Origin of the sequence: Flavicella marina, assembly GCF_009193215.1 — a bacterium.
GTDB classification, from domain to species: domain Bacteria; phylum Bacteroidota; class Bacteroidia; order Flavobacteriales; family Flavobacteriaceae; genus Flavicella; species Flavicella marina.
The window spans coordinates 173,014-230,684 of sequence record NZ_VYVA01000004.1; the positions used below are offsets into that span (position 1 = coordinate 173,014).

Below are 57,671 nucleotides of genomic sequence, written 5' to 3' on the forward strand. Positions count from 1 at the left end.
CAATTTCTCTACAAATTGCCGAGCCTCTGTAACACTATAAAATTTAAGTATCGGTTTCGGAACATTTTTTAATTGATTCCACGCCAAATGCGTTACTCCTTTTCTATCTTCATAAGAAAATAAGGCATAGCCTTCTCTTGTCTTTCGTTGTGCTCTGTTGTATTTAGGAAAATGATGTTTGATTTCTGAAGACTCTAACAACAGCGCTAATAACTCACTTCCGGTTTCAGTATATGCTATATCTGCTGTAGCCATACACATCGCTATTTCTTTTTTCTTTTTATCATAAAAATGACTCAAAACACGCTGCTTTATGTTATTCGACTTCCCTACGTAAATAATCTCTTTCTCTTCGTTTTTAAAATAATAAACCCCTTCCCTTTCTGGCAAACTGTCAAATATTTTTTTTGGAAGTAATGGAGGCAATGTTGCTTCTCTTGATTTCGGGTTTAAAAAAGAGGCAAAGACGCTGCCATTATCTAATTCATATAGTTTTTTAAATAATATAGTAGTTGCCTCAGCATCTCCTCGTGCGCGATGTCTATCTACCAATGGAATATTTTCAGATATACATAATTTACCAAGGCTGTATGATTTTTTTCCGGGTAATAATTTCCTCGACAAACGAACTGTACATAATTTTTTACGTCTATATGTCAAGCCGAGTTCTTTAAACTCTTTGCTAATAATATTATAATCAAAATTTACATTGTGCGCTACAAACACACACCCTTCAGTAATTTCATATATTTTTTTTGCTACCTCATAAAACTTAGGCGCATCTTTTACCATCGTATTTGTTATTCCGGTAAGATTTGTAATAAAAACAGGAATGTTACACTCAGGATTTATCAATGTAGTGTATTCATCTACCACCTGTTCTCCATCAAAAATAAAAATACTTATCTCAGTTATTTTTACTCCCCCATTGGTTTCAATATCGACTATTGCATATTTCATGAAACCATTTTTTTCAACTCTTTCAATTCAACACCCAATTGATTCAACATCAAAGCTATGCTGCTAATTTTCAAATCACGCTCATCATACTCTTGCGTATTGATACTACAGGTATACTCCCAAACCTCTAACACTTCTGAAAGAGGAACTTCGTAAGCATCGTAATTTTTATTATCGGGTACCAAAAGTAAACTTTCACTTTCTTCTATTTTATTATAAACACGCTTATAAGTCATACCATCATTCAATGTTACAACAATGTAAGAAGTACCATTTTTAACATCTCGAACATCTTCTATGTACTGAGCCACAACATACGATCCATCTTTCATAGGCAACATAGAATCTCCCTTTATTGGAAAAGCTCTGTGTTTTCCGGTGGGTAGAAAAGGTAATTTTATTTTATCTAATTGCTCTATATATTCAGGGTCATTATACCCTAACAAATATCCTGCAGAAGCTTTTACCGGAACAACCTCTATCAAGTCTTCGTTATCACTATCTACCGTAATAGGAAACAAAACACGTTGGTTTCCTATTTCTATAAAAGAAGTATCTGACGCATATGTCAAATCATTTTTAATCAACACGTCTATTGGTAGTTTAAAATAATTTGAAAAATTAACCAACATCTCTATTGGAGGATCAGAACGTCCTTCTTCATAAGAACCCACTTTAGACCTAGTAATACCCAGTTCTTCAGACAACTGCTCTTGAGTTAATTTTTTAATTTTTCGTAAGTGTCGGATGTTTTTAGCTACATTATTCATAATACTACAAATATAAGCATTAAAAACTATTATTTGTAGCTAATTTTGTAAAATGTTTTTAAATGCACATACATATTACAGTTTACGCTACGGAACCATTGCTCCTGAACAACTTCTGAAACTTGCACATACACATGAAGTAACACAGATGGCATTCACCGACATCAACAACACCTCTGCTTGTCTAGAAGTAATACGATTGGCGAAAAAATTTAAAATAAAACCCATCCTGGGCATTGATTTTAGAAACGGAGCGCAGCAAGAATTTATCATGCTAGCCAAAAACAACAACGGCTTTGAAGCAATCAACCAATACCTTTCTAGTTTTTTACACCAGTCTAATTTTAAAATTCCGAAACTCGCAAAAAAACTAACTGACACTTTTGTTATTTATCCTTTTAAAAAAGCAATAAATATCAACTTAAAAACCAACGAATTTATAGGAGTTCACAAAGAAGACCTACATACTTTGAGTTTTTTAAAGGCAACACATTTGATCCCTAAAATGGTGGTCCTACAAACGGTTTCTTTTGAAAACAAAAAAGGTTTCAATACTCACCGCCTATTAAGAGCTATCGACAACAACACACTCTTAAGCAAGCTACCCACATCTGAACAAGGGAGCGAGTTTGACATGTTTATCCCAATATCAACATTAAAAAATCTCTTTTCTGACTACCCTATAATTATAAAAAATACAGAGAAAATTCTAGAACAATGCAACGTCGAATTCAACTTTCTAGAAAATCAAACCAACAATCAATCTTCTTACACAACACATAAAGAACTAGATTTTAAACTCTTAAAAAAACTAAGCTATCAAGGCATCTCCTATCGCTATAAAAAAACAGAACAAAAGGTTTTAGACAGAATCGAAAAAGAATTAAGGATCATTAAAGAAAAAGGATTTGTCTCTTATTTTTTAATCAATTGGAAAATATTAAAATACGCTCGTTCTAAAGGATATTTTTATGTCGGTCGAGGAAGCGGTGCGAATAGTATTATAGCTTACCTATTACGCATTACCGATGTCGATCCGATAGAATTAGACCTGTATTTTGAACGATTTATCAACTTATACAGAACGACTCCTCCTGATTTTGACATTGATTTTTCATGGACAGACAGAGACGATATCACGCAATTTATATTCAGTCGCTTTAAAAACACGGCACTAATAGCTGTATACAACACTTTTAAACACAAAGCCTCAGTAAGAGAACTAGGAAAAGTATTCGGTTTGCCTAAATCTGAAATTGATAGCCTATGTGCTCATAGATATAATTTCAACACACTCGATCGCCTTTCTCAATTAGTAATCATCTACAGCCAGTACATTCAAGGTTTTCCGAATTACTTAGGAATTCACGCAGGAGGAATAATCATTTCAGAAAAACCCATCCATCATTACGTAGCAACGTTTCTTCCGCCAAAAGGCTACGCTACAACTCAATTTGACATGGTAATCGCCGAAAACAGTCAACTCTATAAATTCGATATTTTAAGTCAAAGAGGCTTAGGTAAAATTAAAGATACGGTAGAAATTGTACATCAAAATTATCCTGATCAACCTTTGTTGGATATTCATGATATTCAACGTTTTAAAGAAGACACAAAAATCAAGTACCTACTACGAAATGCAAAAGCTATAGGCTGTTTTTATGTAGAATCTCCAGCAATGAGAATGTTGTTAAAAAAACTACAAGTAGACAATTATTTAGGATTGGTTGCAGCCAGTTCTGTCATTCGTCCTGGAGTAGCAAAATCAGGTATGATGCGTGAATATATTATGAGGTATCGCTTCCTTGAAAAAAGAAAAGATGCGCATCCAATACTACTCAATATAATGCCTGAAACATTTGGAGTAATGGTATACCAAGAAGACGTAATTAAAGTTGCGCATCATTTTGGTGGCTTAAACCTTGGAGAGTCTGACGTGTTACGAAGAGCTATGTCTGGTAAATTTCGTTCTAAAGACATGTTTGTTAAGGTAAAAAAGCAGTTTTTTAAAAATTGTCTGGATTCTGGCAAACCTTTAAAAATAATACAAGAGGTTTGGATGCAAATAGAAAGCTTTGCTGGGTACGCCTTTGCCAAAGGACATTCTGCTTCTTATGCTGTAGAAAGTTATCAAAGCTTATTTTTAAAAGCCTACTACCCTTTAGAATATATGGTAGCCACAATAAACAATCATGGCGGGTTTTACAGCACCGAACTATACATACACGAAGCTCGCATGCATGGCGCTATAATTCACGCCCCATGTATCAATAACAGCCGTAACAAAACCACAATTACAGGTAACGATATCTACATCGGATTTTCTTTTTTACAAGCCCTAGAATCTAAAACCAGAGAACATATTTTCACCGCCAGAAAAAATGGTATTTTTAAGAGTCTCGATAATTTTATTGATCGAGTTCCTATTTCTTTAGAACAAATTCGAATTTTAATCAAAATCAATGCTTTTCGTTTTACAGGAATAAACAAAAGAGAATTGCTATGGGAAGCGCATATGAAAATTAAAAAAGTAGCTTTATCAGAACCCACAGCAACACTATTTATTACAGAACAAATTCACTATCAAACACCTAAACTATACTCTTCAAAACTAGAAGATGCTTTCGATCAAATAGAATTACTCGGTTACCCTCTTTGCCATCCATTTGAGTTGTTATCTGAATCATTTTCAAACTCATTTCGTGCTAAAAACCTACTGAATTACGAAAACAGAATGATCTGCATAGAAGGCTATCTTGTAACAGTAAAAAGAACCAGAACTAGCAATGCTAAAGACATGTTTTTCGGTACTTTTTTAGATATCGATGGTGACTTTTTAGATACCGTACACTTCCCTCCTGTTGCAAAACAATACCCCTTCAGAGGCAAAGGAATTTATCGATTGATGGGAAAAGTTGTTGTCGAGTTTGATTGTGTATCCATTGAAATTACAAGCATGGAGCGCTTGGCTATTATTGAAGACCCACGTTATGCAGACAGAAGAAAAGCACAACGTCCTAAAAACAAAAAAGTAAACTGATATGGAACGATCAATTGTACACATGGATTTAGACACCTTTTTTGTTTCTTGTGAGCGACTGCTAGACAGTAGACTTAACGGGAAACCTATTCTTATTGGAGGTACTTCTGACAGAGGTGTTGTAGCCTCATGCAGTTACGAAGCAAGAACCTTTGGTATACATTCTGCCATGCCAATGCGAATGGCAAAACAACTATGCCCCGAAGCTATTGTTCTACGTGGAAACTCAGGAACCTACACCAAATACTCTCAACTCGTTACTGATGTAATTAAAGAAGCCGTTCCTATATACGAAAAAACATCTGTAGACGAATTTTATATCGACCTAACAGGGATGGATCAGTTTTTTGGGTGTCATCAATTGGCTTCAGAATTACGACAACGCATTATCAAAGAAACAGGGCTCCCTATTTCTTTCGGTCTTTCAGCAAATAAAACAGTTTCTAAAATAGCCACAGGAGAAGCCAAGCCAAATAACGAAATCAAGGTAAACAAAGGGACCGAAAAACCTTTTTTATCTCCTTTATCTGTCAAAAAAATACCAATGGTAGGTGAAGTTACCTACAAATCTTTATGTGATTTAGGAATTAAAAAAATAAAAACTGTTCAAGAAATGCCTCTTGACATGATGGCCAAAGTCTTTGGGAAATCCGGAGTTTCTATATGGAAAAAAGCCAACGGTATCGACAACAGTCCAGTAGTACAGTACCGAGAAAGAAAATCTATTTCTACAGAACGAACTTTTGATAGAGACACTACCGATATAGGAAAACTAGAAAGCATCTTAATTGCAATGGCAGAAAACCTAGTTTACCAACTACGAAGAGGAAACAAACTAACCTCTTGCATTACATTTAAAATTCGTTATTCTGACTTTCAAACCTATACTACACAAAAGAGAATCCCCTATAGTTCTGCTGATCACAAAATCATCCCGATAGTAAAAGAACTCTATAAAAAACTGTACGACAGACGCATGCTGGTACGTCTGATTGGCGTAAAATTTAGTCACTTGGTAGAAGGTGGGTTTCAAATAGATTTATTTGAAGACAATGAAAAAATAATCAATCTATACCAAGCCATGGATAAAATGAGAGAACGCTACGGAGACAGAGCTGTTATAAGAGCAAGAGGCATGGATGCCAAAACCATTTCTAGATTCAATCCCTTTAACGGAGATGCCCCTCCATTGTTAGCCAACAGAAGAAGGTAATTATTGCTAAAACAAAAAAAAAGCCTTCTCAATTAGAGAAGGCTTTTTTAACCAATGCCAAATTTATAATTCTTGAATTATAAATTATGCTTTTACTTTATCTACAATTGACTTACAAGCATCAAAATAAATCCCTACATCAACCGCATACGAAATATATTTTACTCCTAAATCAATCCATTGTTTCGCTGATTCTGGAGTCTCTACAAAAGTTCCTACAACTTTACCCAAAACCGCTGCTTTCTCAACAATTTCTTTCATTTGAGCAATCACCATAGGATGATTTACTTGTCCTGGTACTCCACAAGATTGTGACATATCATACGGACCAATAAAAATTACATCAATCCCATCAACCTTCAAAATCTCATCAATGTTATTGAATGCGATATTTCCTTCGATATGAATAATTGTACCAGTAGCTTTATTCGCTCCTCCAAAATAATTCTCTTTTGGCATAGAAGCATAATCTGCTGCTCTTACATACCTACACACCCCTCTTGCGCCTTCAGGAAAAAACTTCGCTGCTTTTACAACACGTTTCGCGTCTTCAGCCGTTTCGATTTGAGGTACCTGAACATAGTCTGCACCAATATCAAGCGCTTTAGAAATCATATTTTCATTAATCTCTGGAACACGGATTACTGAGGTTATTCCTTTCGCCTCTGCTGCTCTCACATGTCCTTGAACCGTTTGAATTGTATTCGGCCCATGTTCTAAATCAATAATTACAAAATCGAAACCTGCAAAAGCTGCAACCTCTACTAACGCTGGGTCACTTACCTTCATAAAAGGCCCTACTACATATTCTTTATTTTCAAATAAACTCATTTTTCTATTCTTTAAATTTGACAATTACTTTTTACGAAATAAAATACTTGCATATTTTCAGCTGAATTATCAGAGAAAAACATGCAAGTATTATTATCAATCACGAATGGATTTATCTATTTACCACTCAGCAAAACTACCATCAGGACGTCTCCAAATCGGATTCGACCAATCGTGTCCAATTTTCTGAGCCTCTTTTAATTTATCTTCATCGATTTCAACCCCTAAACCTGGTTTCTTAAACAATTCAATATAACCATCTTTGATATCAAACAACTCAGGGTTTTTCATATAGTCTAAAATATCATACCCTTGGTTGTAATGAATACCAATGCTACTCTCTTGAATAATTGCATTTGCCGAAACAAAATCTACATGCAAACAAGAAGCCAAAGCAACAGGACCAAGTGGACAGTGAGGTGCTAAGGTAACATCATAAGCCTCTGCCATCGCTGCAATTCTTCTCACTTCAGATATTCCACCTGCATGACTTAAATCTGGTTGAATAATATCCACAACTCCCTGATGTAAAATCTCTTTAAAATCCCATCTAGAAAACATACGCTCACCTGTTGCAACTGGTATACTTGTATAACCATAAATATGCTTCAAGGCATCATTATTCTCAGTTAAAACAGGTTCTTCAATAAACATAGGTTCGTAAGGCTGTAACTCATCAATCAATCGCTTTACCATTGGTTTGTGAATTCTACCATGAAAATCTAAACCAATATCTAAATCGTACCCGAATTCTTCTCTCAACAATTTTATATTATTTGCAACAGACTTTACATCTTTAATAGATGAAACCCAATCCATTGCACCCGTACAGTTCATTTTCACTGCCTTAAAACCAGCTTTTACTTTTTCATGCGCTTGTTCTAAAACGACATCTGGGTTATCTCCACCAATCCAACAATACATTTTCATTCTATCTCGAACAGCACCTCCTAAAAGTTCATAAACAGGAACATTCAAATACTTTCCTTTGATATCCCACAACGCTTGATCAATACCAGAAATAGCACTCATCAAAATAGCACCACCACGGTAAAAACCTCCACGGTACAAAACTTGCCAAATATCTTCAATTTCATTGGCATTTCGACCAATGACAAATTTTTCTAATTCCTTCACACAAGCAGCCACAGAATCCGCTTTCCCTTCAACAACAGGCTCACCCCATCCTACGATTCCTGACTCCGTTGTTATTTTTAAAAACAACCAACGTGGTGGCACTTTAAACAACTCTATTTTAACAATTTTTAAATCGTTCATTTGTTCTAAATTTATATTTATTATATTATTTATCTCTCCATCATTCATCTATTCAAGAAAGAGTTTACATATTTTATTATTATCATCGTTAGCCGTAGATAAAACATAGAGACTACACAAGAAAGATAACAAAAGTCTAATATCTGTAATCAGATTAGGTTACTCTGCGTAATTATTTTGTGGTTGTGCGTACATGGAAAACATAACACACAGTATATAAACATCTTACTGATTTTATTTAACATCCACATAACATAACAGACACTTCACTGACTGAAATCTTTATTTATATAAAAACTCATTTTTACCCTAATAAACAATTTACTGACGGTAAGATACTCAGACCTCTCAAGCTATTCGGAAATTTACTGCACGAAACAAATCTTTAATTTTTTAAGAAAAAACGTATGAAAACAGTAATGATCTTGGGAGGGACCAAAGGAGTAGGAAAAGAAATATTAAAATCTTGCTTAGCAAAAGACTACAATGTAGCTTTTTGTGGTCGTAGTGTTGAAGAAGGTGATGAACTAATGAAATCTTTGCAAGCAGATGATAAACTATACTTTCATCAAGTAGACCTAAACACGACAGATGAAGTAGAGAATTTTGTAAATAATACAATAGAAAAATTCAGCCAAATAGATGCTTTGGTTCTATATGCCGGTGTAACTCCCGTAGCTTCTTTAACCGAAACAGAAGAAGATGTCTACGATACTGTATTTAATATCAATTTAAAAACACCATACTTTGTTATCAAACATGTAATGAAGCATATGAAAAAAGCTGGTCAAGGTTCAATCATATTTTTCGGATCAGCACACATGGATTATGGTCAGAAAGACAGAACAGCGTATGCATTAACCAAAGGAACTCTTTACACCTTATCCACACATATAGCTCATCATTATGCAGAGTACGGTATTCGATCTAATTATGTAGTTATGGGGTGGACCAGCACGGAAGGAGAGCTAGAACTAAGAAAGGAAGAAGGTATTAGCGCAGATGAATTAAAACGAAAAGCAGCCGAAGAATTACCAATGGGACGAATGCTAAACCCAAAAGACCCGGTGCCAGCTGTAATGCATTTTATATCAGATGATTCAGCAATGACAACTGGATCAATTATGAGAATCACAGCAGGTGAATTTATTTAACAGATCGCTTATGAAACCATCTTTAATTTTTCATGGAAATTCAGAGCTTTTAGAAGGTCCTGTGTTTGATAAAATAAACAACTTATTGTATTTTGTTTCAATTTTAGACGGTATGGTATATTGTTACAATCCTAAAACAAAAGAAATACTTAGTATGCATCTAGACTCACCCGTCAGTTGCATCTATTTTAAAGAAAAAAAAGTAGTCTTAGTATCTTCTAAAGAAGGGTTTTATGAAGTTGATTTTAACACCCTTCAAAAGAAGTTTGCCTTCCAAATTGACATCGACAACAATGTTAGATACAACGACGGAATACAAGATGCTGCAGGAAGAATAATTATCGGAACAATGGGGTACCCAGATGTTGTAAACAATTTAGGGAAAGTTTACTCATATTACAAAGGAGAAAGTAAGATGCTTATTGAAAACACAACTATTTCTAACGGATTAGCTTTTACTTCAGACAATAAAATTCTTTATTTTATTGACACACCAACAAAAAAAGTTGCAAAATACAACTACGATATAATGACCGGAGACGTAAAGTTTGATTCTTATGTAATAGAATTCAAAGGTGACTCCTATCCTGATGGTATGTGTATTGATTCAAATGGAATGTTGTGGATTGCAGAATGGGGAGGCGCATGCATTTCTCAATGGAACCCTGTTACAGGAAAAAAAATAAATCAAATTGAATTGCCTTGTCCGAATGTAACTTCTTGCTGTTTCGACAACAACTCAAATTTATACATTAGCACTGCCAAAAGTGACGACACCAATGACATATATGGTGGTGGTTTGTACTATGTTGACTTAACAAAATAACAGCTTAAGTCATACGATATGACTCATAAAAAAAGCCTTCTCTAATTGAGAAGGCTTTTTTATTCTATTGCTTTGAAATTATTTATTCAAATACATTTTTCTTCTAGAATACAACTCGTAAAACGCATCGTCTTTCAAGCTATCAATAAATAAGATACTCTCTCCTGTAGATTTCATTTCAGGTCCTAATGCCTTATTTACATTCGGGAACTTGTTGAAAGAGAAAACAGGTTGTTTGATTGCGTAACCTTCTAACTGAGGGTTGAAATCAAAATCTGTTACTTTATTTACTCCTAACATTACTTTTGTTGCATAGTTTACATACGGCTCACCATATGCTTTCGCGATAAATGGTACTGTACGAGAAGCTCTTGGGTTTGCCTCAATAATATAAACTGTATCGTCTTTGATTGCGAATTGAATATTGATCAATCCTTTTGTTTTCAAAGCAACAGCAATTTTCTTAGTATGCTCTTTGATTTGATCCATTACAAATTCCCCCAAGTTAAATGGTGGCAATGTTGCGTTTGAATCTCCAGAGTGTACTCCACATGGCTCAATATGCTCCATGATACCGATAATATAAACGTTACCATCTTCATCACAAATAGCATCCGCCTCAGCTTCAATTGCTCCTTCTAAATAGTGATCTAGTAATAGTTTATTTCCTGGAATAGAACGCAACAACTCAACCACGTGCGCCTCTAAATCTTCTTTATTGATAACAATTTTCATTCCTTGTCCTCCTAATACATAAGATGGACGTACCAAAATTGGGAAGTCTAAGGTATCTGCGATTTCTAACGCTTCATCAGCATTTGTAGCCGTACCGAATTTCGGGAAAGGAATATCTAAAGAAGTTAACATATCAGAGAAACGACCTCTATCTTCAGCTAAATCTAAAGCTTCAAAACTAGTACCAATAATCTTCACACCATGTGCTTCTAATTTTTCAGCCAATTTTAATGCTGTTTGACCTCCTAACTGTACAATAACTCCTTCTGGTTTTTCATGACGAATAATATCATAAATATGTTCCCAGAATACGGGTTCAAAGTATAATTTATCTGCCGTATCAAAATCAGTAGAAACCGTTTCTGGATTACAGTTGATCATGATTGTTTCGTAACCAGCTTCTTTTGCTGCTAAAACACCATGCACACAACAGTAATCAAACTCAATTCCTTGTCCAATTCTGTTTGGTCCAGAACCTAATACAACCACTTTCTTTTTATCTGTTACAACAGACTCATTAGCAGAGAAAGTTGCTCCATCCGCAGTGGTCATCGTATTTTCGAAAGTTGAATAATAATACGGAGTTTGTGCAGCAAATTCCGCAGCACATGTATCTACCAATTTATAAACACGGTTTATGTTTAGTTCTTCACGTTTTTTATAAACTTCAGATTCTAAACAACCTAGCATATGTGCTATCTGTCTATCTCCATACCCTTTTTGCTTCGCTTCTAATAATAAATCTTTAGAAAGTGTATCTAGTTTATTTGTAGAGATTTCTTTTTCTAAAGTAAAAAGCTCTTCATATTGTTTTAAATACCACATGTCAATTTTTGTGATATCGTAAATTTTCTTCAACGAGATTCCTGCTTTAATTGCATCGTATATTGTAAATACACGATCCCATGAAGCATTCGTCAATTTAGAAATAATAGTATCGTAGTGCGTTTCTTCTTTTCCGTCAGCTCCCAAACCATTACGTTTAATTTCTAATGATTGCGTTGCTTTGTGCAATGCCTCTTGGAACGAACGTCCAATACCCATTACCTCTCCAACAGCTTTCATTTGCAATCCTAAAGTTCTATCTGAACCTTCGAATTTATCAAAGTTCCAACGAGGAATTTTTACAATAACGTAATCCAATGTTGGCTCAAACAATGCAGAAGTATTTCCTGTAACTTGGTTATTCAATTCATCCAAATTATAACCTAAAGCTAATTTTGTCGCAATTTTTGCAATTGGGTATCCAGTTGCTTTTGATGCCAATGCAGAAGAACGTGATACACGTGGATTAATTTCAATCGCGATAATTTCTTCTTTTTCGTCTGGAGAAACTGCAAACTGAACGTTACACCCTCCAGCAAAATCACCAATCGAACGCATCATATGAATTGCCATATCACGCATTTTTTGGAATGTAGAATCACTCAAGGTCATTGCAGGTGCAACCGTAATTGAATCACCTGTATGAATTCCCATAGGATCCATATTTTCAATAGAACATACAATTACTACGTTATCGTTTTTATCACGCAACAACTCTAATTCGTATTCTTTCCAACCCATCATTGCTTTGTCAAGCATTACTTCGTGAATAGGAGAAATCTCTAATCCTCTACGTAACAACTCATCAAAATCTTCTTCTTCATATACAATCGCAGCTCCTGCTCCTCCTAACGTAAACGAAGAACGGATACACAATGGGAAACCAAATTCTTGCGCAATTTTTTTACCTTCTAAGAAAGAGGTTGCTGTAGCCTGTGGTGCCATACCTACACCGATTCTACCCATCAATTCACGGAATTGCTCTCTATCTTCTGTAATATTAATCGCATCAATATCAACACCAATCATCTCAACATCAAAATCTTTCCAGATTCCCTTATCATCAGCTTCAATACAAAGATTCAATGCTGTTTGTCCACCCATTGTAGGTAAAACTGCATCGATATTAGGGTGCTTCTTTAAGATCTCAATAATTGACTTGGTAGTCAAAGGCTTCAAATAAACATTGTCCGCTAATGACGGATCTGTCATAATTGTTGCTGGATTAGAATTGATCAACGTAACCTCAATTCCTTCTTCTTTTAACGATCGTATAGATTGAGAACCTGAATAATCAAATTCACATGCTTGACCAATTACGATTGGTCCAGAACCTATAATTAAAACCGATTTGATGTTTGTGTTTTTTGGCATGCTACTTATTTTTATAAAGCAAAGGTAATCAATACCTTTAATTGAAAAACTTATTTCTGACTGGCTAATTCAAAAAAAAGGTGTTACTAACAAATAGTAACACCTGATTTATATGAATTATATATTCATTATTTCTTAGGTCTTGGAGCAGATGAAACTGATAATCTCTTTCTTCCTTTAGCTCTTCTTCTAGCTAATACTTTACGCCCATTAGCTGAAGCCATTCTTTCTCTAAAACCGTGTTTGTTTCTTCTTTTTCTCTTCGATGGTTGGAATGTTCTTTTACTCATTATAGTATGTGTTAAAAATCTTGTTTATTTATCATAGCTTCGGTACAAAACCATCCACTAAAAGCGTGGGCAAATATACAAAACCTTTTATGTATGGCAAGTTGTTTTTTAAAAAAAATAAAAAAAAATGTTTTTCATTTTTTCAGTACCTCAACCCAGCATATTAAACTGTTAATTATGACAAACTTAGCAATAATTAAAATAGCTGAATTACCAAATTAATAACAATTATCAATTGCCTAATAAACGAAACTTATTTGATAAAACCAGTCGTGTATAATGCCATGTTGTCACCTTAAACTGTCGAGTAGGCAGAATTCTAAATTTGGTATTTTTTTTGACTAAGCAAAAGCATCAATATTATAATTAATTAAATACACATATAATTATGGCAAAAGGAAACATTAATGTATCGGTAGAAAATATTTTCCCGCTGATTAAAAAATTCTTGTATTCTGATCACGAAATATTCTTACGTGAATTAATTTCAAACGCAACTGATGCGACCTCTAAGATGAAACATCTTATTGCAATGGGCGAGGCTGGTGACGAAGCTTATGGCGACCCTATCATCGAGGTAATCGCAGACAAAGAAAACAAAACACTTCGCATTATCGACCAAGGTATTGGTATGAATGAGGAAGAAGTTGAAAAATACATCAATCAAATTGCCTTTTCTGGAGCTGAAGAGTTTATCGACAAATACAAAGATAAAGTAGAAGATTCTGGAATTATTGGTCATTTTGGTCTTGGTTTCTATTCTGCATTTATGGTTGCAGATAAAGTAGAAATCATTACGAAATCTTACAAAGATGCTGCGGCAGTAAAGTGGAGCTGTGATGGTTCACCAAACTACGAAATTGAACCTGTAGAAAAAGAAGGAAGAGGTTCTGAAATTGTTTTACATATAGCTGAAGACTCTGTAGAGTTTTTAGAAGATGCTAAAATTACTGAGTTGTTGACGAAATACAATCGTTTCAACCAAATTCCTATCAAATTCGGAACTAAAGAAATTAACGATCCTGAGTTTACTCCTCAAACTACAACAGATGCTGATGGTAAAGAAACTACTGAGCCACACAAACAAATCTCTGTTGACAACATTATCAACAATACGAATCCAGCATGGACAAAAAAGCCTTCTGATTTAGAGGCTGAAGATTACAATACTTTTTACAGAGAATTGTACCCAATGCAATTTGAAGAGCCTTTATTCAACATCCACTTAAATGTAGACTACCCATTCAACTTAACAGGTATTTTATACTTCCCTAAGTTGAATCAGAGTATGGATATTCAAAAGGACAAAATTCAATTGTACCAAAACCAAGTATTCATTACCGATAACGTAGAAGGAATTGTACCTGATTTCTTACAAATGCTAAAAGGTGTGATTGATTCTCCAGACATTCCATTGAATGTTTCTAGATCTTACTTACAGGCCGATGGTGCAGTTAAAAAGATCTCTGGATACATCACGAAAAAAATTGCAGATAAACTAACTTCTTTGTTCAAAAACAATCGTGAAGATTTCGAGCAAAAATGGAATGACATCAAAGTGATTATCGAATACGGAATGTTATCTGACGATAAATTCTATGATAAAGCTAAAAAATTCTCTTTATTCCCAACAGTAGATGATACATTCTTTACGATTGAAGAATTGAAAGAAAAAATCAAAGCTGCTCAAACAGACAAAGACGGAAACACGGTTGTGTTGTACGCTGCAAATAAAGAAGCACAACACGGGTACATTCAAGAAGCTAAAGAGAAAGGTTACGAAGTATTATTACTTGACTCTCCTATTGTTTCTCACTTGATTCAAAAAATTGAAGCAAGTAACGAAAAACTTAAGTTTGCACGTGTAGATGCTGATCATATCGATAACTTGATCAAAAAAGATGAAGAAAAAATCAGCAAGCTTACCGACGAAGAAAAAGAAGCTTTAAAACCAATTATCGAAGCGAACGTTCCTAAAGAAAGTTACACGGTACAATTAGAAGCTTTAGATTCTAATTCAAATCCTTTTAGCATTACGGTTCCTGAATTCATGAGACGTATGAAAGAAATGAGCCAGACAGGTGGAGGCGGAATGTTCGGAATGCAAAACATGCCAGAAATGTACAACTTGGTTGTAAACACGAACAACGACTTGGTAAAAGAAATCTTAGACAACAAAGACGAAGCAGTTCAAAAAGAATTGATTGGTCAAGCTTTTGATCTAGCAAAATTATCTCAAAACCTATTGCATGGTGAAGAGTTGACAAACTTTATCAAACGTAGCTATAAAATGATCAAATAATAGCTAACACATACTTCTAAAAGTCGTCAATACACCTGTTGTTTTGGCGACTTTTTTTATGGATGTTGCCCAAAATTAATTTTGGGTCGGTCTTTTGTCACTCGCTTTTTTGTGTTTCTGTATCAAAATCAAAAAAAGAACTCAAAAAATGCCGCAATCCCTAACACTAAGAAAAAGGTAAAAGTGCACTGGGCTTATCAAGACCAAAAGGACACTGAGCTTGTCGAAACCAAAAGAACACTGAGCTTATTGAAATAAATAAACACTGAACTTGTCGAAACAAAAAGGACACTGAGCTTGTCGAAGTACCCTAATCCTAAAAACCTTCTAGCAACTAAATACATTTATCCGTAATAATAATTTACATTTGCAGCTGCTATAAGAAATAAAAAAAATGTTTAGCAAAGACGAAGCTGCAGTATTAAGAAAACACTTTTGGACAAGCTATGGGAAATCATTTCCTAGAAAATGGCTTTTGTACAATACTAAAATCAAAGGATTTGGTTTTAAATTTTACGCGGATAATAAAACCGCAATGGTTGTACTGGATATTGAACCCAACAGTGAAACCAAAAGAGAATTACTATACCAACAAGTTGCCGCTTTGAAAACTGTCACCGAAGAGACCTACTTACCTGAAGTAATTTTTGACGAAAACCATCGCTTAGATTCAGGAAAGATAATCTCAAGAATTTATGTACAACTCGATGAGAAATTTAGTATTTACAATAAAAACACTTGGGGAGTTGCATTTGATTTTTTCAACAAAAACATGACGCAATTTGAGCTTTGGTTTTACGAGTTTGAAGACTTTATTAAACAAGCAGATATATAATATTTAGAAAACACCACTTCAAGAATTATTCTAGAATAAACAGTATCTTTGATTACAGACAACGATAGATCTTATGAAAAAAGCAGTATTTCCTGGTTCTTTTGACCCAATTACGAATGGACATGTAGACATCATTAATAGAGCCTTGCCTTTATTTGATGAAATTGTAATTGCAATTGGTATCAATGCCGACAAGAAATATATGTTTTCACTAGAAGAAAGAACTGAATTCATAAAAAAAACATTCACAAACGAAGCGAAAATCTCTATAAGTACTTACCAGGGCTTAACCGTTGATTACTGTAAAAGCATCCATGCAGATTTTATTTTAAGAGGATTGAGAAACCCTGCGGATTTTGAATTCGAAAAAGCCATTGCAATAGCAAACAGAAAACTATCTGGAATAGAAACTGTATTTCTACTTACAAGCGCAGAAACATCATACATCAGCTCTAGTATTGTTCGTGACATTATTAGAAACAGTGGAGATGCAAGTATATTGGTTCCGAAAAGTGTTCTAGAATAAATTTACACCAGTGTAAATAGAAACATGGCATACAAGCCAAATCGAACAAAACGAAACAGTCCTAAATACAATACCCATTTAAAAGGGTAACTAGTAATTCCACAAATCATTAATACAATGGAAAAAGGAACAGGTAGCAAAGCCGAAATCACTACGAAAAAGCCTCCCCATTTTTTCAAATTTTTAAACAACTCGGCATACTTTCGAGTAACCCATTCATGTATCTTTGGAATATGGATCAATTTAGCTCCAATAAAATAAGAAATCAACCCACCAATATAAGACAAACCTGCTAATAAGAACGTCAACAACCAAGGATTTACTCCAATATCATCCCCTAATTCTTTTGTCCATACTATAAAAAAATCTGGTGGCAACAATCCTAAAAAAGATTCGGAAAACACAAAGATTACAAAGACCATCCATGCATCTACCGTATCAACAATTAGTGCAAAAACCTCTTTTAAAGTTATTACAAACTTTTCAAGTAAAAACATCGCCCCAAAAAAGACTGCCAACACCAAGCCAAGCTTTAACAGATTTCTTCCTAGAAACTGAAATAACCCAGACCTATTTAAGTATTGATAATATAAATTTAGGTATCGTTGCATATTCAATTACTTTGCATGTATTCCTTTGGTAAATCTTTCAGGATCTGCAGCCAAATGATAGCGAGGGTCATCGATATCATGAATAATCAATTCATTGAACTTTTCATCACCTTTGGTAAGCAATATCTTACACTCTTCACTAAGATGTTTTAATTTTATTGATTTACCTGCTTCTTCGTATTTACCAACAATATTAGAAATCGCCTCAATAGCCGAATGATCACTTACTCTAGACTCTACGAAATCAATTTCTACTTTTTCTGGATCATTCTTAACATCAAATTTCTCTAAAAAGCCAGAAACCGAACCAAAGAATAACGGCCCCCAAATTTCGTAAGTTTTCGTACCATCTTCTTGCATACGTTTACGAGCTCTAATTTTTGTAGCATTCTCCCAAGCAAATACCAAAGCAGAAATTATCACCCCTACAAACACCGCAATTGCCAAATCAAAAAACACCGTAACTGCTGATACAATTATCAATACCACGGCATCCGCAACCGGAATTTTTCTTAAGATTCTAAAACTTGACCATGCAAATGTTTCGATCACCATCATAAACATTACACCCACCAATGCAGCGATTGGCACCTGCTCAATATATTTATCAGTAAACAATATAAAAGTTAGTAACGTCAACGCCATCATAATACCAGACAAGCGGCCTCTACCACCTGCATTGATATTGATTACTGTTTGACCAATCATACCACAACCACCTGTTCCACCGAACAAACCACTTACGATATTACCAGCACCTTGAGCGACACACTCTCTATTTCCATTCCCTCTAGTTTCTGTCAAATCATCTACTAAATTCATAGTCATAAGAGACTCTATCAATCCAACTGATGCTGCCAAAAATGCATATGGAAGAATAAATTTAAAGGTATCTAAATTAAAAGGAAGGTTTTGCCAAAGTTCTTTATTTGGTGTAGGAAACTCTCCTTTTAAACCATCACCACCACCTTCAATAATATAAGAACCAACTGTACTAACATCTAAACCACCAAAGATTACGATTGCAGTTGTCACCAAAATAGCAGTCAAAGCAGCTGGAATTTTAGTAGTAACTTTGGGTAACAACCAAATAATAGCCATTGTTAAACCTACCAAGCCAAGCATGGTATATAATTCTGCTCCTTGCATTGGTATATTCAAGTATTGCTTTACTCCATCTGCTGCGATGCTCATTTCTTTATGAGAAAACATACGAACTTGAGCCATGAAAATCACAATTGCCAAACCATTTACAAACCCCATCATTACTGGATGTGGTATCAAACGAACAAAGCGACCAAGTTTTAATACTCCTGCCCCTATCTGAATAACTCCCATCAATACAACGGCAGCTAACAAATAATAATATCCCATGTTCTCGATTGGCTGATCAAACAACATTCCTTTAGAATGCCCTTCAGAAATCATATGCACAAAAATTACAGCTACAGCACCTGCCGCACCAGAAATCAAACCGGGTCTACCACCAAAAACAGCGGTGATCAATCCTATCATAAATGCACCTGAAAGTGCAACCAAAGGATCAATTTGTGCCACAAAAGCAAATGCTACAACTTCGGGAATCATTGCCAATGAAACCGTAATTCCTGCGAAAATATCATCTTTCGGGTTCTGTGCTATTTTTCTAATAAAACTTGTCATTTCTCTGTCATTTTTTGAATTGCAAAAGTACAGCAATTATTTACATTGACAATGTCTAAGTTTTAAAAACAAAGCACTAGTAATTTCAAGTGTTCGTCGACCATAGACAACCACAATTTTTAATAAAACTAAAACAGCAATTTTATGTTAGGGTACGTATTTTTCAATGCCAAATCAATATCCAAGCTGTTTTTAAAACAAACATTGGTTATTCCTTCTTCTGTTTGTGGAATCAACTCCCCTTCAAATTCAGTTTTCATTTCAAACCAATAGGTGACCTTTAAGCGTAACTCCTCATTATAAGAAAAAGCATGGTATGTGGTTTCTAAACGTTTCACAACACTCAAACCTTCAATACCGCATTCTTCTTCAACCTCTCTCACTGCAGCAACTTCTCTTTTTTCGCCTTTTTCAATATGTCCTTTTGGTAAATCCCACTTATCGAATCGATATATAAACAAAATTTCACTTTTTGAATTATACACTTTACCACCAGCTGCTTCAATAACTCTGAAGTTTTCTTGAAAACGTGACCAATCTTTTGCTAAATTACTTGACTGTAAATAAACGCCATGCACTGAAGATTCTAACAAGCGCTCTTGAAGTTTATCAAAATTAATAGCATCAAAATTATAGACTTCAAAATTATTTGATTCTTCGATAGATTCTGTAATGATAATTGGCTTATCATTCATAAAAACTTTATACATTTGCATCATGATTTTGAACAAAGATACAGCAAATGCTACAGCCAAATTGCTTTTACAGATCAAAGCAATAAAATTAGAACCCAAAGAACCTTTTACTTGGGCATCAGGATGGAAATCTCCTATCTATTGTGACAATAGAATAACGCTTTCTTACCCACCTATACGTAATTTCTTGAAAGAAAACATGGCAAAAACCATTGTAGAGAAATATGGTAAACCAGATGTAATTGCTGGTGTTGCTACAGGAGCAATTGCTATAGGCGTATTGGTAGCACAAGAGCTTGGAGTACCATTTGTTTATGTGAGACCGGAAGCTAAAAAACACGGACGTCAAAATCAGATTGAAGGGTTTTTAGAAACAGGAAGCAACGTTGTTGTGGTTGAAGATTTAATTAGTACAGGTAAAAGTAGTTTACTTGCTGTCGATGCATTAAATGCCGCAGATGTAAACATCAAAGGAATGATTGCTATTTTCACATATGGATTTGATGTTGCTGCTGAAAATTTCAAAAATGCCAATGTAGACCTAACAACATTAAGCAATTACGACCATCTACTTGAGCAAGCTCACAAAGACAATTATATTTCTAAAAAGGAATTAGACACTTTATCTGAATGGAGAGAATCTCCAAGTACTTGGAATCAATAACAACATTAAACGATTTTTATGAAATTAGAAAGTAGAAAAGTCGGAGTATCTAAATCAGCCTCTTCTGTTTATACCACATTAGAAAACTTAGCCTCATACGAGGGATTGATGCCAGAGAGTATAGAGAAATTTGAAATCGATGGTGATTCATTTATTTTTGGGTTGAAAGGAATGCCAGAAATCAGATTGGTATTAAAAGAAAAAACTCCTAGTTCAAAAATTGTGTTGGGTGCTGCAAGTAGCAAGATGCCTTTCACGCTAGAAGTAGTGATTGACGAAGTTAACGAGCAGTCTTCTGAAGTTCAAATGTTTTTTGAAGGAACTTTCAATCCTATGGTTAGCATGATGGTGAAAAAACCGTTAACAAAATTTATTGAAACATTGATCGATAATATCGAAAAATTATAAATTTAATCGGACTTATCGAAGTAGTTTTATTTCCTTAAGTCCGAATTCTTGAATACTTTCATCTTGCATTTCTAATTGCAAATCACCAACTGAATTCACTCCCACAATCTTTCCCATAAACACTTGACCTGACGTATTTTCATACATCGCAGGCTCTTGATATTTATACAATACCGAAAGATATCTTTCTTTCAATTTTTGATAATTCTGGGGTGTACATAAAACTATTTCATTCTTCAAATTCTCAAGAAGCGATGTAAATAACACCTCTTTATCAACATCTATTTTAAGATGTTTTTTCATTGAAGTGACTTTACCAATAGCGCTGGAAAATTTAGTTTGATTCACATTCAAGCCTATACCAATAATACTATTCCGTAACATTTTTTTATCAATGGTGTTTTCAATCAAAATACCTCCTAATTTTCCTTTCTCTGACAAAATGTCGTTCGGCCACTTGACAGATAACTTAGGTAAATCATATGCCGATAAAGTGGCATAAACAGCGATTGAAACGGCAAGATTTAAATATAATACATCTTTAAGCAACATAGACAAATCTTTAACAAAAACGCTGCACATAAGGTTTTTACCAGCTTCCGAACTCCAACTAGCTCCCATCTGCCCTCTACCCTTAAATTGATTCTCTGCACTAACGACCGTAAAGTTTTTCACACTGCCATTTAATGCCAAATCTTTCAAAAAAGTATTGGTAGACTCAATGGCATCAAGTTTGATTATATGCATTTGTAAAATATAGTAAGAAACAAGGTTGTGTTTCGTGATTAGTTACGGAAAAAACAATAACTTTGCTACAAATTAAACAAAATTTAATGTCTAAAAAAAATATAAGTACCGACGAGTTAATTTCAACAATTATCAAAGGAATTGACGAGGTAAAAGGAGAAGATATTCAACTACTAGACCTGAGAGATATTGACAATACTGTTTGTGATTATTTTGTTATCTGTTCAGGTAATTCAAATACACAAGTAAAAGCGATTTCAAATTCTGTACAAAAAATTGTCGGAAAAGAAGCGCAAGAAAAAGCATGGCATGTTGAAGGAGAATCTGTTGCAGAATGGGTTTTAATCGATTATGTGAACGTTGTTGTACATGTTTTTCAAAAACAAATTAGAGAATTTTATGATATTGAAGGATTGTGGGGCGATGCCAAAACTACAACTATATCAACATCAAATTAATTCTTAATCTTTAGATTTACCTCACTATGTCATCAAACAATAAAAAAGATAAAAAAAACATCATCAAAGATTCAAACTTCAAACCTAAATTCAATTTTTACTGGGTTTATGGAGCTCTTTTTGTTTTATTTGTTGTGTTTCAATTTTTCAACAGTGAAAACTTAACTCAAAAAGAGATTTCTCAAAATAAGTTTGAGTCAATTCTAGAAAGCAATGACATTTCTAAAATCGTTATTCTTAACAGAAATATAGCACAGTTATATATTAAAGAAGAGGCGCTATCAAAAGATCCTTACAGTAAAATAACATCTTCTAGTTTGTTCAATAAAAATGCTCCAATGTTTGAATACAACTTTGGTGATTTGCAAAATTTTGAAAAAAAATTAGAAGAAGCCAAAGTGGCTAATAACCTAGATTTTGACAAAAGAAATGATGAACAAACAGATTTGTTTGATTCTATCTTATCTTATTTACCATTTATCTTTTTAATTGGTTTATGGATCTTCTTTATGCGAAGAATGTCTGGAGGTGGTGCTGCAGGTGGTGCAGGTGGTCAGATATTTAATATTGGTAAATCGAAAGCGAAGTTATTCGACGAAAATCAAAAAGTAAAAGTAACATTTAAAGATGTTGCTGGTTTAGAAGGCGCAAAAGAAGAAGTTCAAGAAATTGTAGATTTTTTAAAGACACCGGAAAAATATACATCATTAGGAGGTAAAATTCCTAAAGGAGCCTTGTTAGTCGGATCTCCAGGTACTGGTAAAACCTTATTAGCAAAAGCAGTTGCTGGTGAAGCTGGTGTGCCTTTCTTTTCTTTATCTGGTTCAGATTTTGTTGAAATGTTTGTAGGAGTTGGTGCATCGCGTGTGAGAGACTTGTTCAAACAAGCACAACAAAAATCTCCATCTATTATTTTTATTGACGAGATAGATGCAATTGGTAGAGCTCGTGGAAAAAGCAATATGACAGGTGGAAATGATGAAAGAGAAAACACGTTGAACCAACTATTAACAGAAATGGATGGTTTTGGTACAGATTCTAACGTAATTGTTTTAGCTGCAACGAACAGAGCCGATGTTTTAGACAAGGCTTTGATGCGTGCTGGTCGTTTTGACAGACAAATCTTTGTTGATTTACCTGACTTAAATGAACGTAAAGCAATTTTTGAAGTACATATGAAACCTTTAAAATTAGGTAAAGATGTAAATGCTGAATTCTTATCACAACAAACTCCTGGATTTTCTGGGGCAGATATTGCCAACCTTTGTAATGAAGCTGCCTTGATTGCTGCTCGTAAAGGCAATAATGAAATACACAATCAAGATTTCTTGGATGCTGTGGATCGAATTGTTGGTGGTTTAGAAAAGAAGAATAAAATTATCTCAACAAAGGAGAAGAAAACTATTGCCTACCATGAAGCAGGACACGCTACTGCAAGTTGGATGCTTGAACATGCAGCTCCTTTGGTAAAAGTAACCATTGTTCCACGCGGACAATCATTAGGTGCTGCTTGGTATTTACCTGAAGAAAGAATGATTGTTCAAACAGAACAAATGCTCGATGAGATGTGTGCTACATTAGCTGGTAGAGCCGCTGAAAAAATAATGTTTGACAGAATATCTACAGGTGCTTTAAATGATTTAGAAAAAGTTACGAGACAAGCCAAAGCAATTGTAAGTGTTTATGGATTGAATGATAAAATTGGAAACATAACCTATTATGATTCTTCTGGACAAAGTGAATACAGCTTTTCAAAACCTTATAGCGAAGAGACCGCTAAAATTATCGATGAAGAAATTTCAAAAATTATCGAAACTCAATACCAACGAGCTATTGATATTTTAACTGAAAACAAAGACAAACTGGTAACTTTAGCCGAAAAACTACTTGAAAAAGAAGTGATATTCAAAGATGATTTGATTGAAATCTTCGGAAAAAGACCGTTTGAAACTGAGTTAGAATCGAAAAAAACTGAAGAAACTCCGATTACGATAGAAACAAGTGTTGTTGAAGATACTTCAGAAGAGACAGAACAAATCGAAGGTAAAACTGACGTAGCTAAGTAACATTAGCTACTGGGTAGTATAGAGAATGAATTTTTTTAAAAAGCTTTTTTCCAACAAATCAGAAGGTCCTAAAGAAAAAGATAGCATCCAAAAGCAGGAAGTTAATTTATCTTTAGACGATTTGTTTGTGCATCACTTTATTAATAAAGGCGGTAAGTTTTTATACTGTACGTCAAAAGAGGAATTGATTGATAATTTAACAGGAATTCTCGATGAAAATCAATGGAAAAACATCACCTGTTTAGACGAAACGAACCTCGCTACTTTTACAGATGCTTTGGCGATTGACATATCATTTGATATCAACAACCCCGCTCCGATTTTCAGTTCTTGCGAACATATCATCTCTGATAATGGAAGTATTTTATTCTCTTCCAACCAATTGAAAGAAAAAAAGCTACACGAATTATCTAATGATTTTATCGTGTTTGCCAAAACTAGTCAGCTGGTTAAAGACATGGGACAAGGTCTTACAGGAATAAAAAATAATTACAAAGACAACATCCCAACAAACATCAGTGCTGTAAAAAACTACAAGCCTGAAGAGGATGAAGAAAATTTCATTTCTACTCCAAATAGTAATTCAAAAAATTTATATTTACTTTTATTTGAAGACCTATAACCTATGAACAATATGCTTACGCGAGCAATTTCTGGTGCTATATTTGTATCGATACTTGTTTTTTCAATATTATTTAGCCACCAAACATTTATTGGGTTATTTTTTATACTTATGCTGGCAAGTTTGTATGAATTTTCAAAAATGCTTCGATTGCCTTTTAGCGAAGTTTATCTGGTGGGTATCTTTGCTTTTATCACTTCAGCTACTCCATTTCTAAACATCTCTAGTGATTTTACAACTGAGATAACCATACTCGCAATTTTGGCCGTATTTATAAAAAATTTATTTCGTCAAAATTCAAATTCAATCAATTCAATTGGTACATTTTTACTGTGCATCGCATATGCCTGTTTTGGTTATATTTTTATAATTAAAATCCCCTTTACTAACGCACTAGGCACCTATCAAGGTTCACTGATATTGGCGGTTTTTATATTGATCTGGGTCAGTGATACATTCGCGTATATAACTGGAGTTAGTATTGGAAAAACAAAATTATTAGAGCGAATTTCACCAAAAAAAACCATTGAAGGATTTGCTGGAGGTGTCATTGCCACTTTAGTTGCAGCCTATATTATTGCCCTATACAACAACATACTCACTCCTATCCAATGGATTGGCTTAGGAGCTATAGTTAGTATATTTGGTGTATTGGGAGATTTGATAGCTTCTATGTTTAAAAGAGAAACGGGCATCAAAGATACCGGAAAAATTATTCCAGGTCACGGAGGCATTATAGATCGATTAGATAGTATTATCTTTGCGGCACCATTTATCTATTTTTATTTAAAATTTATTACAGAACATGTTTCATAAAGAAGGAAATACGAGTATTGCAATTGCTGCAGTTGTGGTTACAGCTGGTTATTTATTAGTTGACAAATTTGTTACAATAAACTGGTTACAGTACCTACTCTACTTTGCATTACTATTCTTACTCGTTATCATTTTACAATTTTTCAGAAACCCTTCTAGAAACACGAGTATAGGTGACAATCACGTGGTGTCTCCTGTAGATGGTAAAGTTGTTGTAATCGAAGAAGTTTTCGAACCTGAATATTTTAAAGACAAAAGAATTCAAGTTTCAATTTTTATGTCTCCTTTAAATGTTCATGTTACTAGATATGCTTTGAGTGGTATTGTAAAATTTAGCAAATACCACCCAGGAAAATATCTAGTTGCCTGGCACCCAAAAGCTTCAGAAGAAAACGAAAGAACTACAGTTGTTGTAGAAAACCCCATTTTTGGTGAAGTTCTCTACCGACAAATTGCAGGAGCCCTTGCTAGACGTATTGTAAATTACGCAAAAAAAGACATGCAAGTCGTTCAAGGTACCGATGCCGGATTTATAAAATTTGGTTCAAGAGTAGATTTATTCTTACCTTTAAATTCTAATATCAAAGTAGAATTAAACGACGTAGTAAAAGGTGCTGAAAACATCATTGCTACCATTTAAAAAAAATTGAAATGAGTGTAGATAAAAAACTTGATGAAGAGTTTGAAAAAGCATTCGAGAAGGCATCTGCAATGAAAACTCCATTACCACAAGATGTAATGCTATTGTTTTATGCTTATTACAAACAAGCTACTGCCGGAGATAATTTTTCTTTCAATGCCAATTTTGATGTTAGAAATGCTTTTAAATTCAACGCTTGGATGCAATTAAAAGGGATCAGCTCTGATGAAGCGAAAAGAAAATACATAGAACTTGTAAACAAACACTCAAAATAATTATGAAAAAAATAATTCTTATTGCTAGCCTAATCGTAGTTGCATTCAGTTCAACTTCGTGTAAGAAAAAAGCGAAGAAAGATGCTGCAGCGAAACAAGAAATAACGATTGATGCTTCAAAAACAGTGGTAAACTGGACTGCCTACAAAACCACTCAAAAAGTACCCGTTAAAGGTCAGTTCCAAAAGCTTATTATTACAAAAAACGGTAGTGGTAACACTCCTAGTGATGCATTGAATGGAACTGAATTTTCTATTCCTGTAAGTAGTATTTTTTCAAACAATCCAGATAGAGATCATAAACTAAAAACATTATTTTTTGGTGTTATGAAAAATGCAGAAGTATTGTCTGGAACCATTCATATAGAAAACAACAACGCTGGTTTTGTTGATTTCAACATGAATGGAGTAATTGAAAAATTACCATTTTCATATACGCAAAACGGAAGTACTTTAGAAATCCAATCAGTGATGCATACAGATACATGGCAAGCACAAGCTGCCATAGAATCTATAAACAAAGCATGTTTTGAATTACACAAAGGACCCGATGGTGTAAGCAAAACTTGGAGTGATGTAGGAATCAATATTTCCGTAGCATTCAAATAATCAAGTAACTGAAACAAACACAACGCTCAATCGAAATGATTGAGCGTTTTTTTTCACAAAAATAAAACTCCAAACAAATAGGTAAATATCGGCACTGCCTCTACCCAAAAAGATGCGTAATACTTTGACTGGTTTGGTTTTGAAAAAAATAAAAATAACGATGCTAAAATTGTTCCAAACAACATAATAACAGCTGTCTTATAAAAATAATGCAATTGTAAAAACGCGATGATTAGAGTGATACTAAAACCCAATATTTTTGAATAATTCAAGCCTAACCATTGCGGTATTGTCTTGAGGCCATTGTCATCAAAATTGACATCTCTAATATCAAATGGTAAGGTTAGCAGAAATACAAATAAAAACTGAAGACGAAAAAATAATATAGCAAGGCTACCCAATTCCATACCATGAACCTGTATTGGAAAAAACACAACAACTCCTGACCACGAAATAGCAATACAGAATATTTTAAAACCAGGAATTTTTCGAAAAGAATATGTTGTTCCCTTCCATTTTAATACTGGTAACATGTACAACAATGTGGCAACTCCAAATGGGATTAAAACAAGTAACGCCTGTATGTTAAACTGAAAAACCAAATACACAAAAGCAATACCAACAAGCACATTTATCCAGAGCAAGATGGTTTTATTTAGAGAAAACCAAGCATACAAATGATTTTGTAGATCTTTGTTTTTATACTTCACATATCGAATAAAATTGTACGATAAAATTGTAGCGAGAGCTAAAAAAAGACTACTCTTCCCTGGAGAAAAATCAAAATACAATCCCGTAATTTGTGCCATAGACCATACCGAAAGGGCTACATGGATATTACCATGAATATAAAATTCAAAAAGAGACTTTATTTTTTTCACGATTCAAAAATAACGCTTTATTTATTTGAGCTTATACCTATCTGATTGAAATTAGAAAAAAGATTTATTTTCTTTTTTGTTGATAAACTTGCTAATTCGTTAACAAAACTATTTCTCTAAATAATTTTTATGCCTGAATAATAATTATTTTTGCCACTCAAAACTCACTCATAATTCATATAGTTTCAGAATGAAAACAGATTCTTTTGTATTGAGACATGTTGGCCCAAGGGGAAATGATGCTCAAGAAATGTTAGCAACTATCGGCCTAAATTCGATAGACGAATTGATAAAAAAAACAGTTCCGAATGACATTTTACTTCGTAAAGATTTAGATTTAAACTCCGCGATGAGTGAACAAGAATATCTGTCTCATATTCAAGAACTCTCAATAAAAAACAAATTATTTAAGAACTATATTGGTCTTGGCTATCACCCAACCATTACACCAGGAGTAATTCAAAGAAATATTCTAGAGAACCCAGGTTGGTATACTGCCTACACTCCTTACCAAGCTGAAATTGCTCAAGGAAGATTAGAAGCTTTATTAAACTACCAAACGATGGTTGCTGAGTTAACCGGAATGGAACTAGCAAATGCTTCTTTACTAGACGAAGGTACTGCTGCTGCAGAAGCCATGATAATGCTTTACAACACAAGAACAAGAGCTCAAAAGAAAAATAACTCTTTGCATTTCTTTGTTTCTGAAAATGTTTTACCTCAGACGATCGAATTGTTAAAAACTCGTGCTACTCCATTAGGAATCATATTAATAATCGGAGAAGATTCTGAACAAGATTTCACATCTGATTATTTTGGAACATTGGTGCAATACCCTGGTAAAAACGGACGAGTTATCGACTATTCAGAGTTTGTAAAAAAAGCAAACGAAAATGACGTTCGAGTAGCAGTTGCTGCAGATTTATTAAGCTTAGCTATCTTGACTCCTCCGGGAGAATGGGGCGCTGACGTTGTGATAGGAACCACACAACGATTCGGAATACCTATGGGTTATGGAGGTCCGCATGCAGCATATTTTGCTACCAAAGAAGCTTACAAACGAAGTATTCCAGGTCGAATCATTGGAGTAACTAAAGATGCCAACGGAAATCGTGCTTTAAGAATGGCACTGCAAACCAGAGAGCAACATATTAAAAGAGAGAAAGCAACATCTAATATTTGCACAGCGCAAGTATTACTAGCTGTAATGGCTGGTATGTACGGTGTATATCACGGTCCAAATGGCCTGAAATACATTGCAAATAAAATCCATCAGCTGGCATATACTCTGCATGACGAGTTGACCAAACTAGGCATCTTGCAAATCAATAAAACTTTTTTTGACACGTTAAATGTAAAAGTTTCCAATCTTGAAAAAATAAAAGAAAACGCAGAACTTTTACATGTCAACTTTTATTACACAAATAAAGATACTGTTAGTATTTCATTAAATGAAACCACAACTTTATCAGACATCAATGAAATTGTAAAAATTATTGCAAAAGCAGAAAATAAAGTTTTTACTGAAGTTGTTGCCATTAACCCGCAAATTACAATTCCGCAAAATCTATCAAGAACTACGAGTTTTTTAGAAAACCCTGTCTTTAATAGCTATCATTCTGAAACAGAAATGATGCGATATATAAAGAAATTAGAGCGCAAAGACCTTTCTTTGAACCATTCAATGATTTCATTAGGTTCATGTACTATGAAATTGAATGCTGCCTCAGAAATGTTCCCTTTGAGTTGGGCAAACTGGGCCAACATTCATCCTTTCGTACCAATTGAACAAGCAGATGGTTACCAAGAAGTTTTTAGACAACTTGAAGAGGATTTAAATGAAATTACTGGTTTTTATGCAACTTCTTTACAACCGAATTCGGGTGCACAAGGTGAGTATGCAGGCTTGTTAGTTATAAAAGCATACCATGAAGCAAATGGCGATCATCACAGAAATATCTGTTTGATTCCTTCTTCAGCACACGGAACCAACCCTGCTTCGGCCGTAATGGCAGGTATGAAGGTTGTGGTTACCAAAGCCACAGAAGAAGGGAATATAGATTTTGATGATCTTAAAGAGAAAGCGCTTTTACACAAAGACAATTTAGCAGCTTTGATGGTTACTTACCCATCAACACATGGTGTTTTTGAAAGTGGGATTAAAGAGATCACAGATTTAATACACGAAAACGGTGGACAAGTATATATGGATGGTGCCAATATGAATGCACAAGTAGGAATTACAAACCCAGCAACAATTGGCGCTGATGTTTGTCACTTAAATCTACACAAAACATTTGCCATCCCTCACGGTGGTGGTGGACCAGGTGTTGGACCGATATGTGTAGTAGAGCACTTGGCTCCATTTTTACCTTCTAACCCAGTTATTCCTACAGGAGGAAAAAGTCCAATCACTCCTATCTCATCAGCTCCTTGGGGATCTGCCTTAGTATTATTAATATCTTACGGATATATAAAAATGCTAGGATCAAAAGGATTGAAAACCGCAACTGAAACCGCAATACTAAATGCTAATTACATGAAAAAACATTTAGAAAGCAGTTATAATATCTTATATACAGGTGAAAACGGATTCTGTGCACATGAAATGATTGTTGATTTTAGAGAATTCAAAGCAAAAGGAATTGAAGTTGTCGATATTGCAAAAAGACTAATGGATTATGGTTACCACGCTCCTACTGTATCATTCCCTGTTGCAGGTACCTTAATGATTGAGCCTACTGAATCTGAATCCAAAGCAGAAATCGATAATTTTATTGATGCCATGTTGCATATCAAAAAAGAAATCGATGCGCAAGAAAGTCACGATACTTCCTCCGTATTGAAAAACGCGCCACATACGCAACAAATGCTTACAAATGATAATTGGGATTTTTCTTATTCAAGAAAAGAAGCGGCATTTCCTATGGATTCGATTCAAGAAAATAAATTTTGGCCATCTGTAAGACGTGTTGATGACGCCTTCGGAGATCGAAATTTAATATGTTCATGCACCCCGATTGAAGAATATATGTAATTACAAGAATCAAAAATAAATTTACAACACCTGAAGAAATTCAGGTGTTTTTTTATTTTAAAATTATCAATGAAATAAGAATTTAAGTAAAAAAAACACAATAAATCTTCTACAAACGACCAATCAATTAAAAAATATCTCGAAAAACAGTAATTAAACTATCAATTACACATTTATAAATCTACATAAAATCATAGTACATATTGCCAATTCTCAAAAAAGAGAATGTAAATATTAGGCATTTTCAGTTTTATAAGTTAAAAATTATCATTTTCTAAGTTCGTAATACGAACCTAAAAAAAAGTAGCGCCTATGCAGTATAATTTATTACTAAAATGTTATTTTTGCGGTCATACTTTGAATACTTATTAAAATTCATCATGAAAGAAATTACAAAAGAAACATACATCAATTGGTACAAAGACATGTTGTTCTGGAGAAAATTTGAAGACAAATTAGCTGCAGTTTACATTCAACAAAAAGTGAGAGGTTTTTTACATTTATACAATGGTCAAGAAGCTATTTTAGCAGGTTCTTTGCACGTAATGGATCTTTCTAAAGATAAAATGATTACAGCTTATAGAAATCACGTTCAACCAATTGGTATGGGTGTTGATCCTAAAAGAGTAATGGCTGAATTGTACGGAAAAGAAACAGGTACTTCTCATGGAATGGGTGGATCGATGCATATCTTTTCTAAAGAAAAAGGTTTTTATGGTGGACATGGTATTGTTGGTGGTCAAATTCCATTAGGTGCTGGTATGGCATTCGGAGATAAATACCACAACACAGGTGCTGTAACTATCTGTTGTTTTGGTGATGGTGCTGCACGTCAAGGATCATTACACGAAACTTTCAATATGGCTATGTTATGGAAACTTCCTGTAGTATTCATCGTTGAAAACAATGGATACGCTATGGGTACTTCTGTTGAGCGTACTGCAAATCACGAAGATATCTGGAAATTAGGTTTGGGTTACGAAATGCCTTCTGGACCTGTAGATGCTATGAATCCCATCAAAGTTGCTGAGGCTATGGATGAGGCTATGGAAAGAGCAAGAAGAGGTGATGGGCCAACGTTCTTAGAAATGAAAACATACCGATATAGAGGTCATTCAATGTCTGATGCTCAACACTATCGTACAAAAGACGAAGTTGCTGAATACAAAAAAATCGACCCTATTACTCAGGTACTTGATATCATCAAAGAAAACAAATACTTGTCTGACGATGAAATCAAACAAATCGACAAGGATGTAAAAGCAAAGGTTTCTGAATGTGAAAAATTCGCTGAAGAATCTCCTTACCCACAAAAACAACAATTATACGACGTAGTTTACGATCAAGAGGATTACCCTTTTATCAAAACTTCTAGAAAATAAAACATAATACAAAGTTATATGGCACAAATTATTACAATGCCCCGCTTGAGTGATACTATGACCGAAGGTGTAGTGGCAAAATGGTTGAAGTCTGTTGGTGATAAAATTGAAGAAGGAGATATTCTTGCTGAAATTGAAACTGACAAAGCAACTATGGAGTTCGAATCATTTAACGAAGGAACTTTATTACATATAGGTTTACAAGAGGGAGAAACGGCACCTGTTGATAGCTTATTAGCTATTATTGGTGAAGAAGGTGAAGACTTCTCAGCATTATTATCTGGAGATGCTACTGCTGCACCCGTTGAGGAAGCTGCTGCCCCTGTTGAAGAGGCTGCTAGCCCTGCTGCAGAAACACCTGCTGCTCCTGCCGCTGCTGCTATTCCTGATGGAGTTACCGTAGTAACAATGCCAAGATTGAGTGACACCATGACAGATGGTACCGTTGCTTCTTGGTTGAAAAAAGTTGGTGATGAAGTTGCTGAAGGAGATATCTTAGCTGAAATCGAAACAGATAAAGCAACTATGGAGTTCGAATCGTTTAACGAGGGAACTTTATTATATATCGGATTGGAAGAAGGACAAACAGCACCTGTTGATAGTTTATTGGCTATTATTGGTGATGCTGGAACTGACGTTTCTGGTGTTGTTGCAAACTTTAATGCTGGTGGTGGTGAAGCTGCTCCAGCTGCTGAAGCACCAAAAGCTGAAGCACCTGCTACTGAGAAAAAAGCGGCACCTGCTGCTAAAGCTTCGCCTGCAAAAGCAGCGGCTCCAAGCGCTACTAAAAAAGTTAGCAATATCCAGTCTGAAAACGGAAGAATCGTTGCTTCTCCACTAGCGAAAGCATTGGCTGAAGAAAAAGGAATCAACCTAGCGAAAGTTGTGGGTACTGGTGAAGGTGGACGTATTGTAAAAACAGATGTTGAAAACTTTACAGATGTTGTAATTACTGACGCACCTGCTGCTGCAACCGTTGCTTCTGCACCTGCTGGAGAAATCTCTCAAAGAGAAGAGAAAAACTCTAACATGCGTAAAGCAATTGCTAGAGCATTAGATAAATCTCAAACTGAAAATGTAAACTTTACAATCAGTATTGATGTAGATATGGACAATGCGATTGCTTCTCGTAAGCAAATCAACGAATTGCCAGATACAAAAGTTTCTTTCAATGATTTAGTAGTAAAAGCTACTGCTATGGCAATTAAGAAACATCCACAAATTAACACACAGTGGACAGAAGAAAAAACTATCTATAACGAGCACATTTCAATTGGTGTTGCTGTTGCCATCGAAGACGGATTGGTTGTACCTGTAATTCCTTTTACAGATATGAAAAGCTTGACACAAATCGGTGCAGAAGTAAAAGATTTAGCTATCAAAGCTAAAAACAAAAAATTGACTCCAGCAGAAATGTCTGGAAGTACATTTACCGTTTCTAACTTAGGAATGTTTGGTGTAGATAACTTCACTTCTATCATCAACCAACCTAACTCAGCTATTCTTTCAGTTGGTGGAATCAAACAAAAGCCTGTTGTAAAGAATGGAGAAATTGTTGTTGGAAATGTTATGAACTTAACATTATCTTGCGATCACAGAACCATTGATGGTGCTGTCGGAGCTGCCTTCTTAAACACATTGAAACAATATGTTGAGAGTCCAGTTACTATGATTGCTTAATAATATTTTAGCAGACAAATAAAAAAACCTTCACTTTAAAGTGAAGGTTTTTTTATGCCCTAATATTAAATAATATTTTGTTAAAGAATGTAATTATAGCACAGCCAACACGTCATAAATTGTATATTTGAACTTCATACAACAATTCAATCAAATGAAAAAAATTACGCTCATTTTAGCAGCTATTAGTCTTTTTGCTTGTTCTGATACAAAAAAAGATTACTTGACTTTATCAGGAACTGTATTAAACACTTCTGAAAATACGTTGATCGTGGAAAATCAGCACTACAATAAAAAAATTGAAATTGACAAAGACGGTCATTTTAAAGATACTTTGCACTTAAAAAATGTACAAGATCTTGCGAGTTATGAAGAAAATTTTTACGGTATCACTGTCGGGCAAAACAGAACCTTTTCATACATCCAAAATGGTTTTGATCTTGAATTGACTATTGATGGGGATAATTTCGATTTCAAAGGTAAAGGAGCTCAAAACACGAATTACATCAAAGAAAAACTAGAAACTGGAAGTAAGTATATGAATATTCCAGAATATTTTAAGCTAGAGAAAGAGGCTTTCGAACAACAAGTTTCTGAAGCAAAATCTACATTTGATGCTTTGTTGGTAAAATACAATGATTTAGACCCTGCTTTTGCTAAAGCAGAAAAAGAAAACAACGAGCAGCTGTACACAACTTTGAATGAAAATTACGAAGAACAACACAACCTTTTAAAAAGCACTAGCAAAGGTAGTCCATCACCAAAATTTGAAGGTTATGAAAACTATAAAGGTGGTAACAATTCTTTAGACGACTACAAAGGAAAATATGTGTATATCGATGTATGGGCAACTTGGTGCGGACCTTGTAAGCAACAAATTCCATTTTTGCAAACTTTAGAAAAAAAATACCACAATAAAAACATCGAGTTTGTGAGTATTTCTATCGATAACCCGGCAGCAAAAGACGCTTGGAAAACAATGATAAAAGACAAAAATATGGGAGGTGTTCAATTGTTTGCAGGTGGTGACCAGAGTTTTTCTCGCGCTTATCAAATTTCAGGAATTCCTAGGTTTATTTTAATTGATCCACAAGGCAATATTGTTGAAGCAAACGCTCCTAGACCATCCGACCCCAGTTTAACAGAACTATTTACCGAATTAGGTATCTAATAAATAGCAAAAAAAATCCTGTTTTCTCGAACAGGATTTTTTTTATGCAAACTTTACTGCCTTGGCGGGAGTTATTTTGGTAATTATATATGAAGGTATTATCAACATCAATAAACACAGTACCAAAGTCCCAATATTTAACAGCAACACATGCCAGACATTTATACTAACTGGAGCACTACTCACATAATACGTTTCTGGATTCAAACTAATGACTGAAAAATATTTTTGAATCAGCAACAATGAAATACCCAAGACATTTCCGATAACCAAACCTCTTAGAATCAAATAAGATGCGTTGTATAAAAACAGTTTTCGAATACTCCAATTCGAGCTCCCAAGAGCTTTTAAAATTCCAATGGTCTGGGTTCTCTCTAAAATCAGTACTAGCAATGCGGTAATCATATTTATACCTGCCACCAATATCATAATTCCAATAATAACCGCAATATTGGTATCGAATAGTTTCAACCAATCAAAAATAGTTGGGAACATTTCTAAAATAGTTTCGCTATTCAACATAGGGTCTATTTCTTTATACACTCCTGCTCCTAACTCATTTATTCTTGAGAAATCATTTACAAACACTTCAAAACCACCAACTTGTCCCTCACTCCACTTATTTAATTTCTGAATATGTTTGATATCCCCCAACACATAACTTTCATCAAAATCTTTAAAGCCCGAATTGTAAACACCACTTACGGTAAACACCCTCCTATTTGGCATTCTATTACCTCTGTCTTTGATAAAATACATATCGAAGGTATCGTTGGTATGTAAACCCAATCGATTTGCCAAAATACTTGATATCAGTACTTGATTACTAACTTGGTTTGAAATCTTAGGAATACTACCTTCAATGAGGTATTCAGACAACCCTGACCAATCATAATCTGTATCTACCCCCTTTAACACAACGCCTTCAAAATCTTTTTCGGTACGTATAACCGCACCTTTTGAAGCAAATGGCTGCACTTTTACCACACCGTTTAAATTTGAAAAATCTGGATAAAAATCTTGGTTTTTGGCTATTGGGTTTTGTGTAGATTCAGAAGTATTATTATCGTAACTAGTGATTTGAATATGCCCTTTAAAAACAGATATCTTTTCACGAATTCGATCTTGTAAACCTACACCTGTAGCCACAGTAATTAACATTAGCAATACCCCAAGTGAAATTGCTGTGATTGCAATTTTTATTATTGGTGCTGAAATGCTACTTTTATGTTTCTTAGACGCAGTAAAACGTTTAGCTAAAAATAATTCGTAATTCAATTTAATTCATTCAATGTTTCTCATCAAAAATACATATTATTCTCTTCTTGGTACGCCAAACTATCTATTATTTCAACCTCTAAAAACACAAATACTAAAAAACAGCAAACTATTTTTTTTGAGTATTTTGATTCCTTTATCGATCAGTTGTTCTGGACAAAATACTATTGAAGTTGGCGCAAATAACCTAGAACAACACATCAAAGATCTCAAGAGCAAGAACATTGCAATTGTTGCCAATCAAACCTCAGTTATTTTTAAGAACAAAACACAAACTGCATTCACACATCTAGTTGATTCACTTTTATCAAAAAAAATAAAGGTTACGAAAGTATTTTCACCTGAACATGGTTTTCGAGGTAAAGCAGATGCTGCGGAACATGTTGCAAACGGAAAAGATGCAAAAACAGGATTACCAATTGTATCTTTGTACGGTAAAAACAAAAAACCAACCAAAGACCAATTACAAGATATAGACCTTGTAGTCTTTGATATCCAAGATGTTGGCGCTCGTTTTTACACCTATATTTCTACCTTACACTATGTAATGGAAGCCTGTGCTGAAAATAATATTCCCGTGATGGTTCTTGACCGACCAAATCCGAATGGACATTATGTAGACGGACCTACATTACAAATAGAGTACAAAAGTTTTGTCGGTATGCACCCCGTTCCATTAGTTTATGGGATGACCATTGCAGAGTATGCTCAAATGATAAACGGAGAACGTTGGTTAAAAAATAAAATCAAGTGCAACTTAATTGTAATCCCATTAAAAAACTACACACATCAATCAACATACAAATTACCCATTCGCCCTTCACCAAACTTACCAAATTCAAAATCAATCAATCTTTATCCTAGTCTAGGGTTCTTCGAAGGAACCCCTATCAATGCCGGAAGAGGAACTGAGTTTCAATTTCAGCGATTTGGTTCATCGAAATTCCCAAACAATCTCTTTGCCTACTTCCCAAGAGCCAACTTTGGAAGCAAATATCCAAAAGACCAAAATAAAAAATGCTATGGTTTTGATTTATCCAAAACACCTAACCTAAACAAAGTAAATATAGCATGGCTAAAAAAAGCCTATGAATTGTATCCAGACAAAAAAGCATTTTTTGGTAAGACCTTTACCATTCACGCAGGCAGTACAAAACTTCAAGACCAATTAGAAAATGGTTTGTCTGCAACAGAAATTCAAGCCTCTTGGCAAAAAGATTTGAAGAAATTTAAAAACATTCGAAAAAAATATTTGCTTTACCCTTAACTTGTTTAATATGCTTCATGCCAAGAAAAATGATTTTTAATAATTCTATCTTTTTCTTCAGATAAAAACTCTAGATATTTCTCTACTACGGGCGAATGTTTTTTTCCAGAAGGCCATACCAGTGACCATTGTGTTTCAATAGGCAAACCTTCTAAGGGAACGATATTCAAACTGCCATGCAACAATTCGTCTTTGATACCAATTAAAGGCATTATTGAACATCCCATTCCTGCTAAAACTGCCTGTTTAATAGCCTCATTAGAAGTCAATTCTATTTTTTTTGCAATAGAAATATTTTTCGTTTTTATATACTTTTCCATTGACAAGCGAGTAGCCGACCCTAACTCACGATACAACAAGGGCAATTGCTCTAATATCTTTTTTGCATCATTAGTTTTCGGAATTTCTAATCCTGGCTTCACTACTAAATACAATCTGTTGCCAAGTAAATCAAATCGTTCAAGGTTAATGGTATCTGGCATCAACGAAACCAAAGAAAAATCGACCAAATTATTCTCCAAATCTGACACAACACTCGATTTGTTCGTTACGTGCATTTCCAATTCTACATCTGGAAAGGTTCTCATAAATCGTGCTAAAAAATAAGGCATCACATATTTTGCAGTCGAAACGATTGATATGGTTAATTTCCCATACACTTTTCCCTGAAAAGCTAGATTTTTTGCTTTTATTTTTTCAACTCCTTCTAATATAATTTCTGCCGTTTTCGCAATCTCTTTTCCAAAATCTGTAATATAAATCTTTCTTCCAATCACCTCAGTTAGAGGCAAGTCGAACTGAGCTTGAAAATTTTTTAGCTGTATAGAAACTGCCGGTTGTGTAAGATGTAATTCTTCAGATGCCTTAGTAACACTCTTTGTCTGAGCTATCTTCAAAAATATTTGAAGTTGGTTCAATGTATAATTCATAAAATATATTTATGTTTTTCATTACAAACATAAATAAAAATTTATAAATAAATGCTTGTAGTTTTGCAATGTAAAAATAAAAACACATTCAAATTATGGAAGCATTAAAATTGAACAATGAACTATTAGAAAACAAAGAATTTGTAGAATTTTTAGACAGTCTTTTACAAGAAAAGCTAAATTCTTACAACTTAGAACTTCTTGTTCAATGTGAAAGAATTGGAAACGTTGACAGCAATACTCTTGACAAAATAATTGAATTGAAAAAAATACGCCAAGAGATAAAAGAATTCAAAAATCTTAACAATCCTGAAAAATTATTATCACTTATTTCAGATACACAATTCAACACTATCGCAAATTCAAACTATAGTTTTCAGGCAGCTGTCTAAATAAACAACCCTCTAAAAAAAAACATGAATCTTGACTTATTAGTTAATAATCTTACAAACCCTGCACTATTATTTTTTATTTTGGGAATCATTGCGGTTTGCGTCAAAAGTGATTTAGAAATCCCCAAAAACTCTTCGAAATTCATCTCATTATACCTATTATTCGCAATTGGATTTAAAGGAGGTCAAGAATTATCCCATGAAGCATTCACAAGCAAAATTATTTATTCTATGCTTTTTGGGGTTTTTATCGCGGTAACCATTCCGTTATATACATTTTTCATTCTAAAGAAAAAATTCACCATTCAAAATGCTGGAGCCATAGCTGCTGCATATGGTTCTGTTAGTGCTGTAACATTTGTTACTGCTATTTCATATCTCGAAGCCCAAGGTCTGCATATGGATGGTCATATGGTCGCTATCATGGCCATTATGGAAAGTCCGGCTATTATTGCTGGCTTGATATTGATTTCTTTATACAATAAGAACAATGATGATAAAATCAATAAAAAAGATGCGATCAAACACTCTATCACCAACGGTAGTGTATTGCTCATATTTGGTAGTTTGGTAATCGGATTTTTAGCTAGTGCAGAACAAGCGAATGATATAAAACCTTTTACCGACGATTTGTTTAAAGGGTTCTTGGCTATTTTCTTACTAGATATGGGAATCGTAAGCGGTAGAAAATTAAACGCACTAATTGCAAAAGGAATTTACCCTATACTTTTTGCCATAATTATTCCATTGCTCAATGGTACACTTTTCGGAATCTTAAGTGGTTATATCACAGAAGATGTTTCTAACAGATTTATCTTTGCAATTCTAGCGGCAAGTGCTTCCTATATAGCGGTACCAGCAGCTATGAAAATGGCAGTCCCAAAAGCAAATCCCGGATTGTATTTACCAATGGCGTTGGCGGTTACTTTCCCAATAAACATTACGATAGGAATGCCTTTGTATCTAGCAATCGTGCAGAACATCACTCCTTAAATTTAAAACGACTTTCAAGCAAAACAAAACGGCTACTATTTTCAGTAGTCGTTTTTTTGTGCTGTAAAAATGATTATTTTTAAGTTTCAAAAATTATATACCTTATGAAACTTATCAAAAACTTAATTTTACTTACCTTTCTGTTGTTGTTCGCATCGAACCTAACAGCACAAAACGACACAAAAGCGAATTACATTCTCTTTAAAAATGTAAAAATATTCGATGGAACCTCAGAATCACTTATCTCAGGTATGTCGGTTTTAATAGAAAATAATCTTATTCAAAAAATTGCTGCAGATGTTTCAATACCTGAAGGAACGACGGTAATTGATGGTAAAGGCATGACATTAATGCCAGGGCTTATTGAAGGGCATGGTCATTTACAAATGAATGGTCATTCAATATCAGACATTGAAAACAGTAGAAACTGGGAAGAATTAGCAGTACGTTCAACGGTAAATGCAAAAAACGCATTGCTATCCGGATTTACAACTTGGAGAGATGCAGGTGGTATGGGTGCCGGACTTAAAAAAACAGTGGATGCTGGTTTGGTTTTAGGACCAAGAATTTATCCTTCAGGAGGATTTATTGGACCTACAGGTTCTCATGCAGATTTTAGAAATTTCAACACACCAAATGAAACCTTAAATGGTATTCATTCTAGTGGTGGTAAATTAGGTATGACAATCACTGCAGATGGAGTCGACCAAATAAAAGCAGCAGCACGTCAAAATTTTATGCAGGGAGCTTCTCAAATAAAAATCATGTCGAGCGGTGGTGTTGTTTCGCAATTCGACCCTTGGCAGCTAGATGCCTATGGCCCAGAAGAAATTAGAGCTGCCGTAGAAGTTGCTGATGCTTATGGTACTTATGTGATGTCTCATGCTTACAGTAAAAAATCAATCATGCGTTGTTTAGAAAATGGTGTAAAAACAATTGAGCACTGTTTTATGTTTGATGGAGATGTTGCAAAATTGATGAAGAAAAAAGGAGCATATATGACTACAAACATGCAAGCATTCTCTCCTGCATTGTCTCAAGTTTCTGCAATTTCTGCTAGTAAAGCTTCTGCAAGAAAAGCAAACTCTGCTCAAGAAGCCTTTAAAGGATATATCGAAAATGTAAAAAAACACCGACCAAAATTAGGGTTCCAAGGAGATTGTGTAGGAATGCCTGATGCTTGTAACAAGCAAAACGACCACCAAATATATCTAGGAGCGCACTATTTTGGAAACCATTATTACTTAAAAGCATTGACATCTGTAAACGGTGAAATTGTAAAACTTTCTGGTGAAGTAATGGATCCTTACCCTGATGGTAAATTGGGTGTTGTAGAAGAAGGGGCCTATGCTGATTTGTTGTTAGTTGACGGAAATCCGTTAGAGGATATTTCAGTGATTGGTGGAAATGAAAAATGGTTCGATGCACCAGTTCGTGATGGAATAGAAACTATGAAAATAATCATGAAAGACGGAAAAATCTATAAAAACACATTAGATAAATAATCTTTATGATTCACTTTTAATGAGCAATTGGGAAGTTATTTCGACACCCAGTTGCTCATTTTTAGTATAAAACCTTAACAATTATTTCAAAACCGAACACTTGCTATTGGTTTACAACCAGCTAAATGAAATTTGATTTTTAACTAAAACCTATGAAAAAAAAACTACTATTTCTAACTTTTTTGATAAACATAGGAATCGTTGCTCAACATAAAACGAAAAACAATGACACCAATTTTACAATAGGTGGATTTGCAAAAATGGATGCAATGATTACCGTATTCGAAGGTGGTGAAGTTGCTGATCCTGAAAGTCCAATTAGAGACATTCATTTACCCAGTGCAATACCCGTAGGAGGCCAAGATACTTATGATACGCATATGCACATCAAAGAATCTCGTTTCTATCTTGATTTCGAAAAAACACTAAAAAACGAGAAAAAAATAAAATCCTATTTTGAAATGGATTTTTTACTTTCAGCTGCTGGAGATGCACGAGTAAGTAATTCATACAATCCTCGTATCAGACATTTATACATCAACTATGACAAATGGCTATTCGGTCAAACCTGGTCGACTTTTATGGTGGTTATAATCCCAGACGACCTAGATTTTTCAGGAGCTGCAGAAGGAATTGTTTTTAACAGACAACCCCAAATTAGATATACAAATGGAAATTGGCAGTTTTCACTTGAAGTCCCTGAAGCAACTATTACACCAAATGGTGGTGGGCCTTTTGTAATATCATCTGGTGGATTACCTGATGCAATTGTCAGAAGAAACTTCAATGGAAAATGGGGTAACCTAGGGGTTTCTGGTATTATTCGAAATCCTCGATACCATGACGCTAACGGTACAAGAAAAAGTTTTATTGGGTATGGTCTGACCTCAGGTGCAAAAATCAACATTGGAAAAAAAGATGACCTCAGAATTCAAGCAACCTATGGTTATGGATTAGGCCGTTATTTGGCGTTGGCATTTTTAAACAGCTCGGTCGTGGACAACAACGGTGATTTGCAAGCAATTTCTTCTATGAATGGATTTGTTTCATACTTGCATCATTGGAACGATCGATGGAAATCAAGTATCAATTACTCTTTCTTAGAAGCACAAAACCCTACCGAACTTGCAGGATTAAATGAAAATAAAAATGCTTGGAGTGGTTCTGCGAATATCATTTACCAAGCAGACAAAGATTTATTACTCGGAGTTGAAGGAATGTACGCATATCGTGGGCTAGAAAATGGAATCGGTGATGGCATGCACCGCGTACAATTCTCAGTAAAATATTCATTTAAATACAGCGCAAAATAACAACTATTGAAAACAAATAAGCCCATACCCTATCAAGCTATTTAGTTACATAATATAGAGTCATATAATCCCAGGTATTTTTTTGTTTTCATATTTTATGCTATTTTTATTATTGATGATACGGTATGATTAACTATAGATACCTTTAAAACTGGACTATGTATAAATATATTTTTATAGTTTTCACTTGTCTCATATCTCATTTTAGTCTTGGCCAAACCATAGATTCTACACAAATTGGAAAAGAATACCCCTATGTATTACCAATACTTGGCAAAAAAGCCTATGCGAGAGGTTATGAGCTACAAAAACCTTTTGGTGTTATGCTCGGAAGTTTATTTAACAAACAAGGTATCATTATAGATAATTTTGAAATGGCTTTAGGCGATGGTACCACTCCACCCACTTCGTATTTTCCTTTAGATGGCATCCTAGATTTTGGCCCTTCGCAAGGAAGAATTAACACCCTTAACGCAAGACTTGACGCATGGATATTACCTTTTTTTTCTGTCGGAGGCTATTTTGGAGAAGTGTGGGGAGAACAAGATATTACTTTTAGTGTAGCTGGGAGTGATTTGATAAAAAGTACTACTGATATCAGAGGAAAATATTATGGAATAAACTTGTTGGGGGTTGCTCCTCTTGGACCGGTAAACATCGCTGCAGATTATTCATGGTCTTGGACAACAAACTCTAGATTAGACAAACCCGTATTGGTTAATGTAAGCGGAATAAGAGTCATCAAAAGAATCATGACACCTACCAAGGGAAGGTTTTGGGCTATTTGGGGAGGTGCTCAATTTCAGAAATTAGACAATCAAACTTCTGGTAATATAGCCTTTGATGAAGCATTAGGAATTACTGAAGAGGACAAACAGAATTTAGACAACCATTGGAATAGTTTTAAAAACAATGAAGTTCCGAATGGTAATGGACAATACTGGGATGAATTAAACGCTTTACAAAAGGCTCAAGCCACGGCAACTTATAATTTAGTTCGTGGTGTTGTAGATACTGATGTGTATTATAAATTCAACAAACGATTAGAACACGAATGGAATATGCTCTTAGGTTTTAATTACCAGCACAATGATAAATGGCAATTTCGTGGAGAATACGGTTTTTTAAAATCCAAACAACAGCTAATGCTTTCCTTAAATTATAGATTTGGACTTTAATTAATCTTTATCTTTGAAATAAAATTGCGTTTGTTTGACTCAAACAATCAACTATGAATAAATATATACTCACCTTAGGAATTCTTTTTGCAGTATTTCAACTACACGGTCAAAAGAGCACGGAAAAATCTGCTGATGAAATCGCTCAAGAACTTTCAAATACTCTAAGAACGATAGCAAGTCTAGAATTTCAAAAAACTAACCACTGGACTAAATTCTTTCAAATACCCCCAGTAATTAACCTTCCTTGGTAAAACAAATTATGATGATAAAAAATTACATTTTATTTGCATTCTTGCTTTTTAATTTCGCAGTATTATATGCGCAAGAACAAAACAACGAGTCAAAAGAATATCAAATGGGGGGACCCAACCAGGTTGACAATCAATTGGCAGAAGATAAAATTGAAAAAGAATCTGTTTTTGATTTGGGCTTTTTAAATCCCTTTTTCGATTTCAAAAAAACCTTAAAATCCAATTCCGGATTTGATTTTGCTTTGGACTACTCTAGCGTTTATTTTGGAGCCACTGAAAGTTTACCAGGTAATGACAATCATACTGCAGCTGGGATGGTTCGTTTGTATGGCTCATGGGAATTGATCAACAGAAAAAAAAAAAATAATGGTGCACTTATTTATAAAGTCGAGCACAGACACCCTTATACACAAGTAACTCCGAAAAATTTTGGTTTTGGTATTGGATATGTAGGAATGGAGGTCCCGGCCTTTAACGATGATGGTTTTCGAATGACCAACTTTTATTGGAGACAACGTTTAGCTGGAGGCAAAATATCTTTTGTTGCAGGTTTATTAGACGCGACAGATTATGTAGATGTTTATGCATATGCTAGTCCATGGACAGGATTTATGAATTTCCAATTCAGTACAGGGTCTCAAACTGTCTACATTCCTAACGATGCTGCTTTGGGAGTAGCTTTTGCCATGTATATTACAGATAACATTTATGCAATTGCAAGTATCAGTGATGCAGGATCAGACCCCACGAAACCTTGGGATAATTTCAATTCATTCTTCGAAAATGGAAATTATTTCAAAAGTATCGAATTGGGATACACCACAGGATCTAATGATTTTTTCTTGAATAATTTTCATCTTACTTATTGGCATTCTGACGGTACACCAGTTACTGCGTCACTTCCAGGTTGGGGAATTGCGTTCTCTGCTACACATTATTTCAAAAGTGGTATTCATCCTTTTCTTAGAGGTGGTTATGCCAAAGATGGCGGTACCTTATTGCAAAAATCTTTAGTTGCTGGAATGGCATATCAAACAACCGAAAAAGGAAGTCTATTCGGAGCATCCTTAGGATGGGGAGAAGTGAATGAAAGTAGTTTTCGAACTAATCTACAAGACCAAATTACGGCAGAAGTATTCTATAAAATTAAATTCTCTAGCAGGTTCGAGATTTCACCAGATCTTCAATATCTAATCAATCCTGCTTTAAACCCAAATACATCAAATCTTTTTATTGCCGGAGTAAGAGGAAGACTGAACATTTAAGACATCATAAAACCCACTGATCATGAAAACCAACTTTAAATCTATTTGTATCAAAGTACTATTTTTCTTGACAGTGTCTACCTATGCGCAAGAACCAGACATCGACCGATGGGACAACTGGCTTTTAGTTGGTAACAAAATAGTGTTTGGAGGTGAAAATAATTTTCAACACTCACATGAACTGCAATGGAGAGTAAACGAAAATATGTCTGCCTTAAAAGAATGGTATTACGAAGGGGTTCTCACCTATTCACCAAATGCAAATTGGGAAATTGTACCTGACTTTCGTGCAAGTGTAAAACCTGATAGAAAAGATTTTAGATTTGGATTTGCAGGGGTTAGAAAATTTAATTTCAGTAGTGAAGAAGGTACTTTAAATGGTCAATTGGTAAATCAGATGAAATATCAAATAGACATTGACACAAAAGGAAATTTAAGACATGGTGTTAGGTATGTTGTAACATATAATAAAATAATAAATGATCATTTTATTATAAGCGGATTGATTGGCCCATTTTATAGATGGGGTGAAGACTATACAGGAATTGAATTCATACGTGGTGGACCAGCCTTTACTTATAGTTTTGACAAACAACATACACTGTCAATAGCACCGTTATTTGGAGCAGCTGCTTTAGGAGATAATGATGGATGGACCTATTCCTTTACACCAATGGTGTCACTTGTAATTCGCGCAGGAAAAAAATACAAATATGTACCTGCTAAGTACATCAACTTTTAAGTTATTTAGAACAAATAAGATTTTCTACGATCGAAACCTTCTTATTCGTCAACAGAAGCTTTTTCATCTGTTTTTACAGTATTTCTAACATCTTTAAATATAGACACAATGTGCGAAATACCACTGATTACTTTTTGAGACTCAACTAAAACATTTACTAAAATCTCATTTGTTTTTTCAGCAAACGAAGTTTTAAACTCTTTACTTTCAAACTTCAGAAAACGCTTTGCTGCCAAGGGCACCACATTAAACAGTAAATTCTGAGGACTAATTGTAGTTTGAAATTTTTCTTCTAGCAATTTTTCTTGCATGCTAATTTCTGTTTTTAGCATTTCTTTTTTTAAATAAAACTCAGACTTTTCCATAGTACTATTTTTAAGAAGGAATATTTCTATCTAAATAATTTTGCATTATTCTCGTCAAAATTGTTTTTCGTTTCCATAACATCAACAACATAATCAAAACCAATCCGACCGTAACAGTAACAAAACCTAAATAGGTACTTTCAAATAGCGCATTCAACACCAAAGCTGAAGTAAAACCAACAAATATTAGAAAACAAAAAAAGAGAAATAAAAATACAACATCAAAAAATATTTTTGCTCTTGCCTCACCTATTTTCTCAACAGCTTCGAACTGTAGATATTTGAATTTTAATTCAATGTATTTGATTATTTCTTCCTTCATATCTAGAACAATTTATGCCGTTTCCTTCGTTTCAATCTCTTTTTCTAATTGAGAAATTTTCTGCTTTAGAAGTTCAATTTTTTCGTTTGTAAACTCACCTCCTTTTTCGACCAATTCATTAATTTTTTCCTTGAGTAAGTCAATCTTGCCCAATAATTCTTCTCTTGTTTCTTCACCTGAACTTGGTGCTAATAAAATACCAGCAACCGCTCCAACAAACAAACCTATTAACAAACCCGCTATCCATTTTGATGTCGTACCCATATCAATCTATTATTTTCTAAAAATAACGAGAAAAAAACACAAATTAACTTTTATCAAAAAATAATTACTGAAAAGCTTGAAAAACGATTGCATTAGACTGCACTTTGATTGTCGTCAAATTTGACTCAAACACAGTGGTATCGATAATTCGAAGTTTATAATATTCAACCTCTGGTACCTTTTCTAAAACTGAGATTATTTTTTTCATCACAAAAGACTCTTCAAAAACATATGTATCATAATACTTCTTCTCATCGTAAAAGAAAAAGTAATCGAGTTTTTTGTGAAGTTTAAATTCAAAAACAACTTTATTTTCAGATAGCAATACCTGAAATTCTGAAGCTTCAAAATCTTTTTCTGATACCGAGTCACCAAAAGCATAAAAAGCAAATCGCGAACGTTTTATCAAAAAGCTAGACATGCAAAATTTTATTTAAATTTCTCTGCTTTCACCGCTTTTCCACCCAATGGAATAGCTTTTTTTAAATTTTCAATAATCGAAAATGTCGCAGGACATATAGCTGCGTTTTTTACAGTAAGGTCTGTAATTTGAATAAATTTTCTTCGATTGGTATGCGGATACTCTGAACAAGCTTTCGGACGCACGTCGTAAATCGTACAAGAATTGTCGTTTTCATCTAAAAAATGACAAGGCACAGATTGCAAGACATAAAAATCATCTGAATCTCTTTCTAAAAACTGTTCCATAAAATGAACTTCTTTCATTTTAAAATGTTTCGAAATACGCTGAATATCTTTCTCTGTAAAAATCGGACTTGATGTTTTACAACAGTTAGCGCACTCTAAACAATCTGTCTTTTCGAATTCAGCATCGTGCAAATCACGCATCGTCAAGTCCAACGTTTTTGGTGTACGTCGTTTCAATCGTTGAAAATATTTTAAGGTTTCTTTTTCAGTATCCTTTGCATCTTTGTGCAACCTCGCTAACCTTTCTTGCATGTTTGCCATAATTATGAACCAATTTAAAACACAAAGATAAACTTATTAAAAGAGTAAAAAACGTTTTTCAATCACAATAAACATCCCAAAAATAAAATCTCTTTTATTTATTTATCGCCACCTAATAATTATTAAATTTGCAGCTCAAAATTCCAAGTGAAATGAGTATTCAAAACACGTTAACAAGTGCCGTTAAACAAGCGGTTTCAAGTATTTTCGATAAAGAAATAACATCTGTAGAGTTTCAAGCTACCAAAAAAGATTTTGAAGGTGATATAACCATTGTGGTATTTGCCTTGTTGAGAACCATCAAAGGAAATCCCGCTGCAATCGGTGAACAAATCGGATCGTACTTAAAAGAAAACATTGCAATTGTTGAAGACTTTAATGTGGTAAAAGGTTTTTTAAACTTGGTAATTTCTGAAAATTATTTCATCGATGATTTTCAAAAAATTTACACGACCGACAATTATGGAATTATAGTACCAAAACCAGAAGACAAAGCTGTAATGGTTGAATATTCTTCTCCAAATACCAACAAACCCCTTCACCTTGGGCATGTTAGAAATAATTTATTAGGGTTCTCTGTCTCTAAAATTATAGCTGGTGCAGGTAAAAAAGTATACAAAACACAAATTATCAATGACCGTGGAATTCATATTTGTAAAAGTATGCTTGCTTGGGAGAAATTCGGAAACGGTGAAACTCCTGAGTCTACTGGTATCAAAGGAGACAAACTAGTTGGTAATTACTATGTAGCGTTTGACAAAGCCTATAAAGAAGAAATCAACGAATTAATAGAAAAAGGATACACAGAAGAGGATGCAAAAAAGCAAGCACCAATATTGCTTGAAGCTCAAGAAATGTTATTGAAATGGGAAGCTGGAGATGAGCATGTTATAGCTTTATGGAAAAAAATGAACAAATGGGTATATGATGGATTTGATGCTTCTTATAAAAAAATGGGCGTTGAATTTGATAAAAACTACTATGAAAGTGACACCTATATTTTAGGAAAAGACGTAGTTGCAGAAGGTTTGAAAAAAGGAATTTTCGAGCAAGATCCTGATGGTTCTGTTTGGATAGATTTGACTGACGAAGGTTTAGACAGAAAAATTGTACAACGATCTGATGGTACTTCTGTATACATTACACAAGACATCGGAACAGCGATAGAGAGATTTAAAGATTATGATATCGATTCTCTTACTTATACAGTTGGTAACGAACAAGACTACCACTTTAAAGTACTTTTCTTAATCTTAAAAAAACTTGGTTTTTCTTGGGCTGACAATATGTACCACCTTTCTTATGGAATGGTAGATTTACCTTCAGGAAAAATGAAATCTAGAGAAGGTACTGTTGTTGATGCAGATGATTTGATGGATGAAATGACGAATACCGCTAGAGAAATATCTCAAGAATTAGGGAAATTAGAAGGTTATTCTGATGCAGAAAAAGAAGCCTTGTACCAAGTAATCGGTTTAGGAGCTTTAAAGTATTATATTTTAAAAGTAGATCCGAAGAAACGAATTTTATTCGACCCAAAAGAATCAATTGATTTTAATGGAAACACTGGACCATTTATTCAATATACCTATGCGAGAATTCAATCAATTCTGAGAAAAGCATCTTTTGATTATACAACCCCAATTTCTGATATCTCAATTAGTGAAAAGGAAAGAGCGTTGATTAAACAAATACAATTGTATCCAGAAACGGTTCAATTGGCATCTAAAAACCAAAGCCCTGCCTTAATTGCAAATTATACCTACGACTTGGTTAAAGATTACAATTCTTTTTATCAGAGCTCGTATATCTTAGGTTGTGAAGATGAAAAGCTAAAAATATTTAGAACACAACTGTCTAAAAAAGTAGGAGAAATCATAAAATCAGGTTTTGATTTACTTGGAATCGATGTACCTGAAAGAATGTAGCCTGTTTTTTTACACAAAAGACAAAAATATCATCATTGATTACAAATTCGATAATTAAGCATTGAAATTGTAAAAATAAATATAGATTCATTAAATTTGCATGCTGCAAAATGCGGCTCATTAACAGATTGAATCGATTGATGTTGATGAAATTCAAAAAGAAAAACTAAAAAAACATATACAATGAAATACGACGTAATAGTTATTGGAAGTGGACCTGGTGGTTATGTTACAGCAATTAGAGCCTCTCAATTAGGTTTTAAAACTGCTGTAGTTGAAAGAGAAAACTTAGGTGGAATCTGTTTGAACTGGGGATGTATCCCTACCAAAGCTTTATTAAAAAGTGCACAAGTATATGACTATTTAAAACATGTAGATGATTACGGTTTAAAAGCCGAAGCAATCGATAAAGATTTCGAAGCGGTAATTAAGAGAAGTCGTGGTGTTGCAGAAGGAATGAGCAAAGGTGTTCAGTTCTTAATGAAAAAAAATAAAATTGACATCTTAAACGGTTTTGGTAAAATCAAAACAGGTAAAAAAGTAGATGTTACTGCAGAAGAAGGTACCGTTACTGAGTACAGTGCAGATCACATTATTATTGCAACTGGAGCACGTTCACGTGAATTACCTAATTTACCACAAGATGGTGAAAAAGTAATCGGATACCGTCAAGCAATGACATTACCAAAACAACCTAAGAAAATGATTGTTGTGGGTTCTGGAGCTATTGGTGTTGAATTTGCACATTTTTACAATTCAATGGGTACAGAAGTAACTATCGTTGAGTTTATGCCAAACATCGTACCTGTAGAAGATGCTGATGTTTCTAAAGCATTTGCAAACTCATTGAAAAAAGCTGGAATAAAAATCATGACAAACTCTTCTGTTGAGTCTGTTGATACTTCTGGTGCTGGAGTTGTTGCTACAGTAAAAACTAAAAAAGGAGAAGAAAAACTAGAAGCTGATATATTATTATCTGCAGTAGGAATCAAATCAAACATTGAAAACATCGGATTAGAAGATGTAGGAATTGTTGTTGATAGAGATAAAATTTTAGTAAACGATTTTTACCAAACAAACATCCCAGGATATTACGCAATCGGTGATGTAGTTCCTGGTCAAGCTTTAGCACACGTTGCTTCTGCTGAAGGAATTACTTGTGTTGAAAAAATTGCTGGATTGCATACAGAAGCTATCGATTACGGAAACATTCCTGGTTGTACTTATGCATCTCCTGAAATTGCATCTGTTGGTTTGACAGAAGCAAAAGCAAAAGAAGCTGGTTACGATATCAAAGTTGGAAAATTCCCATTCTCGGCTTCAGGTAAAGCAAGTGCTGCCGGAACAAAAGAAGGTTTTGTAAAAGTAATCTTTGACGCTAAATACGGTGAGTGGTTAGGATGTCATATGATTGGAGCTGGTGTTACAGACATGATTGCAGAAGCTGTATTAGGACGTAAACTAGAAACAACAGGACATGAAGTATTAAAAACAGTTCACCCTCACCCTACGATGAGTGAAGCGGTTATGGAAGCTGTAGCAGATGCATACGATGAAGTTATTCACCTGTAAGCACTACAAAAAATATAAAAAAAATCCGATACAAATTTGTATCGGATTTTTTTATGATTTCGCTTCAGTAAGCAAACATCCTTATTTAGACATATTCTAAAACACGGCATATTTTTTGATATATTTGACACAATTAAACCTTTCACAAAAAAAGCAGTCTAAAAAAGTCAGAAAGAACATTCTATGAAAAAAACATTTTACGCAGGTTTGTTATTCTTTACTCTTGTATCGTTTGGCGTTTACTACAACGACAATTTTGAAAAACGTATTGTAGAAAAACTTGAAGCATATGATTCAAAAAATTATCCTGAAAAGGTATATGTTCATACTGACAAACCCTACTACTCTTTAGACGAATCTATTTGGTTTACCGGATACCTAGTAAATGGTGTTAGTCACCTTAAAAGTAAAAAAAGCTACGTGATGCACGTAGAATTGATCAACGAACAAGATAGTATCGTGGGGTCGAAAAAATTATTTATCAATAAAATTAGCAGTCCTGGTGATTTTAAAATTGATAAAAAATGGCAACCTGGAAAATACTTGTTACGTGCCTATACCAATGAAATGCGAAATGATGATCCTTCATTTTTCTTTCAAAAAGAAATTACGGTTATGGGTACTGCAAACGAAGAAGAAGTCAACAACGAAGAGTCAAAAGAAGCTGCAACGAATCAAGACGAAAAAGATACAAACTATACGATTCCAAGACCTGATGTAAGTTTTCATCCTGAAGGTGGTTATCTCATTGACAACTTAACGAATAAAGTGGCTTTAAAAATAAAAAACAGAGCTTTTCATGAGCAAACACTCGACGGGTTTATCGTTGACAACAATGACAATAAAATATTTAGCTTTACAACTACAAAATTTGGATTGGGTTTGTTCGTGATCACACCGGAACCTAATAAAACGTATACCGCAATTATTGATATAAACGGTTCAGAGGAGCGCTACCCTCTTCCAAAATCTTTGCATAAAGGATATACAATTAGTACTTCTAACATTGGTACCAAAATTGGTTTGAACGTTAGCTCGAACATGGAAGAAGGACTCAAAGGAAGTATACTTGTAGCTCATCAAAGAGGAAAATTGTTATACCGCAAAGTAACAACTTCAAATAAAGACAACTATCATATCAATTTCCCTACCTCAAAATTAGATGATGGTATCATACATATTACCTTATTCGACCCACAAGGGAATCCGGTATCAGAAAGATTGATTTATGTTGAAAACCCTGAAAATAATCTTACAGTTGACATTGAACATGACAAAAAAAAATTAGGAACAAGAGAAAAAGTTACCCTGCAAATTACACCTAAAGACAACCAAGGAAAAACAGTTGTTAGTAGTCTTTCAATGGCGATAAGAGACATGCAAGCTGTACCACAAAACAACTTCGTCGAAAATATAAAAACGTATTTACTCTTGAATTCAGACTTACGAGGAGAAATCAAAAACCCTGGATATTTTTTCGAAATTCCTAACGACCCGAAAAGAAGGTATTTATTAGATTTAATGATGATGACTCATGGCTGGAGACGTTTTTCTTGGCAATCTTTATTAGACGAAAATCAGCCCTCTAGAGATTTCAAGCCAGAAAGAGGTATTTTCATAAAAGGAAAAACGAAAAACTTAAAAAAACCTTACGATTATCGTTCAACCGCTACGCGATTAACTTTTATGGGGAAATCAATTCATCAAGAAGCACAACAATCAGACTCACTAGGAAACTTCACTTATGGTCCGTTTATCTTCTTCGATCAAGTGCCTACGTTAATAGAAGCTCGATTGTATGATTTCAAATCAGAAAAATCTAAAAATAGAAATGTGGTTATATTGTTAGATAACGAGACAGGAACACCACCAGAAATATCAAGAAAAGATCTTTTACAAACAACGGTGAGTGATGATGCTCAATTAGAAGCCTATCTAAAAGTATCAAAATACATCAATCAAGTAAACCTTGAATACGAACAGCAAATGCAACTGTTAGATGAAGTCGTTGTAGTAGGAAAGAAAAAAACAGAACTCGAAAAAAGAAACGAAGAATTTGATAGCAGAACCATGCATGGCTACAGTGACAAAAGAGTGGTAACCGAAGACATCACCGGAGCAGAATCTATGACTATTTTTGATTTATTATTAGGAATTGCTGGTGTTCAAGTTTCTGGTACGAGTGTATCTATTCGTGGTGGAGGAAGTCCAAAATTTATGTTAGACGGAATGCCAATTGATTCGACTTTCGTTGAATCTCTAAGCGGGATGGACATCGACTTTATTGACGTACTTCAAGGAGCTGATGCCGCTGTTTATTCAAACAGCGGAAATGGAGTTATTGCTCTGTATTCTAGACTTGGGTCAAATATCTCTAGTAAAAACGTAAAAAGAAAACCTGGTATCATGGACTTTAAAGCGGAAGGTTTTTATACCGCAAGAGAATTCTATGCTCCCGATCACATTAATGGATTTGAAGAAATGTCAAAAGCAGACATCAGAACAACTTTACATTGGGAACCAAACCTAACAACTAAAATAGATCAACCTACAGAAATCTCGTTTTTTACATCAGACACTAGAGGTGATTTTATCATTGAAGTTCAAGGTATTTCTGAAACAGGTATGCCTATTCATTCTATAAGTACGATGACAGTCAAATAAAAAAAAGTCCCCTGAGCTTGTCGAAGGGGACTTTTTTTATTTCAAATCATCTTGGAATTTAGCAACGAATTTTTTTAATTTTGGATTGATTACCAAGTTACAATACGGCTCGTGTTGATGACTCTCAAAATAATCATGATGGTAATTTTCCGCCTCGTAAAATGCAACAAACTTCGTGATCTCTGTGACTATAGGATTCTCAAAAACACCAGAATTTGTGAAATCATTTAGAATTGTTTCAGCGATGCTTTTTTGGTTTTCATCTTGATAAAATATCGCAGATCGATACTGAGTTCCTATATCATTCCCTTGTCTATTTAAAGTAGTCGGATCATGCGTTTCGAAAAAGACTGTCAACAATTTTTTAAAATCAATGATGGTCTCATCATAAACAATCTTTAATACCTCTGCATGACCTGTTCTGCCCGCAATCACTTCTCTATATGCTGGATTTTTAATAGTTCCTCCACTAAAACCAGGAACCACAGACACCACTCCTTTCAATCGCTTAAACACTGCTTCAGTACACCAAAAGCATCCATTTCCTAAAATTGCTGTTTTCATATGTTTGCTAATATATTTTGTTTCATTAAACTTCTTTTATAGTCGAGAATCCTTCCGAAAAATTACATTTTCAACAACGAATAAAAATTGACTTTTCACATTAAATTAACCCGAAAAAAGACGGGTAGATATGAACTCAGCCAAAGATAATTCTTATTTTTGTTTCTATGATTACAACAGACCAGTTCCAAAAATTATCCGACCGAATTAGCAAGCTCAAAAGCTACCTCGAAATTGATAAAAAACAAATTTTAATCAATAACGAAGAAGAAAAAAGTGCCAACCCAAACTTTTGGAATGACCCTAAGGAAGCTGAAATTGTACTCAAAAATTTAAGATCACTCAAAAAATGGGTTGAAGATTACAACAATCTAAACACGTTGCTTGATGATTTATCTGTTCTATTAGAGTTTTTCAAAGAAGGCGAAGCTACTGAGCTTGAAGTTGATGAATTGGTTTCAAAACTCACCCTTCTTTTAGAAGATGTAGAATTTAGAAACATGCTTTCAGAAAAAGGTGATCAACTGAGTGCTGTATTACAAATCACTGCAGGTGCAGGTGGTACTGAAAGTTGCGATTGGGCTCAAATGCTAATGCGCATGTATATGATGTGGGCAGAAAAGCAAGGTTTTAAACTAAAAGAGTTGAATTACCAAGAAGGAGATGCAGCAGGTATAAAAACAGTAACCCTAGAAATTGAAGGAGACTTTGCTTTTGGTTATTTAAAAGGTGAAAATGGCGTACATCGATTGGTACGAATTTCTCCATTCGATAGCAATGCAAAAAGACATACAAGTTTTGTCTCTGTTTACGTTTACCCGTTAGTAGACGACTCCATAGAAATTGTAATCAACCCAGCTGATATTTCTATTACTACAGCACGATCAAGTGGTGCAGGAGGACAAAATGTAAATAAAGTCGAGACAAAAGTACAACTTACTCACAAACCAACAGGAATTCAAATTTCTTGTTCAGAAACACGTTCGCAACACGAAAATAGAGATAGAGCAATGCAAATGTTAAAATCTCAATTGTATGAAATAGAATTGAGAAAACAACAAGAGGCTCGAAGTGATATTGAGGCAGGGAAAATGAAAATAGAATGGGGAAGTCAAATAAGAAATTATGTAATGCATCCTTACAAAATGGTAAAAGATGTAAGAACCTCTTATGAAACTGGAAACGTTGATGCAGTAATGAATGGTGAAATTGATGAATTTCTAAAAGCATATTTAATGATGAATTCAGGAACCGAAGACAGCAACGAATTATAAAAATCACGTTTGGAAATGACGCAACTAATAGAAACCATTATTTTTGACCTAGGTGGTGTATTTATTGATTACAACCCTGAATACTATTATCGAACCATTTTTAAAAACGATTCAAAAAAAATGCAATGGTTTTTAGAAAATGTATGCACTCCTGAATGGAATATAGAACAAGATGCCGGTCGAACCATTGAAGAAGCCAATCGGATAAAAATTGCAGAGCACCCAACATATGAGAAAGAAATACGGTCCTTTTATGAGAATTGGAGAACCATGTGTAAAGGTACTTACCAAGGCACACTTGATATTTTTGAAGCCATAAAAAACTCAGGAAAATATAACTATTATGCCTTGACAAATTTCTCTGCTGAAACATGGCCTATAGCAACGGAAATGTTTCCTTACTTAAATACTTTCCAAGGAGTTGTAGTCTCAGGACATGTTAAAATGCGTAAGCCCTTTGCTCCTATTTACGAACATCTATTGACTAAATACGATATCAATCCTACAACAGCGGTTTTTATTGATGACAGTTTACCGAATATAGAAATGGCAAAGGAATTAGGAATTCACGGAATCCATTTTCAATCACCTGAACAGCTGAAAAGAGAATTAGAAAAATTAAATATTCAACTATGATTAAAATATACCACAATCCAAGATGCACAAAAAGTAGACAAGGAGTAGCTGTTTTGGAAAATGCTAAGGTACCATTCGAAACTATAAAATATTTAGAAACACCTTTAAATGAAAACGAGTTAAAAGACATCATAAAACTGCTAAACATCACTCCGATTGAGCTGGTTAGAAAAACAGAAAAAATTTGGAAAGAAAACTATAAGGGAAAAGAGTTTTCTGATGCAGCTATTGTAAAAGCCATGATTGACAACCCAAAATTAATTGAAAGACCGATTGTTGTAAAAGAAAACAAAGCGGTTATTGGGAGACCCACTGAGTTAATAGTTGATTTACTTGAAAAATAAATTAGTCAAAAATACTTTTGGAACTATATATTCCTAAATGCTGACGATTCAAAACAAAGAAAAATTTTGTAGAAAGATTCGCTGCAATTTAATGGAACCCATGATAAAACCTGAAAAAAAACACTACAGAATATGTTTATCAAAAACAACTTTTAGTTAAACATTTCGTATCTTTGCACAAATATTTACCCACAATGACAAGAAAAGAAAAAGGTGTATGGGTTAGTTGGAATGAAAACATCCAACATAAGTACAAAAATCTCTATACAGT

Annotated in this window: 55 protein-coding genes (2 of these 55 only partly in view); 36 read left to right on the forward strand and 19 right to left on the reverse strand. The window is 34.3% G+C overall.

Going from position 1 to position 57,671, the window contains the following annotated elements:
- Positions 1-960: the 5' portion of a 3'-5' exonuclease family protein gene (locus tag F6P99_RS09840; protein WP_152287306.1), read on the reverse strand. It extends 396 nt beyond the left edge of the window; the window shows 960 of its 1,356 coding nt (coding positions 1-960); its start codon is at positions 958-960; its stop codon lies beyond the left edge, outside the window.
- Positions 957-1,730 (reverse strand): XRE family transcriptional regulator, encoded by a 774-nt coding sequence (locus F6P99_RS09845; protein WP_152287307.1) that lies wholly within the window; start codon positions 1,728-1,730, stop codon positions 957-959. Before F6P99_RS09845 ends, F6P99_RS09840 begins: the two co-directional genes overlap by 4 nt.
- 52 nt (positions 1,731-1,782) lie before the next feature.
- Here F6P99_RS09845 and F6P99_RS09850 point away from each other — a divergent pair, with 52 nt between their 5' ends.
- Together F6P99_RS09850 and dinB are read left to right on the forward strand one after the other, a co-directional pair.
- The gene (locus tag F6P99_RS09850) at positions 1,783-4,770 is read left to right on the forward strand and encodes a DNA polymerase III subunit alpha (protein WP_152287308.1); all 2,988 of its coding nucleotides are present in this window, start codon (positions 1,783-1,785) and stop codon (positions 4,768-4,770) included.
- 1 nt (position 4,771) lies between these two features.
- Positions 4,772-5,983, forward strand: a complete 1,212-nt coding sequence (gene dinB, locus F6P99_RS09855; protein ID WP_152287309.1) for a DNA polymerase IV — start codon at positions 4,772-4,774, stop codon at positions 5,981-5,983.
- Positions 5,984-6,067: 84 nt separating this feature from the next.
- Here dinB and F6P99_RS09860 read toward each other — a convergent pair whose 3' ends face one another.
- Positions 6,068-6,814: an HpcH/HpaI aldolase family protein gene (locus tag F6P99_RS09860; RefSeq protein WP_152287310.1), complete on the reverse strand. Its 747-nt coding sequence runs from the start codon at positions 6,812-6,814 to the stop codon at positions 6,068-6,070.
- Between the two features lie 120 nt (positions 6,815-6,934).
- Positions 6,935-8,092, reverse strand: a complete 1,158-nt coding sequence (dgoD, locus tag F6P99_RS09865; RefSeq protein ID WP_152287311.1) for a galactonate dehydratase — start codon at positions 8,090-8,092, stop codon at positions 6,935-6,937.
- 407 nt (positions 8,093-8,499) lie between these two features.
- On the opposite strand from dgoD, the gene F6P99_RS09870 reads away from it, so the two are divergent.
- Positions 8,500-9,246, forward strand: coding sequence for an SDR family NAD(P)-dependent oxidoreductase (locus tag F6P99_RS09870; RefSeq protein WP_193316053.1), 747 nt, complete (start codon positions 8,500-8,502; stop codon positions 9,244-9,246).
- 10 nt (positions 9,247-9,256) lie between these two features.
- On the forward strand, positions 9,257-10,072 hold the full coding sequence (locus F6P99_RS09875; protein ID WP_152287312.1) for an SMP-30/gluconolactonase/LRE family protein: 816 nt from the start codon (positions 9,257-9,259) through the stop codon (positions 10,070-10,072).
- Positions 10,073-10,150: 78 nt separating this feature from the next.
- On the opposite strand, the gene carB is transcribed toward F6P99_RS09875, so the two are convergent.
- Together carB and rpmH are read right to left on the reverse strand one after the other, a co-directional pair.
- Positions 10,151-13,006, reverse strand: coding sequence for a carbamoyl-phosphate synthase large subunit (gene carB, locus F6P99_RS09880; RefSeq protein ID WP_152287313.1), 2,856 nt, complete (start codon positions 13,004-13,006; stop codon positions 10,151-10,153).
- A gap of 128 nt (positions 13,007-13,134) precedes the next feature.
- On the reverse strand, positions 13,135-13,296 hold the full coding sequence (rpmH, locus tag F6P99_RS09885) for a 50S ribosomal protein L34 (RefSeq protein WP_152287314.1): 162 nt from the start codon (positions 13,294-13,296) through the stop codon (positions 13,135-13,137).
- A 388-nt stretch (positions 13,297-13,684) separates the two neighbouring features.
- Here rpmH and htpG point away from each other — a divergent pair, with 388 nt between their 5' ends.
- The 3 genes from htpG to coaD all read left to right on the forward strand — a co-directional run bounded on the left by htpG (position 13,685) and on the right by coaD (position 16,959).
- Positions 13,685-15,598, forward strand: coding sequence for a molecular chaperone HtpG (htpG, locus tag F6P99_RS09890; protein ID WP_152287315.1), 1,914 nt, complete (start codon positions 13,685-13,687; stop codon positions 15,596-15,598).
- A gap of 394 nt (positions 15,599-15,992) precedes the next feature.
- Complete coding sequence (locus tag F6P99_RS09895) at positions 15,993-16,433, forward strand: DUF4268 domain-containing protein (RefSeq protein ID WP_152287316.1); 441 nt, start codon at positions 15,993-15,995, stop codon at positions 16,431-16,433.
- A 73-nt stretch (positions 16,434-16,506) separates the two neighbouring features.
- A complete protein-coding gene (gene coaD, locus F6P99_RS09900; RefSeq protein WP_152287317.1) occupies positions 16,507-16,959 on the forward strand; it encodes a pantetheine-phosphate adenylyltransferase in 453 nt (150 codons plus the stop codon).
- 2 nt (positions 16,960-16,961) lie between these two features.
- Here the strand turns inward: coaD and F6P99_RS09905 are convergent, their stop codons facing one another.
- The 3 genes from F6P99_RS09905 to F6P99_RS09915 all read right to left on the reverse strand — a co-directional run bounded on the left by F6P99_RS09905 (position 16,962) and on the right by F6P99_RS09915 (position 19,951).
- Positions 16,962-17,570: a YqaA family protein gene (locus tag F6P99_RS09905; RefSeq protein ID WP_152287318.1), complete on the reverse strand. Its 609-nt coding sequence runs from the start codon at positions 17,568-17,570 to the stop codon at positions 16,962-16,964.
- A gap of 6 nt (positions 17,571-17,576) precedes the next feature.
- Positions 17,577-19,232: a SulP family inorganic anion transporter gene (locus F6P99_RS09910; protein WP_152287319.1), complete on the reverse strand. Its 1,656-nt coding sequence runs from the start codon at positions 19,230-19,232 to the stop codon at positions 17,577-17,579.
- Between the two features lie 128 nt (positions 19,233-19,360).
- Positions 19,361-19,951, reverse strand: a complete 591-nt coding sequence (locus F6P99_RS09915; RefSeq protein WP_152287320.1) for an NUDIX hydrolase — start codon at positions 19,949-19,951, stop codon at positions 19,361-19,363.
- On the opposite strand from F6P99_RS09915, the gene pyrE reads away from it, so the two are divergent.
- A complete protein-coding gene (pyrE, locus tag F6P99_RS09920) occupies positions 19,950-20,591 on the forward strand; it encodes an orotate phosphoribosyltransferase (RefSeq protein ID WP_152287321.1) in 642 nt (213 codons plus the stop codon). The two genes, F6P99_RS09915 and pyrE, sit on opposite strands and share 2 nt — an antisense overlap.
- An 18-nt stretch (positions 20,592-20,609) precedes the next feature.
- Positions 20,610-20,999, forward strand: coding sequence for an SRPBCC family protein (locus tag F6P99_RS09925; protein ID WP_152287322.1), 390 nt, complete (start codon positions 20,610-20,612; stop codon positions 20,997-20,999).
- A gap of 12 nt (positions 21,000-21,011) precedes the next feature.
- Here the strand turns inward: F6P99_RS09925 and F6P99_RS09930 are convergent, their stop codons facing one another.
- Positions 21,012-21,746 carry a biotin--[acetyl-CoA-carboxylase] ligase gene (locus F6P99_RS09930; protein ID WP_152287323.1) on the reverse strand — a complete coding sequence of 245 codons (735 nt, stop codon included), beginning with the start codon at positions 21,744-21,746 and terminating at the stop codon, positions 21,012-21,014.
- Positions 21,747-21,832: 86 nt separating this feature from the next.
- Between F6P99_RS09930 and rsfS the strand changes: the two genes are divergently transcribed.
- Genes rsfS through F6P99_RS09965 form a run of 7 tightly spaced genes read left to right on the forward strand, consistent with a single transcriptional unit; the run spans position 21,833 to position 27,231 of the window.
- The gene (rsfS, locus tag F6P99_RS09935) at positions 21,833-22,204 is read left to right on the forward strand and encodes a ribosome silencing factor (protein ID WP_152287324.1); all 372 of its coding nucleotides are present in this window, start codon (positions 21,833-21,835) and stop codon (positions 22,202-22,204) included.
- 26 nt (positions 22,205-22,230) lie between these two features.
- Positions 22,231-24,270, forward strand: a complete 2,040-nt coding sequence (gene ftsH / locus F6P99_RS09940; protein WP_152287325.1) for an ATP-dependent zinc metalloprotease FtsH — start codon at positions 22,231-22,233, stop codon at positions 24,268-24,270.
- A gap of 25 nt (positions 24,271-24,295) precedes the next feature.
- Entirely contained in the window at positions 24,296-24,892 is a 597-nt protein-coding gene (locus F6P99_RS09945) for a hypothetical protein (protein WP_152287326.1), read from the forward strand.
- A gap of 3 nt (positions 24,893-24,895) precedes the next feature.
- Positions 24,896-25,708 carry a phosphatidate cytidylyltransferase gene (locus F6P99_RS09950; protein WP_152287327.1) on the forward strand — a complete coding sequence of 271 codons (813 nt, stop codon included), beginning with the start codon at positions 24,896-24,898 and terminating at the stop codon, positions 25,706-25,708.
- Positions 25,698-26,348 carry a phosphatidylserine decarboxylase family protein gene (locus F6P99_RS09955; protein ID WP_152287328.1) on the forward strand — a complete coding sequence of 217 codons (651 nt, stop codon included), beginning with the start codon at positions 25,698-25,700 and terminating at the stop codon, positions 26,346-26,348. Before F6P99_RS09950 ends, F6P99_RS09955 begins: the two co-directional genes overlap by 11 nt.
- An 11-nt stretch (positions 26,349-26,359) precedes the next feature.
- Positions 26,360-26,623 carry an acyl-CoA-binding protein gene (locus F6P99_RS09960; protein WP_152287329.1) on the forward strand — a complete coding sequence of 88 codons (264 nt, stop codon included), beginning with the start codon at positions 26,360-26,362 and terminating at the stop codon, positions 26,621-26,623.
- A 2-nt stretch (positions 26,624-26,625) separates the two neighbouring features.
- Positions 26,626-27,231 carry a YceI family protein gene (locus F6P99_RS09965; RefSeq protein WP_152287330.1) on the forward strand — a complete coding sequence of 202 codons (606 nt, stop codon included), beginning with the start codon at positions 26,626-26,628 and terminating at the stop codon, positions 27,229-27,231.
- A gap of 53 nt (positions 27,232-27,284) precedes the next feature.
- Here the strand turns inward: F6P99_RS09965 and F6P99_RS09970 are convergent, their stop codons facing one another.
- Positions 27,285-28,112 carry a UbiA prenyltransferase family protein gene (locus F6P99_RS09970; RefSeq protein ID WP_152287331.1) on the reverse strand — a complete coding sequence of 276 codons (828 nt, stop codon included), beginning with the start codon at positions 28,110-28,112 and terminating at the stop codon, positions 27,285-27,287.
- Positions 28,113-28,302: 190 nt separating this feature from the next.
- Between F6P99_RS09970 and gcvP the strand changes: the two genes are divergently transcribed.
- From gcvP to F6P99_RS09990, 4 genes are all read left to right on the forward strand, one after another.
- Positions 28,303-31,149, forward strand: a complete 2,847-nt coding sequence (gene gcvP / locus F6P99_RS09975; RefSeq protein ID WP_152287332.1) for an aminomethyl-transferring glycine dehydrogenase — start codon at positions 28,303-28,305, stop codon at positions 31,147-31,149.
- A gap of 380 nt (positions 31,150-31,529) precedes the next feature.
- The gene (gene pdhA / locus F6P99_RS09980) at positions 31,530-32,531 is read left to right on the forward strand and encodes a pyruvate dehydrogenase (acetyl-transferring) E1 component subunit alpha (protein ID WP_152287333.1); all 1,002 of its coding nucleotides are present in this window, start codon (positions 31,530-31,532) and stop codon (positions 32,529-32,531) included.
- A gap of 18 nt (positions 32,532-32,549) precedes the next feature.
- Positions 32,550-34,211 (forward strand): dihydrolipoamide acetyltransferase family protein, encoded by a 1,662-nt coding sequence (locus F6P99_RS09985; protein WP_152287334.1) that lies wholly within the window; start codon positions 32,550-32,552, stop codon positions 34,209-34,211.
- Between the two features lie 154 nt (positions 34,212-34,365).
- On the forward strand, positions 34,366-35,382 hold the full coding sequence (locus F6P99_RS09990) for a TlpA family protein disulfide reductase (RefSeq protein ID WP_152287335.1): 1,017 nt from the start codon (positions 34,366-34,368) through the stop codon (positions 35,380-35,382).
- 42 nt (positions 35,383-35,424) lie between these two features.
- Here the strand turns inward: F6P99_RS09990 and F6P99_RS09995 are convergent, their stop codons facing one another.
- Complete coding sequence (locus F6P99_RS09995; protein WP_152287336.1) at positions 35,425-36,660, reverse strand: ABC transporter permease; 1,236 nt, start codon at positions 36,658-36,660, stop codon at positions 35,425-35,427.
- A gap of 13 nt (positions 36,661-36,673) precedes the next feature.
- Between F6P99_RS09995 and F6P99_RS10000 the strand changes: the two genes are divergently transcribed.
- Positions 36,674-37,927, forward strand: a complete 1,254-nt coding sequence (locus tag F6P99_RS10000; protein WP_152287337.1) for an exo-beta-N-acetylmuramidase NamZ family protein — start codon at positions 36,674-36,676, stop codon at positions 37,925-37,927.
- A 5-nt stretch (positions 37,928-37,932) separates the two neighbouring features.
- Here F6P99_RS10000 and F6P99_RS10005 read toward each other — a convergent pair whose 3' ends face one another.
- Positions 37,933-38,856, reverse strand: a complete 924-nt coding sequence (locus F6P99_RS10005; protein ID WP_152287338.1) for a LysR family transcriptional regulator — start codon at positions 38,854-38,856, stop codon at positions 37,933-37,935.
- A gap of 95 nt (positions 38,857-38,951) precedes the next feature.
- Between F6P99_RS10005 and F6P99_RS10010 the strand changes: the two genes are divergently transcribed.
- The 8 genes from F6P99_RS10010 to F6P99_RS10045 all read left to right on the forward strand — a co-directional run bounded on the left by F6P99_RS10010 (position 38,952) and on the right by F6P99_RS10045 (position 46,498).
- A complete protein-coding gene (locus F6P99_RS10010; RefSeq protein WP_152287339.1) occupies positions 38,952-39,248 on the forward strand; it encodes a hypothetical protein in 297 nt (98 codons plus the stop codon).
- 24 nt (positions 39,249-39,272) lie between these two features.
- The gene (locus tag F6P99_RS10015) at positions 39,273-40,241 is read left to right on the forward strand and encodes a sodium-dependent bicarbonate transport family permease (protein WP_152287340.1); all 969 of its coding nucleotides are present in this window, start codon (positions 39,273-39,275) and stop codon (positions 40,239-40,241) included.
- A gap of 104 nt (positions 40,242-40,345) precedes the next feature.
- Positions 40,346-41,746, forward strand: coding sequence for a metal-dependent hydrolase family protein (locus F6P99_RS10020; protein WP_152287341.1), 1,401 nt, complete (start codon positions 40,346-40,348; stop codon positions 41,744-41,746).
- 152 nt (positions 41,747-41,898) lie between these two features.
- Complete coding sequence (locus F6P99_RS10025) at positions 41,899-43,059, forward strand: DcaP family trimeric outer membrane transporter (RefSeq protein ID WP_152287342.1); 1,161 nt, start codon at positions 41,899-41,901, stop codon at positions 43,057-43,059.
- Positions 43,060-43,217: 158 nt separating this feature from the next.
- Positions 43,218-44,237 carry a hypothetical protein gene (locus F6P99_RS10030; protein WP_152287343.1) on the forward strand — a complete coding sequence of 340 codons (1,020 nt, stop codon included), beginning with the start codon at positions 43,218-43,220 and terminating at the stop codon, positions 44,235-44,237.
- 53 nt (positions 44,238-44,290) lie between these two features.
- Complete coding sequence (locus F6P99_RS10035; protein WP_152287344.1) at positions 44,291-44,491, forward strand: hypothetical protein; 201 nt, start codon at positions 44,291-44,293, stop codon at positions 44,489-44,491.
- An 8-nt stretch (positions 44,492-44,499) separates the two neighbouring features.
- Positions 44,500-45,756, forward strand: coding sequence for a carbohydrate porin (locus F6P99_RS10040; RefSeq protein WP_152287345.1), 1,257 nt, complete (start codon positions 44,500-44,502; stop codon positions 45,754-45,756).
- A gap of 22 nt (positions 45,757-45,778) precedes the next feature.
- Positions 45,779-46,498, forward strand: a complete 720-nt coding sequence (locus F6P99_RS10045) for a hypothetical protein (RefSeq protein ID WP_152287346.1) — start codon at positions 45,779-45,781, stop codon at positions 46,496-46,498.
- A gap of 41 nt (positions 46,499-46,539) precedes the next feature.
- On the opposite strand, the gene F6P99_RS10050 is transcribed toward F6P99_RS10045, so the two are convergent.
- The 5 genes from F6P99_RS10050 to F6P99_RS10070 form a co-directional block, all read right to left on the reverse strand.
- Positions 46,540-46,863: a hypothetical protein gene (locus tag F6P99_RS10050; protein ID WP_152287347.1), complete on the reverse strand. Its 324-nt coding sequence runs from the start codon at positions 46,861-46,863 to the stop codon at positions 46,540-46,542.
- 10 nt (positions 46,864-46,873) lie between these two features.
- Positions 46,874-47,185, reverse strand: coding sequence for a hypothetical protein (locus F6P99_RS10055; RefSeq protein WP_152287348.1), 312 nt, complete (start codon positions 47,183-47,185; stop codon positions 46,874-46,876).
- A 12-nt stretch (positions 47,186-47,197) separates the two neighbouring features.
- Positions 47,198-47,449 carry a YtxH domain-containing protein gene (locus F6P99_RS10060; RefSeq protein ID WP_152287349.1) on the reverse strand — a complete coding sequence of 84 codons (252 nt, stop codon included), beginning with the start codon at positions 47,447-47,449 and terminating at the stop codon, positions 47,198-47,200.
- A 64-nt stretch (positions 47,450-47,513) separates the two neighbouring features.
- The gene (locus F6P99_RS10065; protein ID WP_152287350.1) at positions 47,514-47,870 is read right to left on the reverse strand and encodes a hypothetical protein; all 357 of its coding nucleotides are present in this window, start codon (positions 47,868-47,870) and stop codon (positions 47,514-47,516) included.
- An 8-nt stretch (positions 47,871-47,878) separates the two neighbouring features.
- A complete protein-coding gene (locus tag F6P99_RS10070; RefSeq protein WP_152287490.1) occupies positions 47,879-48,409 on the reverse strand; it encodes a YkgJ family cysteine cluster protein in 531 nt (176 codons plus the stop codon).
- Between the two features lie 161 nt (positions 48,410-48,570).
- Between F6P99_RS10070 and argS the strand changes: the two genes are divergently transcribed.
- The 3 genes from argS (at position 48,571) to F6P99_RS10085 (ending at position 54,582) form a co-directional block, all read left to right on the forward strand.
- Complete coding sequence (gene argS, locus F6P99_RS10075; RefSeq protein ID WP_152287351.1) at positions 48,571-50,346, forward strand: arginine--tRNA ligase; 1,776 nt, start codon at positions 48,571-48,573, stop codon at positions 50,344-50,346.
- Positions 50,347-50,529: 183 nt separating this feature from the next.
- The gene (lpdA, locus tag F6P99_RS10080) at positions 50,530-51,918 is read left to right on the forward strand and encodes a dihydrolipoyl dehydrogenase (protein ID WP_152287352.1); all 1,389 of its coding nucleotides are present in this window, start codon (positions 50,530-50,532) and stop codon (positions 51,916-51,918) included.
- Between the two features lie 183 nt (positions 51,919-52,101).
- Positions 52,102-54,582, forward strand: coding sequence for a TonB-dependent receptor (locus tag F6P99_RS10085; RefSeq protein ID WP_152287353.1), 2,481 nt, complete (start codon positions 52,102-52,104; stop codon positions 54,580-54,582).
- A gap of 36 nt (positions 54,583-54,618) precedes the next feature.
- Here F6P99_RS10085 and msrA read toward each other — a convergent pair whose 3' ends face one another.
- Positions 54,619-55,146 carry a peptide-methionine (S)-S-oxide reductase MsrA gene (msrA, locus tag F6P99_RS10090; protein WP_152287354.1) on the reverse strand — a complete coding sequence of 176 codons (528 nt, stop codon included), beginning with the start codon at positions 55,144-55,146 and terminating at the stop codon, positions 54,619-54,621.
- Between the two features lie 167 nt (positions 55,147-55,313).
- Here msrA and prfB point away from each other — a divergent pair, with 167 nt between their 5' ends.
- The 4 genes from prfB to F6P99_RS10110 form a co-directional block, all read left to right on the forward strand.
- A complete protein-coding gene (gene prfB, locus F6P99_RS10095; RefSeq protein ID WP_152287355.1) occupies positions 55,314-56,420 on the forward strand; it encodes a peptide chain release factor 2 in 1,107 nt (368 codons plus the stop codon).
- A gap of 15 nt (positions 56,421-56,435) precedes the next feature.
- Positions 56,436-57,056 (forward strand): HAD family hydrolase, encoded by a 621-nt coding sequence (locus F6P99_RS10100; RefSeq protein ID WP_152287356.1) that lies wholly within the window; start codon positions 56,436-56,438, stop codon positions 57,054-57,056.
- Positions 57,053-57,400, forward strand: a complete 348-nt coding sequence (arsC, locus tag F6P99_RS10105; protein ID WP_152287357.1) for an arsenate reductase (glutaredoxin) — start codon at positions 57,053-57,055, stop codon at positions 57,398-57,400. The genes F6P99_RS10100 and arsC overlap by 4 nt, the downstream gene beginning before the upstream one ends.
- Before the next feature lie 194 nt (positions 57,401-57,594).
- Positions 57,595-57,671: the start of a D-arabinono-1,4-lactone oxidase gene (locus tag F6P99_RS10110; RefSeq protein WP_152287358.1), read on the forward strand. The gene runs 1,228 nt beyond the window's last position; 77 of the gene's 1,305 nt are visible here — the first part of the coding sequence; its start codon is at positions 57,595-57,597; its stop codon lies off the right edge, out of view.

What these genes read in the sequence shown, in the direction of transcription:
- F6P99_RS09845 (WP_152287307.1), bottom strand. Translation starts at nt 1,730, where the DNA reads ATGAATAATGTAGCTAAAAACATCCGACACTTACGAAAAATTAAAAAA.
- F6P99_RS09850 (WP_152287308.1), top strand. Translation starts at nt 1,783, where the DNA reads ATGTTTTTAAATGCACATACATATTACAGTTTACGCTACGGAACCATT.
- dinB (WP_152287309.1), top strand. Translation starts at nt 4,772, where the DNA reads ATGGAACGATCAATTGTACACATGGATTTAGACACCTTTTTTGTTTCT.
- F6P99_RS09860 (WP_152287310.1), bottom strand. Translation starts at nt 6,814, where the DNA reads ATGAGTTTATTTGAAAATAAAGAATATGTAGTAGGGCCTTTTATGAAG.
- dgoD (WP_152287311.1), bottom strand. Translation starts at nt 8,092, where the DNA reads ATGAACGATTTAAAAATTGTTAAAATAGAGTTGTTTAAAGTGCCACCA.
- F6P99_RS09870 (WP_193316053.1), top strand. Translation starts at nt 8,500, where the DNA reads ATGAAAACAGTAATGATCTTGGGAGGGACCAAAGGAGTAGGAAAAGAA.
- F6P99_RS09875 (WP_152287312.1), top strand. Translation starts at nt 9,257, where the DNA reads ATGAAACCATCTTTAATTTTTCATGGAAATTCAGAGCTTTTAGAAGGT.
- carB (WP_152287313.1), bottom strand. Translation starts at nt 13,006, where the DNA reads ATGCCAAAAAACACAAACATCAAATCGGTTTTAATTATAGGTTCTGGA.
- rpmH (WP_152287314.1), bottom strand. Translation starts at nt 13,296, where the DNA reads ATGAGTAAAAGAACATTCCAACCATCGAAGAGAAAAAGAAGAAACAAA.
- htpG (WP_152287315.1), top strand. Translation starts at nt 13,685, where the DNA reads ATGGCAAAAGGAAACATTAATGTATCGGTAGAAAATATTTTCCCGCTG.
- F6P99_RS09895 (WP_152287316.1), top strand. Translation starts at nt 15,993, where the DNA reads ATGTTTAGCAAAGACGAAGCTGCAGTATTAAGAAAACACTTTTGGACA.
- coaD (WP_152287317.1), top strand. Translation starts at nt 16,507, where the DNA reads ATGAAAAAAGCAGTATTTCCTGGTTCTTTTGACCCAATTACGAATGGA.
- F6P99_RS09905 (WP_152287318.1), bottom strand. Translation starts at nt 17,570, where the DNA reads ATGCAACGATACCTAAATTTATATTATCAATACTTAAATAGGTCTGGG.
- F6P99_RS09910 (WP_152287319.1), bottom strand. Translation starts at nt 19,232, where the DNA reads ATGACAAGTTTTATTAGAAAAATAGCACAGAACCCGAAAGATGATATT.
- pyrE (WP_152287321.1), top strand. Translation starts at nt 19,950, where the DNA reads ATGATTTTGAACAAAGATACAGCAAATGCTACAGCCAAATTGCTTTTA.
- F6P99_RS09915 (WP_152287320.1), bottom strand. Translation starts at nt 19,951, where the DNA reads ATGATGCAAATGTATAAAGTTTTTATGAATGATAAGCCAATTATCATT.
- F6P99_RS09925 (WP_152287322.1), top strand. Translation starts at nt 20,610, where the DNA reads ATGAAATTAGAAAGTAGAAAAGTCGGAGTATCTAAATCAGCCTCTTCT.
- F6P99_RS09930 (WP_152287323.1), bottom strand. Translation starts at nt 21,746, where the DNA reads ATGCATATAATCAAACTTGATGCCATTGAGTCTACCAATACTTTTTTG.
- rsfS (WP_152287324.1), top strand. Translation starts at nt 21,833, where the DNA reads ATGTCTAAAAAAAATATAAGTACCGACGAGTTAATTTCAACAATTATC.
- ftsH (WP_152287325.1), top strand. Translation starts at nt 22,231, where the DNA reads ATGTCATCAAACAATAAAAAAGATAAAAAAAACATCATCAAAGATTCA.
- F6P99_RS09945 (WP_152287326.1), top strand. Translation starts at nt 24,296, where the DNA reads ATGAATTTTTTTAAAAAGCTTTTTTCCAACAAATCAGAAGGTCCTAAA.
- F6P99_RS09950 (WP_152287327.1), top strand. Translation starts at nt 24,896, where the DNA reads ATGAACAATATGCTTACGCGAGCAATTTCTGGTGCTATATTTGTATCG.
- F6P99_RS09955 (WP_152287328.1), top strand. Translation starts at nt 25,698, where the DNA reads ATGTTTCATAAAGAAGGAAATACGAGTATTGCAATTGCTGCAGTTGTG.
- F6P99_RS09960 (WP_152287329.1), top strand. Translation starts at nt 26,360, where the DNA reads ATGAGTGTAGATAAAAAACTTGATGAAGAGTTTGAAAAAGCATTCGAG.
- F6P99_RS09965 (WP_152287330.1), top strand. Translation starts at nt 26,626, where the DNA reads ATGAAAAAAATAATTCTTATTGCTAGCCTAATCGTAGTTGCATTCAGT.
- gcvP (WP_152287332.1), top strand. Translation starts at nt 28,303, where the DNA reads ATGAAAACAGATTCTTTTGTATTGAGACATGTTGGCCCAAGGGGAAAT.
- pdhA (WP_152287333.1), top strand. Translation starts at nt 31,530, where the DNA reads ATGAAAGAAATTACAAAAGAAACATACATCAATTGGTACAAAGACATG.
- F6P99_RS09985 (WP_152287334.1), top strand. Translation starts at nt 32,550, where the DNA reads ATGGCACAAATTATTACAATGCCCCGCTTGAGTGATACTATGACCGAA.
- F6P99_RS09990 (WP_152287335.1), top strand. Translation starts at nt 34,366, where the DNA reads ATGAAAAAAATTACGCTCATTTTAGCAGCTATTAGTCTTTTTGCTTGT.
- F6P99_RS10000 (WP_152287337.1), top strand. Translation starts at nt 36,674, where the DNA reads ATGTTTCTCATCAAAAATACATATTATTCTCTTCTTGGTACGCCAAAC.
- F6P99_RS10005 (WP_152287338.1), bottom strand. Translation starts at nt 38,856, where the DNA reads ATGAATTATACATTGAACCAACTTCAAATATTTTTGAAGATAGCTCAG.
- F6P99_RS10010 (WP_152287339.1), top strand. Translation starts at nt 38,952, where the DNA reads ATGGAAGCATTAAAATTGAACAATGAACTATTAGAAAACAAAGAATTT.
- F6P99_RS10015 (WP_152287340.1), top strand. Translation starts at nt 39,273, where the DNA reads ATGAATCTTGACTTATTAGTTAATAATCTTACAAACCCTGCACTATTA.
- F6P99_RS10020 (WP_152287341.1), top strand. Translation starts at nt 40,346, where the DNA reads ATGAAACTTATCAAAAACTTAATTTTACTTACCTTTCTGTTGTTGTTC.
- F6P99_RS10025 (WP_152287342.1), top strand. Translation starts at nt 41,899, where the DNA reads ATGAAAAAAAAACTACTATTTCTAACTTTTTTGATAAACATAGGAATC.
- F6P99_RS10030 (WP_152287343.1), top strand. Translation starts at nt 43,218, where the DNA reads ATGTATAAATATATTTTTATAGTTTTCACTTGTCTCATATCTCATTTT.
- F6P99_RS10035 (WP_152287344.1), top strand. Translation starts at nt 44,291, where the DNA reads ATGAATAAATATATACTCACCTTAGGAATTCTTTTTGCAGTATTTCAA.
- F6P99_RS10040 (WP_152287345.1), top strand. Translation starts at nt 44,500, where the DNA reads ATGATGATAAAAAATTACATTTTATTTGCATTCTTGCTTTTTAATTTC.
- F6P99_RS10045 (WP_152287346.1), top strand. Translation starts at nt 45,779, where the DNA reads ATGAAAACCAACTTTAAATCTATTTGTATCAAAGTACTATTTTTCTTG.
- F6P99_RS10050 (WP_152287347.1), bottom strand. Translation starts at nt 46,863, where the DNA reads ATGGAAAAGTCTGAGTTTTATTTAAAAAAAGAAATGCTAAAAACAGAA.
- F6P99_RS10055 (WP_152287348.1), bottom strand. Translation starts at nt 47,185, where the DNA reads ATGAAGGAAGAAATAATCAAATACATTGAATTAAAATTCAAATATCTA.
- F6P99_RS10060 (WP_152287349.1), bottom strand. Translation starts at nt 47,449, where the DNA reads ATGGGTACGACATCAAAATGGATAGCGGGTTTGTTAATAGGTTTGTTT.
- F6P99_RS10065 (WP_152287350.1), bottom strand. Translation starts at nt 47,870, where the DNA reads ATGTCTAGCTTTTTGATAAAACGTTCGCGATTTGCTTTTTATGCTTTT.
- F6P99_RS10070 (WP_152287490.1), bottom strand. Translation starts at nt 48,409, where the DNA reads ATGCAAGAAAGGTTAGCGAGGTTGCACAAAGATGCAAAGGATACTGAA.
- argS (WP_152287351.1), top strand. Translation starts at nt 48,571, where the DNA reads ATGAGTATTCAAAACACGTTAACAAGTGCCGTTAAACAAGCGGTTTCA.
- lpdA (WP_152287352.1), top strand. Translation starts at nt 50,530, where the DNA reads ATGAAATACGACGTAATAGTTATTGGAAGTGGACCTGGTGGTTATGTT.
- F6P99_RS10085 (WP_152287353.1), top strand. Translation starts at nt 52,102, where the DNA reads ATGAAAAAAACATTTTACGCAGGTTTGTTATTCTTTACTCTTGTATCG.
- msrA (WP_152287354.1), bottom strand. Translation starts at nt 55,146, where the DNA reads ATGAAAACAGCAATTTTAGGAAATGGATGCTTTTGGTGTACTGAAGCA.
- prfB (WP_152287355.1), top strand. Translation starts at nt 55,314, where the DNA reads ATGATTACAACAGACCAGTTCCAAAAATTATCCGACCGAATTAGCAAG.
- F6P99_RS10100 (WP_152287356.1), top strand. Translation starts at nt 56,436, where the DNA reads ATGACGCAACTAATAGAAACCATTATTTTTGACCTAGGTGGTGTATTT.
- arsC (WP_152287357.1), top strand. Translation starts at nt 57,053, where the DNA reads ATGATTAAAATATACCACAATCCAAGATGCACAAAAAGTAGACAAGGA.